The following is a 53,426-nucleotide window of genomic DNA, read 5'->3' on the forward strand; positions in this document are numbered from 1 at the left end:
TGCCGTCCAGACGCGGCTCCTGCACGGCGATCGAGATCGCGAAGTGCGGGATGCCGTGGAGGAAGTTGGTCGTGCCGTCGAGCGGATCGACGATGAAGCGCGGCTTGTCGGGATCGCCCTCGATCTCGCCCGCTTCCTCGAAGAGGTAACCCCATTCGGGACGCGCCGCACGCAGTTCGTCCCAGATGGTACGTTCCGAGGCCTGGTCGGCCTTGGAGACGAAATCCGCCGGTCCCTTGCGCGAGACCTGGAGGTGCTCGATTTCGCCGAAGTCGCGGCGCAGGCGGCTGCCCGCCTTGCGGGCCGCCTTTTCCATGACGCGAATGAGACCGGAGATGGCCATAAAACTTACCTTGTCCTTCGAGGTCCGGCCGCAGCCGGTCTGATTATCGGCCCTGCGGCGCGGATTGTTGCGGAGCGGCGGAGGCGCCGGGAGCAGCGGGCGCACCGGCGGCGGGTGCCGTCGGCTTGTAGCCGCAGATCGCCACCATGGCGCTCAGCAGTTCGGTGGGATTGTCGCGGCTGATCTTGCCGGGATTTTCGGCGATCACCTTGTCCATCGATTCGCTGATCTTCTGGAGCGAGTTGTTGTAGATGCAGCCGACGAGCGCGCCCTTGGCCGGGCCTTCCACCTTTTCGGACTGGAGGCCGCTGATCAGCACTTTCAGGTAGAGCATCGCGCTCTCCACTTCAGGAGAAGCGGCGTGCGCGCCCGCAGCAGGCGCTGCGGCCGGCTTGGCCGGGGCGGACTTGGCTGGCGCCTTCTTCGGCGCAGCTTGTGCCGGAACAGCAAGCCCTGCCACCAGGGCAGCCGCAGCGATGATCGACGCCAGCGCGCGCATCAGTCGGCCTTCTTCACGTAGGACTTCTCGTAGACGTCCACGACGATGCGCGTGCCGCTTTCGATGTGCGGCGGCACCATCACGCGCACGCCGTTGTCGAGCACGGCGGGCTTGTAGCTGGACGAGGCGGTCTGGCCCTTCACCACGGCGTCGGCTTCGACGATCACGGCTTCGACCTGCTCGGGCAGTTGCACCGAGATCGGGCGCTCTTCCCAGAGTTCGAGCAGGACCTGCATGCCGTCCTGAAGGAAGGCCGCGGCATCGCCCAGCAGGTCGGCGGGAAGCTGGATCTGTTCGTAGGTCTCGATGTCCATGAACACCAGCTGGTCACCCTCGACGTAGAGGAACTGGAAGTCCTTGGTGTCGAGACGGACCTTTTCGACGGTGTCGGCGCTGCGGAAGCGGACGTTGGTCTTGCGGCCGTCGATGAGGTTCTTCATCTCGACCTGCATGAAGGCGCCGCCCTTGCCCGGCTGGGTGTGCTGCGTCTTGGCAACTTTCCAGATGCCCTTTTCGTATTCGAGAATGTTGCCGGGACGAATGTCGACGCCACTGATCTTCATGGGATGAACCTTAAGATGGGAAAGAGCCGGTACTACCGAAAGGAAGCGCCCTTAGCCGAGGAGACTGCCTGTGGCAATTGCTTCGCGCCGATGCTAGCGGTTCGTCATGATGCGCGCCCTTCGTAACGCCCCTTTCGCCGCCCTCCTCCTTGCCACCTCCGTGGCGGGAACGGCCAGCCCTGCGCCGCCGCCCGTTCCCGGCGGCCCGATCGGCACGATGGAACTCGGCCAGTACAATTGCGAGCGTGACGGCACCGCCGGCGGTCCGGTCGGCATCCGGTTGCCGCAGTACGATTTCCGCGCCGTGACCGGGTCCAACTACAAGACCCCGGACGGCGTGCGCGGCAGTTATCTGATGACCGGCAGCCAGATCCTGATGACCGGCGGCGAACTCAAGGGCACGCTCCTGCATCGCACCTCGAAAGGCTTCCTGCGCCATGTCGGCCCGGACGGCGCGGATACCGATGTGCGCTGCGTCCTGACCAGAAGCGGTCGCGGCCCGCTGGATCCTGCCGGGAACGTCAACGAACCGGATAGCTGATCGCTCGCTCCTGAAAGTTCACATCGACGGCGCATAACCGCCGTTGAGCGGGTAAGTCTGCCCGGTGATCCATTCCGCCGCGCCCGAGCACAGGAATGTCACCAGCGCCGCCACGTCGGTCGACTTGCCGCAGCGGCGAATCGAATAGCGCGACATCAGCCCCTTCATGTGCTCGCCCTGCATGATCTCTGCGCGCTGCTCCTCCGGCATGTCGGGAAGCAGGGCGGAGAGCGACACGCAATTGGCGGTGACGTTGTAGCGCCCCAGTTCCTTGGCTATCGAGCGAATGAAGCCCTGCGCCCCCGCCTTCGATGAGGCATAGACCGCCATCTTCGCTTCCCCGATACGGCCCGAATCCGAAACGATGGTGACGATCCGCCCGCGCCCAGCCTCGACCATGTTGGGAATGAAGGCGAAGCAGCAGTTGTAGACGCCGTAGAGATTGGTGCCGAGGTAACGCTGCCAGTTGGCGGGATCTTCCTCCCAGAAATTCAGCGAAGGCCGGATCGACGCGCCTGGCCCGGCCATGCCCGCATTGTTCACCAGCACCGTCGCCGGGCCGAGCTGCGCCGTGATCGTGGCATTGGCCGCCCGCACCGCGTCGAGATCGGTCACGTCGAACGGCACCGCCAGTGCAGGCACGCCCATGGCGCGTACTTCGGCCACCACCGCCTCGGCGCGTTCTTGCACGAAATCGTTGACAGCAATGCCGCCCGCATTGTGCCGCGCGAGTTCCAGCGCCGTCGCCCTGCCCGCATTCTGGCCGGCGCCGGTGACCATAGCCACCTGCCCGCCCAGATCGATCAAGTCCTGTCCCTGCATCCTTTTTGCTCTCTCCTGCGTCACCCCCAAAGCGCCTCTGCCGCGGCCAGCCCCTGCGCGCCCCGTCCGCCCAGTTCCGCCGTCAGCAGCTTGAGGCGATAGGTCCACAAGTGCAGCGGATGCTCCAGCGTCATGCCCATGCCGCCAAGGAACTGGTGATAATCGTAACAGACCCGCTTGGCCGCTTCCTGCGCATGGAGCAGCGCCATCGCCGCATCGGCATGATCCCCGCTCGCCGCCGCGCGCATGGCGAGCCAGTAGACGCTGTTCGTCACCACTTGCGCTTCGGCAAGGCGGTGGCGCATTGCCTGAAAGGTCACGAGCGGTCGGCCGAATTGCTTGCGCTCGGACACGTAAGTCACCACGCTCGCCAGCGCCGCGCCCAGCAGGCCCGCCGCTTCCACCGCCATCGCCACGCGCCAGGCCCGGGTGACTTCGGCCGGATCGACATCGTGCGCAGTCATCGCTTCGGGCAGGCCGGTGAGAAACGCCACCGGATAGGCATAGAGCGTATCCTCCTGCGCCGGAGCGATCTGCCCCTCGCTTGCGGTGAAGCTGCGCACGCCCGAAGGCCCGACGACAACCACCGTCGCACCGGGCCGCAGGAAGCGCAGTGGCGCCGAAATGCGCCCTTCTTCCACCAGACAGAGCGGACGCGGCAGTCCGGGATCGATCAGCGGGCGCACCAGCGCGGATGCAGCTGCCTCCACCGCGAACGGCAGGCGGGCGAGTTTCTCCACCACCAGCGCGGCGGTGATCGGGCCAAGCTCCTCGACCGCCATGACATCGAGGAAGCCGTTCTCCACCAGCGCGGCATCGAGTTCCGCGCTTTCCAGCGCCAGCGCCGCATCGTGCAGCGGTGCGGATGCGAAAGGCCGCGCAAGGGCTTCGACGAAATCGAGAACCTGCGTCTGGTCTTCGTTGAGGGCAAGCTGCATCAGCGCGGCTCCCGAGGCAGTTCCAGTACGTCGCTGGCGATGATGTTGAGCTGGATCTCGGCTGACCCTGCGGCGACCCCGGCGACGATGCCGCGCTGGTGGTGCATCTTGAGATAAGGCGAAGCGCCCGCCAGCGCTTCGGGTAGGAACTCCACCACGAATTCGCAGACGGCGCGCTCGGCCATGACGGTGGCGTAACGCGCGGAACTGGACTCGGCGCCGATCGCCAGCCCGTCCACGCGCTTCTGGACGACGGCATAGTTGGCCGTGCCCGCAGCCTCGCACAGCGCCGCGCAGCGCGCTGCCTCGATGCGGACGTATTCGCGAGCGAAATCGCCGCGCTGCTGCAGAATCATGACCGCCCGGTCCAGCGCGGCACGGGCCAACGTGAAGCGGGGAATGCCCAGCCGCTCGTTGCGCAGCGAATAGGCGACGATCTCCCAGGCCTGCCCTTCTTCACCGAAGCGCGCGGTTTCGGGCACGGTCACGTCGTCGAAGAACACCTCGTGAATGTCGCCTTCACCGATCAGCGAAGGGATCTGGCGCACGGTGATGCCCGGCGTGTCCATCGGCACGAGGATTATGGTGATGCCCTTCTTGCGGTCGTCACTGGTGCGGGTGAGCAGGAAGCAGGTATCGGCAAGGCCCGCGTAGGACGTCCAGATCTTCTGGCCGTTGATGACGTAATTGCCGTCTTTCAGCACCGCACGCGTGCGCAGCGAAGCAAGGTCCGATCCGGCATCCGGTTCGGAAAAACCCTGACACCACAGCGATTCGCCGCGCGTGATCGGCTCCAGATAGCGCGCGTTCTGCTCGGGCGTGCCATACTTCTTCAGCGTCGGACCGATCCAGTTGACGTTCATGTACTGGCCGCCGCGCGGCTCACCAACAATCCACATCTCCTCGGAAAGGATTTGCTGCTCCCACGGCCCCAGCCCTTCGCCGCCCATCGCTTGCGGCCAGTGTGGAAACAGCAGGCCGACCTCGGCCAATTTCAGGCAGAACCTGCGCGCAAAAGCCGTCAGCGCGGGCGAGGCCGGGCCGTGCTCGGAGAACTTCTCCCAGTCGTCCGGCAGACTGTCATGCAGGAAGTTCCGGATCTTGTGCCGGAACGCGTCCTGTTCCTCGGTCCATTCGAACTGCATGGCATCCTTCGTCTTGTCTTTCCTCCGGCGTACCCAGCAGGCCACGCGCTCACAAGCAAAGGGCCAACGCCCCGGCGAAAACCGCCACGCCGAGACCCCGGGCGCCGCAACGGCGGCTTGCCTCCGGGTTGCAAAAGCATGCACCCTGTCCACGCCAAAAAGAGAGAAACCGGGAAGATGATGACCGAAAAGACCTTCGTTGCCGCAGCCAGACTGGAGGACGTGCCCCCCGGCACCAAGCTCGTCGTCGAGGTCAACGGGATCGGAATCCTCCTCTGCAACACGGCGGACCGCATCTTCGCCGTGCGCAACTTGTGCAGCCACGCTTACGAGACGCTGGAATGCGGCCGAATGAGGGGCGGCTGGATATCCTGCCCGGTCCACGGCGCCCGCTTCGACCTCGAAACCGGCGCGCCGATCAACCCTCCGGCGACTATGCCGATCGAGACTTATGCAGTGCGGGTTGTCGGAGATTCCATTGAAGTGGAAGTCTGAAAGCAGGGGAGCCCCTCGGCGAAGCTCAGGATAAACATAGCCCCCAGCCCCCCAATCGCGCACTCCTTGCTGCCGCAGGCCATAATGCCTCCCGGCTCACCGTGGGCGCCAAACGGTCAGGTCTCGCACAACGCCGACATTCCGCGGGTCTGGGGGATCATCCCCCAGAATCTTTCCCTTCTCTTCGTTCTTCCCGATATCGCCGCAGCGACCCACCCCCGTCTGGACGCCTCGGCACCCCATCGGCACAGACAGGGGCATGACCAACGATCTCGAAGCCCTGCGCCGCGAAGTCCGCAGCTTCCTCGCTGCCGAAGCGCCCACCGACTGGCGCGATGCCAGCCGCACGCAGGCCGATTTCGTCCGCACCCAGCGGGGCTGGTTCGGCAAGCTCGTCCGCGCCGGCTATGCGATCCCGCACTGGCCCGCCGAGTATCCCGGCGGCGGCCGCAGCCTGGCCGAGCAGAAAGTGATCTACGAGGAACTCGCCGGCGCCGATTGCCCGCGCCTGCTGCTCTCGTTCGTGTCCACCTACCACGCCTTCGCCACCTTGCACGAGTGCGGCAACGCCGAGCAGAAGGCGCGCTATCTGCCGAAAATCCTCGAAGGCGAGACTTGGTGCCAGGGCTTTTCCGAGCCCGGCGCCGGATCGGACCTTGCCGCCATCAAGACGCGGGCCGAACGAAAAGGCGACATCTACGTCATCAACGGCCAGAAAGTCTGGTCGACGATGGCCCAGTTCGCCGACAAGTGCCTGCTGCTCGCGCGAACATCATTTGACGGCGTGAAGCAGGCGGGCATCACTTACCTGCTGATGGACATGAAGGCGCCCGGCGTCACCGTCCGCCCGATCCACCAGATCCAGGGCGACGAGGAATTTGCCGAAATCTTCCTCGACAACGTGGAGATTCCCGTCTCCGAGCGTGTGGGCGAGGAAGGCCAAGGCTGGGCCGTGGCGCAGGCGACGCTCGCCTCCGAACGCGGGCTGACGCTGATGGAGCTGTCCTACCGGATGCGCGGTGCGCTGGGCCGGGTAGCGAAGCTGATCCGCGAGCATGGGCATGAAGACGATCGCGGTGTACTGCGCGATTTCGGCACGCTGGTGACGCAAGTGGACGCGGTCTGCGCGATTGCCGACCAGTTCCTCGACAACCGCATCAACGGGATCGAGCGCATGGGCGACGCCTCCATCGTCAAGAACGCCTATAGCCGCGCTCTCAGGGCCTATTCGGCGCTGGGCCTGCGACTGGGCGGCATGGACGAGCAATATGTCGCGCCGATCACTTTCGGCGATCTCAATACCGGCAACTGGATGGCCGATTTCATGAATTCCTATGCCTGGACCATCGCCGGCGGCAGCGAGGAAGTGCAGCGCAACATCATCGCCGAACGCATGCTGGACATGCCGCGCGAGCCGAAGGGATGGGTGCTGTGATCGAACTCAACGAACTCACCGACGCCGCGCAGAAGGCATTCCCGGCGAAAGAGCTGTCGCCCTCGCGCGACGAAAGCTGGCAACTGGCCGCCGAGATGGGCTGGCTGATGGTGCGCCTGCCCGAAGAGGACGGCGGCCTAGGCTTCACGCGAGAAGCGTCTACCGCCCTGCACCTCGAAATGGGGCGCTTGCTCGCCGCGATGCCGCTGATCCCCGCGCAGCTCGGCGTTCTGGCGATTGCCGCCAGCGAGGATTTTGCCGGGCGCGCGGAATGGCTGGAACGGCTGGCCGGCGGTGAATATGCGCCGCTGCCGATGCTCTCCTCCAAGCTGACGCAAGGCTCGGACGGCACCGTGTCCGGCACGATTTCCGGCGTGTTCGAAGGCGACATGGCGGTTGCCGTGGTGGCGCAGCTTCCCGGTGGCTATGCGCTGTTGCCGCTTGACGCGCCGGGCGTCTCGCTGGTCGAACGACCAATCTGGGACCCCAGTCGCCGCCTGTTCGACGTAGTGCTGGACGGCTTCACCCCTGCCCTGATGCTCACCGATGCGGCGGGTGCCAAGCCGCTGCACGACCATCTGTCGGGCGAGGCGCAACTGGCCCTCGCCGCCGACTGCATCGGCGCAGCGGGCGCAGCGCTCGACATGACGATCGAATATATGAAGGTCCGCCGCCAGTTCGACCGGCCCATCGCGCTGTTCCAGTCCCTGAAGCACCGCGCCGCCGACATGAAGACGCGCATCGTCGTCGCCGAAGCGCTATTGTGGAAGCGCGCGCGGGACGAAAGCGCCAGCCTCACCGAACTCGCCGCCGCCAAAGTGCTGGCCGCCGACGCCTTCCGCTTCGTCACCGAGGAAATGGTGCAACTCCACGGCGGCATCGGCCTTACCGACGAGCATCCCTGCCACCTGTTCCTCAAGCGTGCACTGTTGAACCTGCAACTCTGCGGCAATGCGGACCTGTGGAACGAGCGCGTGGCCCGCGAGGCGCTGGCCAAATAGTCGAGACTTGCGCAACCTCGCACGGGCCGTGACAGTTGGGGCTATCGAAGTCCCCGCAGGAACCACCCCACGATGAGCGAGACAGGCAGCGTCGCTGCGCATTTCAAGGCCAACATCGTGCTTTACGGCGCGCTGGCCGCCAATCTCGGCATTGCCGTCGCCAAGTTCGTGGCCGCTGCGATCAGCGGCTCGTCCTCGATGCTGACCGAGGGCGTGCACTCGCTGGTGGATAGCGGAAACCAGGTGCTGCTGCTCTACGGCCAGAAACGCGCCAGCCGAAAGCCGGACCCCACGCATCCTTTCGGCTATGGCCGCGAGCTTTATTTCTGGGCTTTCGTGGTCGCCATCCTGATCTTCGCGATCGGCGCGGGCGTGTCGATCTACGAAGGCGTGGTCCACATCCAGCAGCCCCACGCGATCGAGAACCCGACGCTCAACTATATCGTCCTGGGCATCGCGTTCCTGATGGAAGGCGCGTCATGGGCGCTGGCCGTGCGCGAATTCGATCGCGGGCGCGGCGAGCAGACCTGGTGGCAGGCGATCCACCGCAGCAAGGACCCGCCCGGATTCATCGTGCTTTTCGAGGACAGCGCCGCGCTGATCGGCCTGGTCATCGCGGCGGTGGGTGTCTGGGCGTCGGTTCACTTCGCCGACCCGCGCATCGACGGCGTCGCGTCGGTGCTGATCGGCTGTGTGCTGGCGGGCGTGGCAGTGCTGCTGGCCCGCGAATCCAAGGAACTGCTGATCGGAGAAGCGGCCGATCCCGTGCTCATCGCCCAAATCCGCGAAGTGCTGAACGGCAATCCGTGCATCGACGCGGTGAACCACATTCGCACCATCCACACGAGCCCGCAGGCGATTTTCGTCGCCATCAGTGCCGACTTCGCGGACGACCTGAGTATGGGCAATGCCGAAACGCTGATCGAGGAACTGGAACAGCGGGTGAAGGCGCTCTCGCCGTGGATCACCTCCATCTACATCCGCCCGGAAAAACGGGCGGATGCGATGGTTTGGTGATCGGTTTCAGCCCATGGCGACGAGGCGCCGGGCCTCGGCGATGATCTCGGGCGGCTGCACGAGGAAGGCGTCTTCCAGCTTCTTGGCGAACGGCACCGAGCAATAAGGCGCGCCAAGACGGCCGACCGGGGCCTTCAGCTTGCCAAACAGCATTTCCTGCACGGTCGCGGCGATTTCCGCGCCCGGGCCGAAGTTGCGGCCGGCTTCGTGAACCACCAGCAGGCGACCGGTCTTCTCGGCCGATGCCAGCACCGTTTCCTTGTCCCACGGCGAAATCGTGCGCAAGTCGATCACTTCGACCGAGACGCCCGCCTTCGTCAGTTCCTCATAGGCCTGCATGACGGTGAACATCATCTGGCCATAGGAAACGATGGTGATATCGCTACCCGGCGCGACGACATTGGCCTTGCCCAGCGGGATCGGGCCCTGATTGACGGGCACGTCCATCGGCACGAACAGCGTCTTGCCGCTTTCGACGATGATGACCGGATCCGGGTCCTGAATGGCCGAAAGGTAGAGGCCCTTGAAGTCCGCCGGGGTCCAGGGGATCACCACCTTGATGCCGGCGGTGTGGCAGAACCATGCCTCGTAGAAGTCGGCGTGCTGGCCGGCGGTCTGGTTACCTGCGCCGGTCAGGGTGCGGATCACCATCGGCACCTGGCTCTGGCCGCCCGACATGAAGCGCAGCTTGGCCGCGTGATTCACGATCATGTCCATGGCCACGGTCGTGAAGTTCATCAGCATGATTTCGGCAACGGGCTTGTAGCCGCCCATGGCCGCGCCGATGGCCGCGCCGATGATGGCCTGTTCCGAGATCGGCGTGGAGCGCACGCGCATCGTGCCGAACCTGGTGGAGAGGCCCCGCGTAACGCCGACGACGCCGCCGCCTTCATTGTCCGCAATGTCCTCGCCCAGCACGAGGACCTTGGGATCGGCTTCCATCGTCTCCATCAGTGCGGCGTTGATCGCCTGGAGGCCGTTCATCTTCACCGTTTCCACCACGGTTGCTTCCAGAGTTTCAGTGCTCATGCCGGAATCTCCTCTGCAAAGACGTCGCGGCGCAGTTCGTCGTCGGACGGATATTCGCAGGCCATCGCGAATTCGATGGCGTCGTTCACTTCGGCCTCGACCTTCGCGGTCAGCGCGTCGAGTTCCTCGGCCGTGGCGATCCCATCGTCGATCAGCTTCTGGCGGAACTTGGGCAGCGGATCCCTGGCGATCGCCTCGGCCTTCTCTTCCTTGGTCATGTAACCGTCGGCATCGCCGAAGACGTGGCCCATGAAGCGGAAGGTCTTGCATTCCAGCAGGGTCGGCCCCTCGCCCGCACGGGCACGCTCGATGGCGGCGTGGGCGTGGGCGTAGACGTCGACCGGGTCGTTGCCGTCCACGGTGTAGCCCGGCATGCCGTAGCCGATCGCGCGCTTGGAGATCTGGTCGACCGAAGTGCAGTTCTCATAACGGGTGTGCTCGGCAAAGCCGTTGTTCTGGCACACGAAGATCACCGGCAGCTTCCACACGGAAGCCAGGTTCAATGCCTCGTGGAATGCGCCGATGTTGCTGGCGCCGTCACCGAAATAGGCGACGGTCACCTGCTTGGTGCCGTCCAGCAGCGCCGCCCAGCCGAACCCGTTGGCGATCGGCATCGACGAACCGACGATGCCGGTGGTGACCATCACGCCGGTTTCCGGGTGCGTGAGGTGCATCGGGCCGCCCTTGCCCTTGCAGGTGCCGTCGACGCGGCCGCAGATCTCGGCCCAGAGCGGGCGGAGCGGCATGTCCTTGGCGACCATGTCGTGGATGCCGCGATAGATCGTGCAGATCTTGTCGTCGTTATGGAGCAGCACCGAGATGGCCGAAGGAATGCATTCCTGCCCGCGCGCCGAGTAGTACGGCGCGGTGATGCGGCCGCGACGGATCTGGGTGCGGGTGGCATCGTCGTTGCGCTCGATCCGGATCATCCGGCGATAGATGTCGAGCTGGGTCTTGGCGTCCGGGGTCGCCCGGTTCTCCAGCGCCCGGTTCTCCGTTGTTTCGCTCATAGGTCCTCTCTCGATCAGCCCGGTTGTTCCGAGCTGGCTGAACCCTAGTTCAGTACGCCCCCCGGCGACGCGCACAAGGGGAGGCCGGACCGCCCCGGCGTTATCCGCCTGCGGGAGCCGTATCATCGCCGCGAGATGGTGTGGAACCGAACGCCGTTACGTAACTTATTGCACATGGCAGACCGGGCTTCCGTTCACCTTTGCGGAAGCACGGTCGGCCAGAATCGCATTGTTCACGCTTTCCCGCTCGGCTTGGAGCACTGCGGGGCTGTTAAACAACATAGACAACAAGGAGTGAATGCGATGTCGCCTTATCTGACGAAACTTGCCCCTGTCGCCGTGATCCTCGTCGGATCGATCGGTCTGGGTGGCTGTGCCACCAAGGGTTTTGTGCGAGACCAGATCGCCACCGTGAACCAGCGGATCGATGGTCTCGATTCCCGTCTCCAGCAGACGGACGCCACCGCGAAGCAGGCCCTCGCCGAGGGACAGGCCGCTTCGGGTCAGGCCCAGCAGAACGGCCAGCGTATCGACCAGCTCAATTCGCGCGTCGATGGCGTCGAGCAGCAGATGGCCGCCAGCCAGCGCAAGCGGGCACGCAACTGAGCGCCCTTTCGCGCCCGTTGCCCAGAAGACTGTGATACCATGGTCGGCGCCCGTTCGAGGTGCCGACCATTTTCCGTGCCAAATTCCGTGAGTTCATTCCGACAATGATGAGCGTTCCTCTGGCCTTTGCCGCACTCGCGCTGGCAGGTGCCGCACCAAGCCCTCTGACCGAAACCCGGGCCACTGCGACGCATCTGGCCAAGGCTCCTGCGACCAAAGCCAAGAAGCCGGGCACGAAAAAAACGGTAGCCAAGCGCCCATCGAAAGCGCAGACCGCAGCGGCGGCGCAACCCAGGCCGGTACGCGAACTCTCGGCGGGTGCGGCCTTGGTCGCCCACTGGGTGGCCGACTCGGCGGACAATCACTCGCTCCCCTACATCATCATCGACAAGGCCGCCGCCCGCGCCTACCTGTTCGATGCGGAAGGCAAGCAGCTTGCCGATGCCCCGGTGCTGATCGGCAAGGCCCTCGGCGACGAGGCCACCCCCGGCATCGGCGCTAAATCGCTTTCCGAGATCGGTCCCGCCGAGAAGACCACGCCCGCAGGCCGCTTCCTTGCGAAGTTCGGCTGGGCCGCAGGCAGGCAGCGCGTGCTCTGGGTGGACTACGCAACTTCCGTGGCGCTCCACACGATCCCCCCCGGCAACAAGGAAAACCGCCGCGCGCGGATGCTGTCCGAAACCATCGACGACAACCGCATCACATTCGGCTGCATCAATGTGCCGATGGCCTTCTACAAAAAGGGCGTCAGTCCGCTGTTCCAGAAGGAGGGCGGCTACGTCTACGTCCTGCCCGACGTGAAGCCGCTGGAAGAAGTCTTCCCGCGCCTGCGCGTGGAGGCCGTGCGACAAGCGAACGCCGCCACGCTCGGGCAGCAATAGTCACCCCGCAGGTTCAGACCTGATTTCCAAGGCCCGCCGCATGTTTCGCGGCGATCCAGCCGAACGTCATCGACGGCCCTATGCTCGCTCCCGCGCCGGGATAGACGCGCCCCATCGGCGAAGCCGTGCTGACTCCGCAGGCATAGAGCCCCTCGATCGGGGTTCCGTCCGCCCTCAGCACACGGGAATCGCTGTCGCAGACGACCCCGCCATACGTGCCGACGTCCCCCGGCACGATCGGGATCGCATAGAACGGCGCCTTTTCGATCGTGCCCATGCAGGCATTGGGACCGTCCTTGAAGAACGGATCGCCCAGCCAGTTGTCGTAGGCCCGTTCCCCGCGATGGAAATCCTCGTCGCGCCCATCCCGCACGAAGCCGTTCCATCGCGCCACCGTCGCTGCGAGCGCTGCTTCGGGTACGGCGATCTGCCGCGCCAGCGCTTCCAGGCTCTCCGCCTTGCGCATCCAGCCCGAGGCCAGCCACTTGGCCATGTTCTTCTTCGCCTTGCCTTTCCCGGCCACGGCATATTCGTCCATGTACTGCCGGTCCAGAATCGCCCAGCTCGGGATGGCCGGATGGGTGCGGTTGCGCAGCAGCATGGCCTCGCAGAATTCCTCGTAGGAACCGCCCTCGTTCAGATAGCGCACGCCGGTCTGGTCGACCTGGATCGCATGCGGCTTCCCGGTGGTGCCCTGAGTGCCCGGTTTCACATAGTCGGTGTCCCAGCCCGGCGCTTCCGACATCTGGAAGCCGACCATCTGGTCCATCTGCGCCAGAACCGCGCCGTGGCGTTCGAGTTCGAGGTGCATGTCGCCGGTATCGCTCTCGATCCCGTTGGACCACGCCGCGCGCGTTCCGGGCATGTACCTGTCGCGCAGGGCCTGGTTCTGCGAGAACCCACCCGCGTTCATCAGCACGCCCAGCCGCGCGCCGACGCGCCAGGGCCTGCCGTCCCGCACCGTGACCACGCCGACCGCGCGCCCGTCATCGACGATCGTTTCGCTGACCGGACTGTCGGTACGGATTTCCGCCGCCTGCCGGTCGAGCACCGCCTTGAGCATCCGGCCCTGCAAGGCCGCCCCCGCCGTCACCCAATGCTTGCCGGTCAGCTTTCCGGCGACGATCTTTACGGCGGTCTTGAGCAGAATTTTCCTGATCGCCCAGGAGTGCCTGGCGAAAGGCAGCTTCATCGCGTCGTCCAGCCTGACCGGGACTTCGGCAAAGCCCTGCCGCAGCTTGCCCGCCCAGCCCTTGCCCAGTGCGTTCTTGTCGAAAGGAACGGCGGTGACGGTGCGGCTGGTCTTCACGCCGCCGGGCAGTTCGTCGTAATAGTCCGGCCAGAAGCGCGAGCCCCGTTCCATCTCGACCCCCTGCGAGACGATGAAATCCAGCATCTTCGGCGCTTCCCGCGCGTAAGTCCGGCGCCGGTCTGGGCTGGTGCCGGGACTTTCCTCGCCATCGGAAACGACCGCGTCGAGATATCGGCAGGCCTGCTCGAAGCTGTCCTCGCCGGGGTCCATGAAGCGGTTGTTGGGGATCCACATGACCCCGCCCGACTTGGCCGTGGTGCCGCCGATCCAGGGGGCCTTTTCCAGGATGAGCACCGACTTGCCCGCCTGCTTCATCAGCAGCGCCGATGCCATCGACCCCGCCCCGCTGCCGACGACCACCCAGTCGAAGCTCTCGTCGAACTGCGCCATTGCTACGCTTCCTCTTCCCTGACCTGCGGCTCTGCTCCGCAACTTGTGCCGTTCAGGCGTTCAGCATGGTAGAACGGAGTTGTCCGGGCTTGGCAAGGCGCCGGGCGGGAAGAAGCCCGGCAAGCCTGAAAGCTTCGCCCCGGCGAAGGATGAGCGCCTTTTGCAATTCACCCTGCCCTGCCCGCCGCGTCGCGCCTATGACCGGAAGAAAGACCGGGAGACTTGCCGAAAATGCGCGAAATGCCGCCCCTGCCCAATCTCGCCACAATCGCCATGACGCGCGAGGACCGCCTGCTACGGATCACCCTGAACCGACCCGAGGCGATGAACGCGGTCGATCTCCAGCTCCATGACGATCTCGCCGCGGCCCTATGGTTCGCCCAGAACGATGCCGCATCGGACGTGATCGTGCTGACCGGCGCCGGGCGCGCCTTCTCCGCAGGCGGCGATCTCGACCACATCGAGCACAATGCCCGCAGTCCCCACCTCTTCGACCACGAGGCCCGCGTCGCCAAACGCATCGTCTCGACCCTGCTCGACATCGACAAGCCAGTGGTCTGCCGGATGAACGGCCATGCCGTTGGCCTCGGGGCGACGCTGGCGCTGCTCTGCGACGTGATCTTCGCCGCCGAAGGCGCCCGGATCGGCGATCCCCATGTCGGTCTCGGCCTCGTCGCGGGAGACGGCGGCGCAGTGATCTGGGCGCAGCGCATCGGCCTGACCCGCGCCAAGGAATATCTCCTGACCGGCGAACTGCTCACGGCAGGCAAGGCGGCGGAGATCGGCCTTATCAACCACTGCGTCCCGGCCGAGGAGCTCGATGCGCGGGTCGATGCGTTCTGCGCGAAGCTGCTTTCCGGCGCGATGGTCGCGATACGCGCGACGAAAGTGCTGACAAACCTCGAACTCAGGCGGCTGGCGACGGCGCTGATGGATGCCGGAATTGCCTACGAGAGCCTCTCCGTCCGCACGGCCGACCATCTGGAAGGTATCGCCGCGCTGCGGGAAAAGCGCCCGCCCCGCTTCAGTGGGAAGTGACGGTTCTGCTCAGGCCTCCGGAGTCACCCGCTCGCCCCATTCGGTGAACAGCGCGGTGTAGCAGGTCGCCATGTCCTGCGCGTCGCTCGGCGTCAGTTCGCCGGTCGCCATCCCTTGCCCGATCGCGCCGAGCAGCGCCATCGGATCCTCGGTCTCGATATCGTAGATGGCGAGGTAAGGATTGGTGTCGCTGCCGGTCAGCCGGGCCACAAGCGCATACCGCTGGGCGCCCTCCATGCCGAAAGCGTTCACCAGTTCCGGCAGATGCGTGTTGTCATACCAGTCGTGATACTCGGCCTCGCGCCCCGACAGCGGGGTGGTCAGGACTATGAGCTTGTACTTGGGCATAGGTTGTCCTCTCCGCATTGCCGGTGCCGGCGTCGGGGCGGACTGTCGATCACCATCCGGCGCGCAGCAAGAACCCGAAGACCCGGACGCGAAGGTATCGCCCCGGCGCAGGCCATGGACACTATCGCACCCGCGATTGCGTGAGGCCGCCGATTGAACGGGGCGGCGAGGTATGATGAGGACAGGGAAACGTCACAAGAAAAGCCCTGGGAAAGCCTGAAACATGAACTTCGACCTGACCGACGAACAGTCCATGATGCGCGACACTTTCGCACGCTTCCTCGATGAAAATTCGAGCATGGCCCGTGTGCGCAAGGCACAGGAAACCGGCGGTTTCGACGCTGGCCTCTGGACCGGCCTTGCCGAACTGGGCGCCTTTTCCATGCGCGTGCCCGAGAAAGCGGAGGGCATGGGCCTCGGCCTGTTCGACGCCGGAGTGCTGATGGAGGAAGCGGGCCGCACGCTGGCTTCGGGTCCGCTGGCCGAAGCGCTCGTGGCGACGCGCCTGCTCGGTCTGCTGGGCGGTCAGGAAGAGCTGCTGGCAAGGGCCATCGGCGGCAAGGCCGTCGTCACGATCGCCATGCAGGATCTGGCGGAGTTCCCCCGGCAGTGGATTGCGGGCGGTCTGGTTGCCGAGGCCGTGATCGCGTGCAAGGGCGGCGATGTCGTGCTGATCTCCGTTCCCGCCGAAGCGCGGATCGCCGAATCGACGCTAGCCGCCACGGCGATTGCGGAAATCGACCTCGCCGCTCTGCCGACGACCGTGCTGGGCAGCGGCGAGGACGCACTGGCAGCTTTCGCCGCCGGGCTTGAGGAATGGAAGATCCTGGTGGCGCTGGCGCTGTCCGGCCTTGCCCGCGCGGCGCTGACGATGGCGGCGGACTATGCGGGCGAGCGCAAGGCGTTCGGCGTGTTCATCGGCACGTTCCAGGCCCTGTCGCACCCGATGGCGGACCTGATCTGCGAGATCGATTCCGCCCGGTTCCTCGCCTGGCAGGCCCTGCGCTCGATCGCCGACGGCGATGCGGAAGCAGGCGCGCAGGTTTCGCTTTCCGCATGGTACGCCGCCGGAGCCGCAGGGCGCACCGTGCGCCATGCCGTGCAGACCTTCGGCGGCATCGGCCTCACCACCGAGCACGACGTGCATCTCTATAACTTGCGCGCCAAGGCCTGGCCGCTGGTCGCAGGCGATCCGGAAGACTGGCTGGCTGAAGCCGGTCGCCGCCTCTACGCGGGGGAGAAAGCCGCGCTGCCCGATGTGGGCGATGTGCCGGTCGAGTTCGATCTCGGCGAGGATGCCCGCGCGATCCAGCAGGAAATCCGCGCGTTCTTCGCGAGGAACGTCACCGACGAACAACGCGGGAAGTTCCACTTCTCGTGGGAGGGCCATAACCCGGTCATCCACAAGCAACTGGTCGAGGCGAACCTCGCCTATCTCCAGCTTCCCAAGGATGTCGGCGGGCGCGGCCTCGGCCCTTACGCCGTGACGGCCGCACGCTCCGCCTTTGAGGAGGAAGGCTGGAGCAACCCGGTGGCCGGTGTCGCGCAGATGGTCGCTCTCATCATGCACCGCTTCGGCACCGAGGAACTGAAGCGCGATGTGCTCGCCAAGGTGATGGCGGGCGAGGCGATCTGCTCATTGGGCTATTCGGAACCGGGCTGCGGATCGGACGTCTTCGCCGCGCAGTGCAAGGCCACCCGGCTTGAGGACGGCTCGTGGCGGATCGACGGCACCAAGATGTGGACCAGCGGCGCCAACCTTACCGACTATGTGCTGATGCTCTGCCGTACCGATCCGGATGCCCCCAAGCACAAGGGGCTGACGATGTTCATCGTGCCGCTGAAGGCCGAAGGCGTCACCGTGCAGGGCGTCCACACTTTCATGGACGAGCGCACCAACATCACCTTCTACGACAACGTCCGCATCCCCGACACCTGGCGCCTGGGCGAGGTTAACGCGGGAGGCCGGACCATGGCGGCCAGCCTCGAACTCGAACACGGCGGCGGCTTTGCCAAAGTGCAGCGTGCGTTGATGGAGAACGCGGTCGAACTCTGCCGGGAAATCCCCGTGGCGGGCGGCGGCAGGCTGATCGCAACACCCAAGGCGCAGGCGCGCCTCGCCCGCACTTACGCCAATGTGCTCGCCTCCGAACTGATCGCCTATCGCGCCAACTGGACGCAAGTGCACGGCAAGGGCAACGGCGCCTATGGCCCGATGGCGAAGATGTTCTCCTCCGAACTGTTCATCACCGATTCCCGCGATCTGCTTGACCTGACGGCGCCCTACTCGCTGGCCAAGCGCAAGGGCGCGGCCAATGCGATCAACCTCGCCTATCGCCATGCGCACGGGACGACCATTTACGGCGGCACCAGCCAGGTGCACCGCTCGATGATCGCCGAAAAGGGCCTCGGCCTGCCGCGTTCGCGTAATTGAGGGGCAACACGATGACCGAAGAAGCGCCGCACCTGCTCACCGAAGACGTGGACGGGATCCTGATCGCCACGCTCAACCGGCCGGACAAACTGAACGCGATCAGCCGCCAGATGATGGATCTGCTGACGCAGGCCGTGCTGCGCTTTCGCGAGACGCCCGAACTGAAGGTCATTCTGATCCGATCCGCCGGGCGCTATTTCAGTTCCGGCGCGGACTTGCGCGGCGGGAACCGGAACGTGGTCTCGCCCACCGCCACCAGCGCCAGCGCGCGCGGCATTCGCGAGAACCACCGGCTCAATCTCAACAACATGCAGCAGCTGTGGGACGAGATCGAGCATATCGAGAAGCCCTTCGTCGTCGCGCACCATGCGATGTGCGTGGGCGGCGGGCTGGAAATGAGCCTCTCGTGCGATTTCCGCCTCGCCGCCAGAAGCGCGTCCTACGCCTTCCCCGAGGGCCTGTTCGGCGTGCTTCCGGCCTCGGGCGGCGTCTCGCGCCTCACCCGCATCTGCGGTCCGCACTGGGCGCGCTGGCTGATCATGGCGAACAAGCCCGCCCCGGCCGACATGGCCCTGACCATGGGGCTGGTCCATCAGGTCTACGACGACGAGACGTTCGAGCAGGATGTCATGGAATTCTGCCGCCACCTGACCCGGCAGAACCCGGAGCAGATGGGCGCGGCGAAAGTCGCCATAGAACTCTGTGCCGAAGTCGGCCGCGACAGCGCCCGCCAGATCGAACGCATGGCGAACAGCGCGCTGATGCTCAACCCGGATTATATCCGGGGCATGGAAGACTATCTGAAAGGCGTCGGCTCAAAATCGAAAGCCTGAGACGCCGGAGGACGGCGGCGCCGTGGCACCGCCGTCCCTTGACGGGTTTCAGGCCCCGACCAGCCCGCGAATGGCACTTTCGAACAGCGCCCGGCCATCGGTGCCGCCGTGCGTATTCTCGATGGCGCGCTCGGGGTGCGGCATCATGCCCAGCACGTTGCCCGCCGCATTGAGCACACCCGCGATCTGGCGCGCCGAGCCGTTGACGTCCTCGGCATAGCGGAAGGCGACGCGGCCCTCGCCTTCGAGACGGTCCAGCGTTTCCTCGTCGGCATGGTAGTTGCCGTCATGATGTGCCACCGGGATGCGGATGTGCTGGCCGCTCTCGTAGCCCGAGGTGAACAGCGACTGCGCGTTCTCCACCTTCAGCGAAACCTCGCGGCAGACGAAGCGGATGCCCGAATTGCGCAGCAGCGCGCCCGGCAGCAACCCGCTTTCGGTGAGCACCTGGAAGCCGTTGCAGACGCCGAACACCGGCACGCCGCGACCTGCCGCCTCGATCACCGCCTGCATGACCGGCGAGCGCGAGGCTATCGCGCCGCAGCGCAGGTAGTCGCCATAAGAGAACCCGCCGGGCAGGCCGATGAAGTCGAGGTTGTCCGGAAGCTCGGCATCGCCGTGCCAGACGCGGATGCACTCGGTGCCCGAGACTTTCTCCAGCGCCACCGCCAGATCGCGGTCGCAGTTGGAGCCCGGGAACGTGACGACAGCGGAGCGGAAAGCCATCAGGCGACCTTCTCGATGCGGTAGTTCTCGATCACCATGTTGGCGAGCAGCTTCTTGCACATGTCGTCGATCGCTTCGTCGCTGACCGTTTCCGCGACGTCGAGTTCGAAGAGACGACCGGCACGCACGTCGTTGACGCCCGAGAAGCCCAGGCCTTCGAGCGAGTGATGGATCGCCCGGCCCTGCGGGTCGAGGACACCAGGCTTGAGGCTGACGTGGACGCGGACTTTCATCTCAGGGCCTTTCGCTAAGGGCGCAGATTCGTTTCAGCGCCTATGGCCCCGGACTGGCGCGGGGGCAAGGTTTGTGATCGCATGGAGAGGGTGGGATTCGAACCGGCATTGAAGCACCCCGCGCAACCTGCCATTTCCTTGCCCATGCAGGAAACGATCTCGTTCACCGGACAAGTCGCCATCGTCACCGGCGCCGGACAGGGCCTCGGCCGCGCCTATGCGCTGGAACTGGCGCGGCGCGGCGCGAAAGTCGTCGTCAACGACATCGGCGCCGCGCGCGACGGCAGCGGGCATTCGGATGCCGCCCTCGCCGTCGTCGAGGAAATCCGAGCGGGTGGCGGCGAGGCGATGGCGGACGGCGGCGATGTGTCCGACTTCGCGCAGATGGAAGCCATGGCTGCCCATGCCCGCGAAGCCTGGGGCGGTATCCATGTCCTCATCAACAATGCCGGTATCCTGCGCGACCGCACTTTCGCGAAGATGGACATGGCCGATTTCGAGCGCGTCGTGCGGGTCAACCTGCTCGGCAGCGCCTATGCGACCAAAGCCGTGTGGGAGACCATGCGCGAGCAGAACTACGGCCGCGTGCTGATGACCACGAGTTCCAGCGGCCTCGGCGGCAATTTCGGCCAGGCCAATTACGGCGCGGCCAAATTGGGCGTGCTCGGCCTCGCCCGCACCTTGCGCATGGAAGGCGCGAAATACGGCATCCGCGTCAATTCGCTGGCCCCCACGGCGGGAACGCGGATGACGGCGGACATCTTCCCCGACGAGGCCTACAATGCCTTCCGCCCCGAAGCCGTCGTCCCGGCGGCGCTGTTCCTTGTCTCGAAGGATGCCCCGAGCGATGCCGTGGTCGGCGCTGGCGGCGGGGTGTGCCAGAGCGCCTTCATCACCATGAACGACGGCGTTTTGCTGGAAGAGAGCGACATGACCGTCGAGGGCTTCGCTGCGGCCTGGCCGCGCATCACCGACCGCCGGGGCGACCAAGTGCTGGCAACGGGCATGGACCAGGCACACCATGCCTTGTCGATGCTTTTGAAATCGCGTGATTAAAGTCCAGAAATCCCGTTGACGCGCAAAAGTCAGAAGATACAGCGTCGATGCTGTAAAAGGACCAAGGGACGACGCCGTGAACGAAGCCGAGCTTGAGCGGGGATTGATCTCGCTGCGCAAAAGGGAAACCGCCCTCCGCATCGTGATCGGGCTATACCTCGTCTGTACGACGGTAGCGCTTTCCTTGTGGGGGACGATTATCGGCCGCGGCATCGACCAGGACGGGGACGATCCGTTGTTACTGGCGGCCGGATTATCCGGAGGCCTCTATGCCGTGCTCTTCATAGCCAGCATCGTTGCCGTCTGTTTCTGGCTCCATCGCGCCCATGCCAACCTCTTCATCGCAGGCATTCAGGATCTGAAATTCAAGCCGAATTGGGCGGTGGGCTGGTATTTTGTGCCCTTTGCCTTCTGGTTCAAACCATTTCAGGCCATGCAGGAGCTCTGGAAGTCCAGCCATCTCGCCGACGAAGGCCTGTCCGAGCGAACGGACGGCAAGCTGATCGTCTGGTGGGCCTGCTGGATACTCGGCAACATGATCGCCAACCTGAGCATGAAAAGCAGTGGATTTACCAGCGCGATCAACCTCCTGGACCTGACAGGTTACGCTTTTCATATCGTTGCAGCAGCGGTCCTGCTGATGATAGTGAACGCCGTCACGAAAGCACAGTCATCCGAAATGAGCGTTCGCCACGCTTTCGCCTGACCAGGAAGCGTCAGTCCTCGACGACTTTCAGCAGCTTGCGCTCCAGCGGGCTCAGCACACCTGCCAGTTCGTGGCCGCGCTTTAGCACTTGCCCCACTTCTCCGAACAGCGTCCACATGCCCTGTTTGCTGCGCAGCGAGGGGCGTTTCTCGATGCGCGCCTGGGGGCGCTCGGCGGCGCGGCGGAAGGCGGAGAAGTTGGCCGCCTCCTTGCCGAAATCCATCGCATAGTCGCGCCAGATTCCGGCGGCGACCATGCGTCCGTAGAGGTCGAGAATGCGCTGGAGTTCGATCCGGTCGAAGCCGACCTGAAGCGGCACCCGCCCCGGAAAGGCGACGACGGTTCCGGGATGAGGATGGCTGCCTGCGGACATCCGCCGGTCAGACGCCCTTAACGACCGGCTCGGCCTGCTTCTCTTCTTCCAGCTTGCGCATCAGCGTATCGACCTGGGCGCGCAGGGCTGCGACCTGCTCTTCCAGTTCGTCCACCCGCTGGCTGCCGACCGGCTCGCACGGCTCCTTGCAGGGCGTGCCGTAGGGCATGAATTCCTTGGCGTAAGTCTCCGCCTTTACCAAAGTGGAGCGAGCCTTGACGCCGATCATCGTCGCGCCTTCCGGAACGTCCTCGGTCACGACCGCGCTGGCGCCGACGCGGGCGCGCTTGCCCACGGTAACCGGGCCGATGATCTGCGCGCCGGAGCCGACGATCACATTGTCCAGCAGGGTCGGGTGACGCTTGCCGCCCTTGCCGTTGGTCGGGTTCGAGCCGCCGAGGGTGACGCACTGATAGATCGTGACGTTGTCGCCGATCTGCGCGGTCTCGCCGATCACGGTGAAGCCGTGGTCGATAAAGAAGTTGCGACCGATCGTGGCGCCGGGGTGAATGTCGATCGCGGTCAGGAAGCGCGAGACGTGGTTCACCACGCGGGCAAGGAAGAACAGGTCGGCGCGGAACAGCCGGTGCGCGATCTTGTGGAAGAACAGCGCCCAGACGCCGGGGTAGAGCAGGACTTCCCAACGCGAACGCGGTGCGGGGTCGCGTGCGACGACGGAATCCAGATAGCGAACCAGATTAGTCAACATCGCACGAATCTCCCATCAATCGGCCCGCGTAGCAAGCCATGAGGTCAGGAGGGGGCCTGATCGCCATCCGCCCCGCCATCCCCATGGCCAGCATGTCCTTCCGAACCGTAAAGCTCGATCAGCGCCTCGCGCCAGATCGCCAGAGTCGGCGGCTGTTTGCGCTCAAGGCTGAGCCGGTCGATGGCGGCGACCAGGTTTTCGACGCCCAGATGGCTACGCTCGCAGCGCGGTACAAGATAGTCGCGCGCGGAAGGATCGAGCGAAAGCCCGCGAACTTGCGCATGAACGTCGATCAGTTCGCCCAACATCTCCTCGTCCGGGTCGCCGATTTCCAGTTCCAGCGCAGCGCCGAGGCGCGAGCCGAGGTCTGGCAGCTTGACCTGCCAGAGGCCTTCGGCTTCCCCGCCGCTCGCGGCCCGGCGGCGACTGGAGAGGATCAGCAGAGGACGGCGGCTTTCCTGTGCACGGTTCCAGCTGTGGAACACCACATGCTCGTCCATGCGATCGGCATCGTCGAGCACGTCGCCATGACCCGATTCGACGAACCAGCGCGCCAAAAGCGACTTGCCCGAGCGCGGCGGCCCGTAAAGGATCGCGCTGTGGAACGGCCAGGACGCCGATTCCAGCAGCCCGTCTACCGCATGGGCATTGGCATTGCCGACGACAATGCGCGGCGGGCTGTCGCTCGCGGCGGACAGCGGGAGTGCGATCTGCTTCATCATGGGAGGACCTAGCGGGTGATCCTCAGGGCACCGCCGCTGCTTGTCACCTTCCAGCCCTGCCCGCGCAAGGCGGAGGCAAGCCGTTCGCTGCCGCCCTCGACGGTCACGCGCATCACCGAAGTGCCGCCGACGGCGAGGCTCATTGTTGCCGCGCCGCGCACGCCGGGAACCCCGCGCACCGCGGCAAGCGCTGCATCGACCGCCGCCGCATCGGGGGAGGCGAACTGGACGGACACCGTCTCGACCGGCGCGCTGGGTGCCAGCGGCGAGGGTGCGGAAGACGGTATCACGGCCTGCGACGGCAGTGCCTCGATCGGCGCGCCGCCCTTGGGCATGAGCTTGGTGCGCAGCTCGGCAAAGGCGCGGTCGAGCACCTGGCCGCTGGTCGTCAGCGTGGGATCGGGACGAAGCTGACCGCCGGAAAGCGCATCGCGGTAGAGGCCGTCCATGCGCTGGACCGCCTTGTCGAGCATGCCGGGCAGTTCCTGCTCACTGCCCGCGTCCATCTCGAAGGTGCCGAGGAAGGTGTTGTCGGGGCCGTAGCGCGCAGTGAAAGTGCCATGGATCGGGCCGCCCGGCCATTGCCGTTCGAGGCGGGCATAAGGGATCACCACGTCGGCGGCGTCGAACTGGTTGAGCACGTTGCGCCACCACAGGCGGCTGCGGCGCGAAGCCTGCCCTGCCGTGAGGATCAGCGATTCGCCGCCCGCGCCGACCGGGCGCACATAATCGATCGGGCTTTGCGAGGCCTGGAACTCCGCCCAGGCGCGCTGCCACGGACCGCGCACTTCGAAGACCTGCTGCACGCCGCCCGAATAGAGCACCGGCAGCACCAGCATCGGCGCCGAACGGATCGTTGCGCCGCCGGCACCGACATATTGTCCGGCGCGGGCCTTGTTGAAGATCACACCGAGCGTGGCGATGTATCGGCGCGGACCAACCTGTTCCTGGCCGATCACCACCGAAGACACCATCGCGTCGATCGCCTCGACCGGCATGTCGGGGCCGCCGAGCTTCTTCCAGGCTTCCTTCTCGGCCTGCTTCCAGCCTTCCAGACGCGCATCGGCGCCGGTCTTGGCGGTCACGTCGACCTTGATGCCGTTGACCTGGATATCCTCGGAATTGGCGAGCGGAGCGATACCGCGATCGCCCTCCACTTGCGCCACGAGGCGATAGCCGCCCGCCGCGCCGAGCGCGAGAATCGCCGCGCCCCCGGCCACGAGCGCCATGCGCCGCGCAGAAGCCGGAGCGCTGCCGGCCACACGCCGGATCTTGGGGGAAAACGTCAGAGCCATCATCAAACCGTGTGGCCTTTTGCCCAAACCGATCCGGAAAACCAAGCCGTAATCCAAGTCCCGGCGCTCCATCGACAAAGAACGCACAGCCGAAATCGGCGGAACAGCTTGAACGCAGCGATCCGCGAGAAATTTTTCCGACCGAATTGCCGGAAATATCCCTGCCGAAAGTCATGCTCGGGCGTGACAGCGGCGCGTTTGCACACTATGCGCGCGCAATGTCCGACGATAACACCCCGCAGAGCTATTCCTACGAGCAGGCCGGCGTCTCCATCGCCGCCGGCAACGCGCTGGTGAAGGCCATCGCCCCGCTCGCCAAATCGACCGCGCGCCCCGGCGCCGATGCGGAGCTTGGCGGCTTCGGCGGCTTCTTCGACCCGCGCGCGGCAGGCTACAAGGACCCGCTGCTGGTGGCCGCAAACGACGGCGTCGGCACCAAGGTCAAGCTGGCCATCGACCATGACCGCCACGACAAGATCGGCATCGACCTCGTCGCCATGTGCGTGAACGACCTTATCGTCCAGGGCGCGGAGCCCCTGTTCTTCCTCGACTACTTCGCCACCGGAAAGCTTGAGAACGGCGTCGCCGAGCGCGTCGTCGCCGGGATCGCCGAGGGTTGCCGGATCTCCGGCTGCGCCCTGATCGGCGGCGAAACCGCGGAAATGCCGGGCATGTATGCCGCGGGCGACTACGACCTCGCTGGCTTCTGCGTCGGCGCCGTCGAGCGCGGCGAGCAGCTGACCGGCGACAAGGTTGCCGACGGCGACGTGCTGCTGGGCCTCGCCTCCTCGGGCGTGCACTCGAACGGCTACTCGCTGGTCCGCCGCCTCGCCGAGGACAAGGGCTGGAAGCTCGACCGCCCGGCGCTGTTCGATTCGGACACGCTGCTGATCGACGCGCTGATCGCGCCCACGCGCATCTATGTGAAGAGCCTGCTGCCGTTCATCCGCTCGGGCCGGATCAACGCCCTCGCCCACATCACCGGCGGCGGTCTGCTGGAAAACATCCCGCGCGTCCTGCCCAAGGGTCTCCATGCCCGCATCGATGCCGGTGCCTGGGAACAGCCGCGCCTGATGGCCTTCCTCCAGACCCAGGGCAATATCGAACCGGCAGAGATGGCCCGCACCTTCAACTGCGGCATCGGCATGGTGCTCGCGGTTCCGGCGGATGACGTCGCCGCGCTCAAGGCCGAACTGGAAGCCGCCGGAGAGACCGTCTTCGTGATCGGCATCGTCGAGGAAGGCGAAAAGGGCTGCACCGTCCAGGGCGGCGCCGAAGTCTGGTCCGCCCGCGAGGACTGGGAAGCGGTGCATCTTGCCTGACAGGGCTTCCGGGAAGGCCAAAGTCGCCGTCCTGATCTCGGGCAGCGGCACCAACATGGCCGCCCTGCTCTATGCCAGCCGGGACGAGGACTGTCCCTACGAGATCGTCCTCGTCGCCAGCAACAAGCCGGATGCGGGCGGTCTCGCCCTTGCCGCCGCCGAAGGCGTGGCGACCTTCGCGCTGAGCCACAAGGGCCTCTCGCGCGAAGACCACGATGCGGCAATGGACGCCGCGATCCGCGAATCCGGCGCGCAGTGGGTCGCGCTCGCGGGCTACATGCGCATTCTTACCGAGGGCTTCGTGCGGGGCTGGGAGGGCCGGATGGTCAACATCCACCCCTCGCTCCTGCCGAAATACACCGGCCTTCACACCCACCAGCGCGCCATCGACGCGGGCGACAGCCACGGCGGCGTCAGCGTCCATCTCGTCATTCCCGAACTCGACGAAGGTCCGATCCTGGGCCAGGTCCCGGTCGCCATCGTGCCCGGCGATACGGCGGAGACGCTGGCCGGACGGGTGCTGATCGCCGAGCACCAGCTCTATTCGCGCTGCCTTGCCGCTCTCGTCGTGCGCGAATCGAGCCCGGAATGGCTGCTCGAACGCGTGCGCGAACGCGCCATGGCGCTGCCCGAGGCCGACGAAGTGGAGAGCCACGGCATGCCCTGCTTCGGCGTGACCAAGGGCAAGAAATTCGCCTATTTCACCTCGAACCACCATGCCGACGGTCGCACCGCCCTGCTCGTGAAGATCAGCGGCGCCGACGAGCAGACCATGCTGATCGAACAGGACGAGGACCGCTACTTCCGCCCCGCCTATTTCGGCGACGGCTGGATCGGCATCCGCCTGGACCTTGGTGAAAACAACTGGGATGTGATCGGCGAATGGCTGTCCCGCTCCTGGCGCGCGATCGCACCGAAGAAGCTGACCTCACTGATGGATGCCGCCGACCAGTTCTAAAACCGGCGGTATTCGTGACCGGCTGATCAGGCGCCGACGGCCCCCGCATCGCGGATCATCCGGCCAAGCTGGTCGAGCAGGCAGAGTCGCTCCTTCTTGAGGTCCTCCAACCGGGCATCCGAAGCCGCTTCCAACGCCGCCTCGATCCGATGAATCGCCCCGTTCACCTCGTCGTAGCGGTCGGCCAGCACCGCGAAATGGCCGCGCGTGGCCTTGAGGTGATGCAGGACCTCCAGATCCTCCGGAAACTCTGCGGCGAGTTCGTGGGCTTTGTGGGACATCGGCTCTCCTCTTTGCTCTGGACGCATCGCAGGTTATCCTGCCGTTTCGGTACCCGCCTTGCGCGGGATCAATCGTCAGATCTCTGAATAGTCGACTTGCGGACGGCTTTCACGGGTGCCGCGATAGCGCTTGTCTGGCTCCGCCGGGTCTCCGGCGATAACCACATGGTCGTCATGCACCTCGACCAGCTTTCCGACGAAGGGAAAGCCTTCGAGACTCCCGTTCACGCGGTAGCTGACCGTATCGCCGACCTTGAAGCGCGTCGCGTCGAAATTGAACTCGAACGGACAGACTTCGTCCGAGGTGCCCATGCCCTGCATTTTCGCTCTCCGAGTTTTCGGAGAACCTATCGCAAAACCACCTCGTCCCGCAAAAACAAAAAGGCCGCCCAAACGGGCGGCCTTTTCATTATCGATTGAAGCGCTTGCTTCAGCCGACGATTTCTTCAGGCTTGAAGAAGTAGGCGATTTCGATCGCCGCGTTTTCTTCCGAATCCGAACCGTGAACCGAGTTGGCTTCGATCGATTCGGCGAAAGTCTTGCGGATGGTGCCTTCAGCGGCGTCGGCCGGGTTGGTGGCGCCCATCACGTCGCGGTTGGTCTTCACGGCGTCTTCGCCTTCGAGAACCTGCACGACCACCGGGCCGGAGATCATGAAGGAAACGAGGTCGTTGAAGAAGGGACGCTCCTTGTGGACGGCGTAGAAGCCTTCGGCCTGCTCCTGCGAGAGCTGGATGCGCTTCGAAGCGACGACGCGCAGGCCGGCTTCCTCGAGCAGCTTGGTGACGCCGCCGGTCAGGTTGCGGCGGGTCGCGTCGGGCTTGATGATCGAGAAGGTGCGGGTAACCGCCATGGTAGGTTCCTTAGAAAAAGGGTTGGAATCTTGCGCGCGCCAGTAGCGGGGAACGCGCCGGATCGCAAGGCGGGCGCGGATTAACTTCAGGTAGTCCGGGTGCTGACCCAGGGTGCTAGGCAGCCTGGACCCAGCGGCCGCCTTCCTGCTTCCAGTAGTAATGCTCAACGCCTTCACGGCCGCGCAGCATGCGCCAGGTATCGCGGGCGTGCTGGAGCGTGCTCTCGTCGAACAGGAAGAACGTACGCTCGAACGGCACTTCGCCCTCGCGCCACTGGCCGTCGGCAATCGCCATGAATTTCGCGCCGTTGGCGGGTTCGGGCGTGTCGGACAACAGGATCGGCTGGCGATCCTCATTGCCCTCGCCCGCAAAGCCGTTGGCGAGGAAGCTCTCAGCGCCGACGGACCAGAGCGCCTGACAGATGCGCTGGCGCTGGCCGAGATCGGCGGAGACGACGAGCAGGCGCCCGCCATTCCCCGCGACCTTTCCGGCGATCAGCGCCAAAGCGCTTTCGGCAGGGTCACGACTGAGCTGATAGAAATCGACGCGCATGTCGCGGCCCTGCCCCTTTTACTTAGGCTTCGAGCGTGTCGCGCACGAAGCGGTCAAGCAGGCGCACGCCGAAGCCCGAAGCGCCCTTGTCCCAGGTCGCGCCCGGCTTGTCGGTCCAGACCGTGCCGGCAATGTCGAGGTGCGCCCAGGGGGTGTCGTTCTCGATGAAGCGCAGCAGGAACTGCGCCGCCGTGATCGAGCCGCCGAAGCGCGGGCCGACGTTCTTGATGTCGGCGATCGGGCTGTCGATCATCTTGTCGTAGTTCGGCCCCATCGGCATGCGCCACAGGCGGTCGCCCGAAGCGTCGCCAGCAGCGGCGAGCTGCGCGGCGAGATCGTCGTTGTTCGAGAACAGGCCCGCATATTCATGCGCGAGGCTGAGGATGATCGCGCCGGTCAGCGTGGCGAGATCGACCACCTTGGCAGGCTTGTACTCGCGCTGCACCCAGGTCAGCGCGTCGCAGAGCACCAGACGGCCTTCGGCATCGGTGTTGATGACTTCGATGGTCTGGCCCGACATCGAGGTGACGACGTCACCGGGGCGCTGGGCATTGCCGTCGGGCATGTTTTCCACAAGACCGCAGACACCGATCACATTGGCCTTCGCCTTGCGCAGCGCGAGCGCGAGCATCGTGCCCGCGACGGCACCGGCGCCGCCCATGTCCCACTTCATGTCTTCCATGCCGGCAGCCGGCTTGATCGAGATGCCGCCGGTGTCGAAAGTCACGCCCTTGCCGACGAAGGCGACCGGCGCCTCGCCCGCAGCGCCGCCCAGCCATTCCATGACCAGCAGGCGCGCCGGGCGAACCGAACCCTGCGCCACGCCGAGCAGCGAACCCATGCCGAGCGCGGCCATTTCCTTGTCGTCGAGCACGCGGACCTTGAGGCCGCTGCCCGCCACTTTCGCCTCGACGCGCGCGACGAAGGATTCGGGGTAGATCACGTTGGCCGGTTCGGTCACGAGTTCGCGGGTGAACGAAACGCCCGCGACGATCGCCTGCTCGATTGCCCAGGCCGCCTCGGTGCCTTCCGGCGCGCCGACCACGGCGATGTCCACGAGGCTCGGCTTGGCGTCTTCGGCCAGCTTGGTGCGATAGGTATCGAGGCGCCAGGCGCGCAGCACCGCGCCGAGCAGCGCGCCCGCCGCTTCGTCGGCGGTGAGACCGGCGCCGGTCAGGTCCAGCGTCACGGCGGTCTCGCCCGAGGTCAGGTACTTGGCGACGACGGCCGCACCCGCGCGCTCGACGGCGCCCTTGCGATCCTTTGCATCGGCCGCGCCGATCCCGGCCAGCGCCACGCGCACGGCCTTGCCGTCACGCTCCACGAAGCCCTCGAAGACCTGCCCGGCCTTGCCGGTGAAGCGCGAGGCCTTGGCGCCTTCTACGAGAACCTGCTCGATATCGGCGGGAATCGCATCCTGGTTCACGAAGCGGGCGACGAGACGCGCCGGGGAGGCGGCAGCAGCGTCAAGGAACTGGATATTCATGGGATCTCCTGAATCACGGGGGCGGGCGCCGATCTTGTGCGCTTCGCCGCAACAGCGGATTGCAGTTAGGCACAGGCGGTGCGATAGGCAAGGGATGCTCCCTGCCGCGCCGACCCTGCTGCAAGCCCCCCTTCGCCGCTTGCGACCCGTTTCGCTGAGCGTGCTGGCCCTTGGAATCGCCGCATTCGGCCTGCCTTCGCATGCCTTTGCGCAGGACGTCTCGCGTCCCGTCGATACCGGACCGATCGAGGGTGCGCCCCCTGCTCCGCCCCCTTCCACCGAAGACAACGTGCCGATCGCCTTCGAGGCGGACACCGTCGAATACGACCAGAACGACGAATTCGTCACCGCCACCGGCAATGTCGTGCTCCGCAAGGACAAGCAGTCCGTCCGCGCCGACAAGGTGACGTGGAACCGCAAGACCGGGCAGATCCTGGGCAGCGGCAATGTCCGCATGGTCGATCAGGACGGCAACCAGCTCTATACCGAAAGCGTCGAGCTGACCGACGAACTGAAGACCGGCATGATGGAGAACCTGCTCCTCGTCATGCGCCAGGGCGGTCGCCTTGCCGCCACCAAGGGCGAGCGAATCGCCAATGGCGATGTCGTGCTCCAGCGCGCCGCCTATACCGGCTGCGCGGTGGAAAACGACGAAGGCTGCCCCAAGAAGCCGACCTGGCGGGTCGTCGCCAAGACGGTAGTCTATAGCGAGGAGCGCAATCGCGTGCGCTTCAGCGACGCCCGGCTCGAGCTGTTCGGCGTGGTCCAGTTGCCGCTGTTCGGCCTTTCGGTGAGCACCAACGGCGGCGCGGTCTCCGGCTTCCTGGTGCCCGACTTGCGCACCAGCCCGTCGAACGGGATCGAGGTGGCGCAGTCCTACTACTGGCGCATTGCCGACAACCGCGACCTCACCGGCTCGCTCCACGCCTATACCAAGGCGGCGCCGATGGCCTCGTTCCAGTATCGCGCGCTGACCGATATCGGCGCCTACCAGATCACCGGCTACGCCACGTCGAGCAACCGCATCCCGATCAACAGCAGCAATCCGGACCCGAACCGCGAACGCGCCTTCCGCGGCTATGTCTTCGCCAACGGCAAGTTCCAGCTCGACGAGAACTGGAGCATTACCGCCTCGATCCGCCGTGCCACCGACCGCACGTTCGTGCGCCGCTACGACATCTCGCGCGACGACCGGCTGCGTTCGTCGGTCGAAGTCGAGCGGATCGACCAGGACAGCTACTTCTCGTTTGCAGGCTATGCCACGCAGACCCTGCAATCGAGCCGCGACCAGGGCCAGATCCCGGTCGCCTTCCCGGTGCTCGACTATCGCCACCGCTTCAACGAATCGCTGCTGGGCGGCAAGATCGACACCCAGGTCAACACGATGGGGGTCACCCGCGTGGACGGGCAAGACACCCAGCGCGCCTTCGCCAGCACCCAGTGGTCGCTGCGCAAGCTGACCGGCATGGGCCAGGAAGTGACCTTGACCGGCCTCGTGCGCGGTGACGTCTACCATTCCGACGAAAACGACCTGACCACCACCGCGCTCTATCGCGGGAAGCCGGGCTGGCAGTCGCGCGGCATCGCGCTCGCCGCGGTGGACGTGAAGTGGCCGCTGGTCGGCCAGGTGTTCGGCGGCAGCCAGGTACTGACCCCGCGCGTCCAGTTCGTCGCCACGCCGAAGGTCAAGAACCTGGCGATCCCCAACGAGGATTCGCGCGCGATCGAACTGGAGGACTCCAACCTCTTCGCGCTCAACCGCTTCCCCGGCTACGACCGGTTCGAGGACGGCGTGCGCTTCACCTACGGCGTCGACTGGATGTTCGAGCGCTCGCGCTGGCGCATCAAGTCCACCGTCGGCCAGTCGATCCGCCTCAGCAACAAGCCCTCGATCCTGCCCGACGGCACCGGCCTTGCCAGCAAGACCTCGGACATCGTCGGCCGCACCGAGCTGCGCTATCGCAACTTCTTCAACATCATCCACCGCTTCCGCGTCGACAAGGACACGCTGGCGGTGCGCCGCAACGAGTTCGACATCTCGCTGGGCAACAACCAGACCTATCTCGAACTCGGCTATACCAAGCTCAACCGTGACATCTCGATGGATATCGAGGATTTGAAGGACCGCGAGGAAGTGCGCGCCGCCGGCCGTGTCGCCTTCGCCAACTACTGGTCGCTGTTCGGTTCGGCCGTCGTCAACCTGACCGACCGCAAGGAAGACCCGACGTACGGTTCGGACGGCTTCCAGCCCCTGCGCTCGCGCGTCGGCATGGCCTACGAGGACGACTGCCTGCAGGTCTCCTTCACCTGGCGGCGCGACTATGTGACCTTCGGCGATGCCCGCAAGGGCAACTCTTTCCAGCTGGGCTTCGCGCTCAAGAACATCGGGGCATGGTGATCGGGCACGACTTGCCAAAGCGGTCCTTGCCGGAGCCGCCATCGCCAAAGCGGCTATCGGACGTGCTCAGTTTCGGTTAAGCCGCGTGCCGACAGAGGGCCGGTAATGCGTCCCTCGGCGAAATTCTCCATCGAGCGGCAGCGGCCGTGCAGGTCGAATACGGGATATAGGTCAAGGTGAAAGCTATCCAACGCAACACGTTCTTCAAGCGCGCGGCCTTTGCCTGCACTGCCGTCGCCACTTGCGGCACGCTGGCCGCAGCGCTCTCCTCCGGCGCCGCTTCCGCCCAGTCCGCGCCGCAGGGCGAGATCGTCATTCCCGATGACGTGAAGATCTTCGGCAACGACAATCCCAACCTGCGCCGCGCCACCGCCGTGGTGAACGGCTCGGTCATCACCGGGACCGATGTTGACCAGCGCCTCGCCCTGATCCTCGCCGCCAACCAGGGCAAGATCAGCGAAGACGAACAGAAGCGCCTGCGCCTCCAGGTGCTGCGCAACCTGATCGACGAGACGCTCCAGATCCAGGAAGCCAAGGCCGCCGATGTCGCCGTGGACGAAGCCGAGGTCAACCAGTCCTACGCCCGCGTCGCCTCGCAGAACTTCAACCAGAACACCCAGGCGATGGACGCCTACCTGAAGCGCGTCGGCTCCTCGCCGGACTCGCTCAAGCGCCAGATCCGCGGCGAACTCTCGTGGCAGCGCCTGCTCCAGCGCAACGTCCAGCCCTTCATCAACGTCTCCGACGACGAAGTGAACGAGTATATCGAGCGCCTCAAGGCCTCGAAGGGCACCGAGGAATACCGCCTCGGCGAGATCTATCTGGCCGCCACCGCCGAATCCCAGCAGCAGGTCGAGGCGAACGCCAACCAGATCATGCAGCAGCTGCGCCAGGGCGGCAGCTTCGTCGCCTATGCCCGGCAATATTCGCAGGCCTCGACCGCGCCTGTCGGCGGCGACCTCGGCTGGGTCCGCCTCGGCCAGCTTCCCGGCGAAGTCGGCGAAGCCGTGCGCGACATGCAGCCCGGCCAGCTGGCCGGTCCGATCGCCATCCCCGGCGGCTACGACATCGTCTACCTGATCGACAAGCGCCAGGTCCTCACCGCCGACCCGCGCGACGCGGTGCTGGCGCTGAAGCAGATCTCGATCGAGTTCCCCAAGGGCGTCAGCGAAGCGCAGGCCAATGCCAAGGCCGAGAATTTCGCCAAGACGATCAAGACCGCCAAGGGCTGCGGCGACGTCGACCAGGTCGCCGCGACCATCGGCGCGCAGGTCGTTGCCAACGATCAGGTCAAGGCACGCGACCTGCCGGGACCGATCCAATCCTCGATCCTCAATCTCTCGCCCGGCGAGACCCTGCCGCCGTTCGGCTCGCTGACCGAAGGCGTCCGCATCCTGATGCTCTGCGGCCGCGACGACCCGCAGGCCGATTCCGGGCCGAACTTCGAGCAGGTCATGTCCCAGCTCGAAGACGACCGCATCAACAAGCGCGCGCAGATGTACTTGCGCGACCTTCGCCGCGACGCGGTGATCGAGTACAACTGACGATAACGGGGGCGGCACGATGGCGGCCAATACCAACGGCGCGCCGTCCCTGGCGGTTTCGCCTCTCGCTGTTTCGTTAGGCGATCCGGCGGGCGTAGGTCCGGAACTCTTCGCGCAGGCCTGGACCGTGCGGCAGGAAGAAGGACTAGCGCCCTTCTTCGCCGTCGGCGGGGCCGAAGTGCTCAAAGCCGCCGCGCGCAGCCGGGGGATCGACCTCCCGATCGTCCGCATCGCCGCACCGCACGAAGCCGCCGAAGTCTTCGCCAAGGCGCTGCCGGTGCTGGGCGACGAGGATGCCCAGGCCCGGTTCGGCCAGCCCGACCGCAACGGCGCCGCCCTTGCCCTCCATTCGCTGACCCACGCGACGCAGTTCGCCCTGTCCGGGGCGGCGAGCGCGATCGTCACCGGCCCCATCGCCAAGTCCAAGCTCGCCGAAGTGGGCTTCACCCAGCCCGGCCAGACCGAATTCCTCGCCGATGCCTGCGGCGTTGCGCATGGCGACGCGGTGATGATGCTGGCCGGACCCAACTTGCGCACGGTGCCGCTGACCGTCCACGTCGCGCTCTCGCAGGTCCCGGCCCTCGTCACCCGCGAGCTGATCGAGGGCAAGGCCCGGATCGTCGCCCGCGCGCTCGCCCGCGACTTCGGCCTTTCTCCCGCGCGCATCGCCATTACCGGCCTCAATCCCCATGCCGGGGAAGACGGGCGGATGGGCCGCGAGGAGATCGAGACCATCGCCCCGGCCATCGCTGCCCTCGTCGCCGAGGGACTGGCCGTCACCGGCCCGCACCCCGCCGACGCGCTGTTCGCCGCGCATGAGCGCGACAGGTTCGACGTCGCGCTCTGCATGTACCACGATCAGGCGCTCGTCCCGATCAAGACCCTCGATTTCGACGCGGGCGTCAACGTCACGCTCGGCCTGCCGATCGTGCGGACCTCGCCCGACCACGGCACCGCTTTCGGCATTGCGGGCCGGAACGTGGCGAGCGCGGGCGCGACGATCGCCGCCATCCGCATGGCGGGCCAATGCGCCGCACGCAGGCTTTCGCCGGAGACCCCAGCATGACCACCCTTCCTCCGCTGCGCGAAGTGATCGCCCGCCACGGCCTTTCCGCCTCCAAGGCGCTCGGCCAGAACTTCCTGTTCGACGAGCAGTTGCTGGACCGCATCGCCGCGATTCCCGGCGGTCTCGAAGGACGGCAGGTGCTGGAAGTCGGCCCCGGCCCCGGCGGCCTTACCCGCGCCTTGCTGCGCGCGGGCGCCACCGTGACCGCGATCGAGATGGACCGCCGCTGCCTTCCGGCGCTGGCGGAAGTGGAGGCCGCGTTCCCCGGCAAGCTCAAGGTGATCGAGGGCGACGCGATGAAGATCGCCCCTGCCGACCTTTTCGACGGGCCTTACGCGGTCGTCGCCAACCTGCCCTACAATGTCGGCACTGCGCTGTTCACCGGCTGGCTCTCGGGCGAGGCCTGGCCGCCGCAGTGGTCGTCGCTGACGCTGATGTTCCAGGAGGAAGTGGCCCGCCGCATCGTCGCCGAGCCGGATACTTCCGCCTATGGCCGCCTTGCGGTTCTGGCGCAGTGGCGCTCGCAGGCGAAGCTGGCGATGAAGGTCCACCGCAGCGCCTTCACCCCGCCGCCCAAGGTCATGTCGGCGATCATCCACGTCGAGCCGGGCGAAGCGCCCGAAGGCGTGTCGATGCGGGTGCTGGAGCGCGTGACCGAAGCCGCCTTCGGTCAGCGCCGCAAGATGCTGCGCCAGAGCCTCAAGGGCGTGCCCGGCGCGCTAGATGCCTTGGAAAGTCTGGGCATCGATTCCCAGCGCCGCGCGGAAACGCTGTCGGTCGCGGAATTCGTCAGCGTGGCCAAGAAACTGACCCGGTCCTGACCGGACCGGGTGGAGTTTACTGCGCCGCCTCGGCGGAAATGGGTTGCTTGACGGCGCCGAGATCGGGCTTGGCAAGCTGCGCCCCCACCCAAACTGCCACGGCAAGGCCAAGCCCCATCAGCGCGAACTGGACGAGACGCCCCGTCAGCGGTCCATCGGACGCAAGGAAGCCGGCAACGCCGCGTTCCTTCTGGAAACGCAGCGCTTCCGCCGCCAAAGCGACCGGCAAAACCGCGCCGCCCGCATTCGCACGATCCCGCTCGGCACGAACCGAGTCGAGACGCACGACTCGCGCGCCTTCTTCAGAATTGATACCGTCGGCCGGGACGCCGACGGACGGCGTACCGGGAATGGCGTGCCCATGGGCACGATCAGCACTGGACTTCTTCAACGCCGGGCCCCCCTAGCGAACACCACGTTGAATAGTGCCTTACACGCGATAGATCAAATCAAAGTTAACGCGCGGGTGAGGCTTTTGCGGTCACACCTCCGCCAGCGAAGGCACGGCTGTCGCTGCCTTTTTCCGGCGGCGCCAGGCATGAAGCAGCGGCTCGGTATAGCCGCTCGGCTGCTCCACGCCATTGAAGACGAGATCGCAGGCCGCGCGGAAGGCGAACGAGGTCTCCCAATTGCCCGTCATGGGCTCATAGAGCGGATCACCGGCGTTCTGCGCATCGACCTTGGCGGCCATGCGGTGCAGCGAATCCAGGACCTGCTCCCGTGAACAGACCCCATGGAGCAGCCAGTTCGCGATGTGCTGGCTGGAGATGCGCAGGGTCGCGCGGTCTTCCATCAGGCCGACATCGTCGATGTCCGGGACCTTCGAGCAGCCGACGCCCTGGTCGATCCAGCGCACGACATAGCCGAGCAGCCCCTGGGCGTTGTTGTCCAGTTCCTCGCGCACTTCGGCCTCGGACCAGTTGGTGCCCTCTGCCAGCGGAACTTGCAGCAGGAGACCGAGACCGGGAACCTCCGCGCCTGCCATCTCGCCACGCAGGCCGAAGACGTCGACCTCGTGATAGTGCATGGCATGAAGCGTCGCAGCAGTGGGAGACGGCACCCAGGCGGTGTTCGCCCCGGTGCGCGGATGGCCGATCTTCTGTTCGAGCATGTCGCGCATTCGGTCCGGAGCCGCCCACATGCCCTTGCCGATCTGCGCGACGCCCGAAAGCCCGTGCCGCAGCCCGATCGCGACATTGCGCTTCTCGTAGGCGGCAATCCAGCCCGAGCCCTTGATCGCGTTCTTGCGGATCATCGGCCCGGCCCGCATCGACGTGTGGATTTCGTCGCCGGTACGATCGAGGAAGCCGGTGTTGATGAAGACGATCCGGTCCTTCACCGCGTGGATGCAGGCCGCGAGGTTGGCCGAAGTGCGCCGCTCCTCGTCCATGACGCCGACCTTGATCGTGCGGCGAGGCAGGCCCAGCAGGTCCTCGACCGCATCGAACAGGTCGTTGGTGAAAGCGCATTCCTCCGGCCCGTGCATCTTCGGCTTGACGATATAGATCGCGCCTTCGCGGCTGTTGCCGAAGCGGGTCAGGCCCTTCACGTCCTGCGCCGAAATTGCGCCGGTCAGGACGGCATCGAGGATGCCTTCGGGAATTTCCGAGCCGTCGGCCAGCAGGATCGCCGGATTGGTCATCAGATGGCCGACATTGCGGACGAACAGCAGGCTGCGCCCCGGCAGTTCGAGAACCTCGCCCGAGGGCGTCTCGACCGCCTTGTCCGGTGCCAGCGCGCGGGTATGGGTGCGACCGCCCTTCCCGAAGGTCTCGGTGAGGTCGCCCCGGATCACGCCGAGCCAGTTGGCATAGCCCGCCAGCTTGTCCTCGGCATCGACCGCGGCAACGGAATCCTCCAGATCGACGATCGTGGTAAGCGCGGCTTCCACAACGATATCGGCGATGCCTGCCCGGTCGGACCGGCCGACCTCGCTGCCCGCATCGACGACGATCTCGATCCCGAGACCGTTCGAGCGATAGAACCGCCCGGCCTGCGTCGTCCCTACATATTGCGCAGGATCGGCCAGAGCCACGTCGAGGCTTTCGACATCGGCCCAACTTCCCGAGACCAGCGGCAGGGCCTTGTCGAGGAACCGGCGCCCTTCCGCGATGACCGCCGCGCCGCGGGCCGGATCGTAGCCCCGCCCCTGCGCTGGCGCGGCATCAAGCGCGTCGGTGCCGTAGAGCGCGTCATAAAGGCTGCCCCAGCGCGCATTGGCAGCGTTGAGCAGGAAACGGGCATTGAGCACGGGAACGACGAGCTGCGGCCCCGCCATCGTCGCGATCTCCGGATCGACGCCGGTGGTGCCGATGGCGAAATCGCCGGGTTCGGGCACCAGATAGCCGATCTCGCGCAGGAAAGCCTGATACTCGGCCTGATCGATGGGCTTGCCGGGACGTTCCAGATGCCAGGCGTCGATGGCCGCTTGCAGCGCGTCGCGCCGCTCCAGCAGCGCCCGGTTGCGCGGCGCAAGTTCGGCCACGAGCGCTGCGAACCCCGCCCAGAACCCGGTCGCATCCTGACCGATCGGCGGCAGCACTTCCTCCTCGACGAAACGCGCCAAGGCAGCATCGACCCGCAGGCCCGAACGTTCGATTCTGTCTGTCATCTTTCCTCGCATTCCAGGCGCGCAAGCACTTAACGTGCGTGCGGCGGCCGTGACATCTGTTCAAGATTGTCCTGGGGAGGATTGGCTCTGCTATGCCTGATCCGGATGGGGTTGGCAAATGCGAACTCGCCGGGTGCGACCGCTTCGGTCCCAAAGTGGTACCTCGTTGGACCAGCTTACACCTTGCGTCGGAATGACTTACAACCGACATTCCCCTCTGCTTCGGGGAACCTTCGAGCGACTCCCCCGGTTGCGCCAGAGGACGCGCGGTATTGGAAGGATCGGAATGCTCCGCAAGATCAGCCGGCTTTTTGTCATCAAGACGCGCTGGGAAGCGTTCATGATCATCTATGCTCTCGCCCTGGGCGCGGTGGAGCGCGGCAGCGTCTACCTCACGCGCTTTCCGGGATGGGGCGGGAAGCTGTTGTTCCTGGCCTGCACCGGCGCCGTCTTCATGGCGGGGGCGAAGATCCTCGACTGCCTGAAGTTCGAGCAGGCCCAACGGCTGGCAGAAGAAACCGCGCACGTGCCGGAGACAGACGAACCGATCGCCGAAAGGGCGAATGCGGCCTGAACTGGATCGGAAAGGTGGGGTGATTCTGTTGCAAGGCTCACCCCGGGCCCCTGGAATCCCTTCTGTTGCCCGGTGGGTCCAACCGCGCTTTAGCTTTGTAACGTCAGGGCGTTAGCCCCTAGAATTACGCGGCGAGAGCGAGTGCTTCGTTGTCGTTGGCACTTGTGAGTTTTGAGCCTTGAACGGGTTACTCAGCCCGAATGAAAACACCGCTTTTCAACACACGTCGATCCTAGTTCGGCCCCGTCATCACCCCTGCGACAACAGGGCTATTCAACCAGATGGTTGAACGGGTGATGGTGGAGCCGCCGGGTACCGCCCCCGGGTCCGCTGTGCCTATTGTACGGCGCAGTTTATCATCATAGCCAGCCGAGGCTGACAGGACCCCATATAGGGCGCGCTGCGAAAAAGAAAAGGGCGGGAAAGCATCCCGCCCGTTCTCCATTCACAGAAGGATTTTGCCTCAACCCTTCTTGAGCGAGTCACGGATTTCCGCGAGCAATTCCACTTCGGTCGGGCCGGTAGGCGCCGCGGGCTCTTCCTTCTTGGGCAACAGGCGATTGGCCTGGCGCACGATCAGGAAGATGACGAAAGCGAGAATCAGGAAGTTGATGATCGCCGTAAGGAACGCGCCGTAACCGAACATGGCGACGCCCGCCGCCTTCAGGCCGGCATAAGTCATCGGGCCGGTATAGTCCGCCGGGACCGTGCCGAGCACCACGAACTTGTTGCTGAAATCGATGCCCCCGGTGATGAGGCCGATGAACGGCATGATGACGTCGTCGGTCAAAGAAGCGACGATCTTGCCGAAAGCCGCGCCGATGATCACACCGACGGCGAGGTCGAGCACGTTGCCGCGCGCGATGAAAGTCTTGAATTCCTGAAGCATGGGTCGATTTCCCCTCGATCCTGTGCGGTCCATGATTGGCGGCAAACCTGCCACATCGGTCGTTATGTAACAATCGCCCGAGTAACAAACGGTTGCGCGCGTCGTTTCAGGAGAGCGACCGTCCTTGAACCGGGCCGGGCGGCTGCTATCTATTCCAGCTAGAGGCATGGCCCCATGGCCAAGCCGATCAGGAGGATCACGAATGTCCCTTTCCGCCCTGGCCCGCAAGAGCCGCACCGTGCTGGCCCTCGCGGCGGCGCTGTCGCTGGCTGCCTGCGGTTTCAACTCGGTCCCGACCAAGCAGGAAGCCGCCAAGGCCAAGTGGGCCGACGTGCAGGCCGCCTTCCAGGAACGCGCCAACCTCGTCCCCAACCTCGCCGCCGTGGCCAAGGGCGCCGCGACGCAGGAGAAGGAAATCCTCACCGGCGTGGTAGAGGCGCGCGCCAAGGCGACCAGCGTGCAGGTGAACGCCACCGACCTCAACGATCCGGCCAAGATGCAGCAGTTCCAGGCCGCGCAGGCCCAGTTCGGCCAGAGCCTCTCGCGCCTGCTTGTCAGCGTCGAGCGGTATCCCGACCTCAAGTCGATCATGAACTACCAGATGCTCCAGACCCAGCTTGAGGGCCAGGAAAACCGCATCCGCATCTCGGTGCGCGACTACAATGCCGCGGTTCAGGACTACAACACCGAAGTCCGCACATTCCCGACCATGATCGGCGCCAAGCTGCGCGGCGCGGACCCGCTGGTCCCCTACCAGGCGACGACGCCGGGCGCCGAAAACGCGCCGAGCCTCGAAGGCAAGATCTGATACCGTGATCCGTTTCCGGGCCGTTCTCGCGGCCATCCTTCTGGCGTTCGGCGCGCTGCTTGCCCAGCAGGCAGCCGCTGAACCCACCTTCCCCAAGCTTACCGGCCGCGTCGTCGACGATGCCAGGCTGCTCAACCCGCAGCAGACGGCCCAGCTCACGCAGAAGCTGGAGGCGCTGGAGAAGAACTCCGGCCGCCAGCTGGTCGTCGTCACCCTGCCCAGCCTCCAGGGCTACGAGATTTCCGATTACGGCTACCAGCTCGGCCGGGCTTGGGGCATCGGCGAGAAGGACAAGAACAGCGGCGCCCTGCTGATCGTCGCGCCGAACGAGCGCAAGGTGCGGATCGAGGTCGGCTACGGCCTCGAACCGATCATCACCGACGGCCTCTCGTTCCTCATCATCAACAACCAGATCCTCCCCCGCTTCAAGGCCGACGACTATCCCGGCGGCATCGCGGCGGGCACGGATGCGCTCGTCAAGCAGCTTACCCTGCCGCCCGATCAGGCCCGCAAGGTGGCGGCGGACGCCGATGCCGCGCGCAAGCAAGGCTCCGGCGGCGGCTTCCCGATCGGCACCATCGTCTTCATCCTCATCATCGTGTTCTTCGTGGTCATGCCCATGATCAACGAAGCGCGCGGCGGCGGGCGGCGACGCGGTGGCTTCGGCGGCCCGATCATCTGGATGCCCGGCAGCTTCGGCGGCGACGATGACGACGATCACTTCGGTGGCGGCTGGGGTGGCGGCGGCGGCTTCGGCGGTAGTGGAGGCGGCTTCTCGGGCGGCGGCGGCAGCTTCGGCGGCGGCGGCGCGAGCGGCAGCTGGTAAGGGGGACAGAAACGATGCCGACACCCGTCTATCTTTCCGCCGAGGACCACGACCGCATCAGCGCCGCCGTGGGCGAGGCGGAAATGCACAGCGCCGGCGAGATCGTCACCGTGCTGGCCGACCGCTCTGACGGCTATACCGACGTGGCCCTCGCCTGGGCCGCGATCGTCGCCTTCCTGGCCCTCGCGGCCCTCGCGATCGCGCCCGAATTCTACATGGGCCTCTACGAAGACCTGCTGGCCGACTGGGGCCACGAATGGACCCCACGCATGATCGTCGGTCTCGCCGCCGGGATCGCCGCGATCAAGTTCGGCGCGATGCTGCTGCTCCAGCTGATCCCGCCGCTCAAGTTCTGGCTGGTCCCGCCGCAGATCAAGACCATGCGTGTCCACGCCCACGCCCTCCGCGCCTTCCGCATCGGCGCCGAGCAGCGCACCACGGGGCGCACCGGCGTGCTCATCTACCTCTCCATGCGCGAGCACCGCGCCGAGATCGTCGCCGACCGCGCCATCGCCGCCAAGGTCGATCCCGAAGTCTGGGGCCAGGCCATGTCGGCCATGCTGGCCCATGTCCGCGAGGGCCGGACCTGCGACGGCATGGTCGTGGCCGTGGGCAAAGTCGGCGCGATCCTCGCCCAGCACTTCCCCCGCGCCGATGACGACGTGAACGAACTTCCCGACAGGCTGATCGAAATATGACCGAAACCACCACTCTCCCGCCTGACGCCGACGCCCCCGACGAAGTCGTCTGGCAGGGCCGGTTCATCACCACCCGCAAGCGCGGCCGCTGGGAATACGTCAGCCGCGCGCGCGGCATCCGCGCCGCCGTGATCCTCGCCGTCGATCCCGAAGACCACGTCATACTCGTCGACCAGTACCGCGTGCCGCTCGGCAAGCGCTGCATCGAACTGCCTGCCGGTCTCGTCGGCGACCATGACGACAGCGCCGACGAAGACGCCAGCATCGCCGCCGCCCGCGAACTGGAAGAGGAAACCGGCTACCACGCCGGACGCATGGAAAACCTCGGCGAGTTCTTCTCCTCGCCCGGCATGGTCAGCGAAAGCTTCACCCTGTTCCGCGCCCACGACCTCGTGAAAGTGGGCGAAGGCGGCGGTGTCGAAAGCGAGGACATCGTCGTCCACCGCATCCCCCTCGCCGGGATCGAACAGGCCATCGCCGCCTGGCGCTCGCAAGGCTACGCGATGGACGTGAAACTGCTCACCCTGCTCGGCGCCCGGCTTCTCGGCTGACATGCGCACACGCTTCGGCGTCTGCCAGCGCAAGCGGCGCTATGCGAGCGAGGCCGAGGCTTTGGAGGTGGCGGCGAAAGCGGCGGTCGTGCTGCGACCCTATCGCTGCGCGCTCTGTCGGCAGTTTCATCTGACCGGGCGGACCAAGGGGATGCGGGTGCCGCGGTTCTTGCTAGAGAGGCAAAAGGAAGAGGAAAGCAGGGGAGCATAGCCCCCCTGCACCCCCATGGCTGTCTACCTCGCGCCCTGCACGATCCCGTGTGTGCGCATTGCGAGAAATTGAAGGCCTGCGGCGCCTCTTCATCGCCGCCGTGGACACCCTCAGAGCGTCGTGAAGATTGCCCCGAAGTCCTTGCCGCCGTTCCCGGCCTCGACGAAAGCCTCGTAGATCTTCGTCGCGTGCTCGCCCATCGGCACCGTGGCGCCCGAGGTTTCCGCTCCGGCCATCGCCAGCCGCAGATCCTTCAACATCAGCGCCGAGGCAAAGCCGCCCGCATAGCCGTTGTCCGCCGGGCTAGTCGCGCCGACGCCCGGCATCGGCGTATAGTCGTTGAGCGACCAGCAATAGCCAGTGGCCTTCGAACTGATCTCGTAGAACGTCTGCGGGTCGAGTCCCGCCTTCTGCGCCAGCGCCAGCGCCTCGCAAGTGCCGATCATGTGCACCGCCAGCAGCATGTTGTTGCACATCTTGGCAACCTGCCCCGCCCCGGTATCACCGGCATGGATCACCGCCTTGGCCATCGGTTCGAGCACCGTCTTCGCCCGTTCGAACACCGCATCGCTGCCGCCGACCATGAAGGTCAGCGTACCGCCGTTGGCCGCCGCGATCCCGCCCGAGACCGGCGCATCGGCCATCTCGTAACCCGCCGCCTGCGCCAGCGCGACGACTTCGCGCGCCGTTTCGAGATCGATGGTCGAGCAATCGAGGAAAAGTGTCCCCTCGGGCGCATGGCCGAAGACTTCGGCGGTATAGACCGACCGCACGATCGCCCCGTTCGGCAACATCGTGACGACCGCATCGACGCCCTCCACCGCTTCCGGAACGGTGGCGAAAGTCGCACAGCCCTGCTCCGCCGCCTTGGCGACGGCATCGGCGGACAAGTCGAACGCGCGAACCTCGTGCCCCGCCTTCACGAGGTTGGCAGCCATTCCGCCGCCCATATTGCCGAGACCGATAAAGGCGATTTTCATGACATTTCTCCCACGTTTCGTGCAGCCACAACCCGTCATCCCAGCGCAGGCTGGGAGCGCTATAGTGTTACGCTACTTTGCATATGTAGCCGGGCTAAGCGCTAAGGCCGCGCCCGGTTCACAACGGTCCCAACCTGCGCTGGGGTGACCGCGCCTACTTACCCTTCCAGACCCCCGGCCGCTTCTCGACGAAGGCCTTCATGCCCTCGACCTTGTCCTCGGTCGCCGTCAGCACCTGGAACATGCGGCGTTCCAGAACGAGAGCGGTATCGAGCGTGGTCTCGAAGGCAAGATTGACCATTTCCTTGTTCATCGTCGCGGCCAGCGGCGGCATTCCGGCGATCGCCTCCGCGGCCTTCAGCGCCTCGTCCAGCAGTTGGTCAAGTGGCACTACGCGGCTGACGAGACCCGAACGCTCGGCTTCGGCCGCGTCCATCATCCGGCCGGTGAGGCACATGTCCATCGCCTTCGACTTGCCGACCGCGCGGGTCAGGCGCTGCGAACCGCCCATGCCGGGCGCGACGCCCAGCTTGATTTCCGGCTGGCCGAACTTCGCATTCTCCGAAGCGATGATGAAATCCGCCATCATCGCCACTTCGCAGCCGCCGCCGAGCGCGAAGCCGTTCACCGCCGCGATCCACGGCTTGCGGGTGGTCTTGACGATCCGGGAGGTCCAGCCGGCGAAGAAGTCCTCCGAATAGAACTCGGCGCTCGGCTTGTCGGCCATTTCCTTGATGTCGGCCCCTGCCGCGAAGGCCTTCTCACCCGAGCCGGTGAGCACCGCACAGCCCTGCGAGGCATCGGCCTCGAAAGCCGCGAAAGCCGCGATCAGGTCCTCCAGCACCCGCGAATTCAGCGCGTTGAGCGCCTGCGGGCGGTTCAGCGTAATGAGCGTGACGTTGCCCTTCTTCTCAACCAGGATCGTCTCGTAGCTCATAGGGGCTTCCATTCCTCTTCTGGGGCGAGCGGCGCGAAGATCGCATCCAGCATCGCATCGGTGACGCCTTCGGGCGCCGGGGGATTCCACTCAGGCGCGTTGTCCTTGTCGACGATGACCGCGCGCACGCCTTCCGCGAAGTCCGGCAGGACCAGCACGCGGCTGGCCAGCCGGTACTCCATCGCCATGTTCTGCGCGAAATCATCCAGCGTCAGCGAAGTAGCGAGCTGGCGCAGCGAGACCTTGCAGGCCTGCGGACTCTTGGTGCGCAAGGTCGCCAGTTCGCGCGCGGCCCACTCGCTGTCGTCGCTCTCCAGCGAGGCGAGCACCTGCTCCAGCGTGTCGAAGGCGAAGTGCCTGCGGATCTGCGCCTCATATGCGGCGATCTTCGCTTCCGGCGGCTTGACCGAAAGCGCGCCGAGCACGCCGCCGATCTCGTGTCCGGCGGCGATCCGCCGCTTCGCCTCGGGCAGCGCCTCGCTCGGCAGGTAATGGGTGGCAAGGCCCGCCCAGAGGCATTCCGCCCCGTCCAGCCGCGCCCCGGTCAGCGCCAGGAACTGGCCCAGTCGCCCGTCGAGCCGCGAGAGATACCAGCCGCCGCCGACATCCGGGAACAGACCGATCCCGGTCTCGGGCATGGCGAAGCGGGTGTGTTCGGTCGCCACGCGGAACTGCGCGGGCTGCGAGATGCCGACTCCGCCGCCCATCGTAATGCCGTCCATGAAGGCGACGACCGGCTTGCCGTAGGTGAAGAGCTGATGGTTGAGCTGATACTCGGCGAGGAAGAACCGGCGCCCCTCGATGCCGTGATCCTCCAGCGCGGAACGGCGCAGCAGGTTGATGTCGCCGCCCGAGCAGAACCCACGCCCTTCGCTGTGCTCGATCATCACCGCCTTCACGCCGTCGTCTCCGGCCCAGCCGATGAGCAATGCACTCATCGTCTCGCACATGCCGAGCGTCATTGCGTGGATCGCCTTGGGACGGTTGAGCGAGATGATCCCGGCCACGCCCTCGCGGCGGTCGAGGATTTCTGCAGTCAAAGTGTCGGTGGGCAGGGTCTCGATGGTCATGTCCTGTGGCCCGTTACTTGAGGAGGTCGCGGCCGATGATCATCCGCATGACCTCGTTGGTGCCTTCGAGGATACGATGGACGCGCAGGTCGCGCCAGAATCGCTCGATGGGATAATCGCGCAGATAGCCGTATCCACCGAACAATTGCAGCGCGCGATCTACCACCGAGGAGCCGGTGTCGCTGGCCATCATCTTTGCCATCGCGGCGAAGCGGGTCTTGTCGGGCGATCCGGCAGTGACCTTGGCGGCGGCGAGATAGAGCAGCGCGCGGGCGGCCTCCAGTTCGGCGGCCATGTCGGCGAGGGTGAACTGGGTGTTCTGGAACTCGGCGATAGGCTGGTCGAACTGCTTCCTGTCCTTCACGTACTGGATCGCCTCGTCGAGGCAGCGCTGCGCCCCGCCCAGCGAGCAGGCGCCGATGTTGAGACGGCCGCCGTCAAGCCCCGCCATCGCAAACTTGAAGCCGTCGCCCTCCGCGCCGACGCGGTTTTCCGCCGGGATCCGGGCATCCTCGAAGATCACCTGCGCAGTGGGCGAGGCATTCCAGCCGAGCTTCTTCTCCGGCGCGCCGAAGGAAAGGCCGGGGGTATCCTTGTCCACCACGAAGCAGGAGATGCCGCGCGACTTGTGCTCGCCGGTACGGGCCATGACGACGTAGACGTCGTTGTAGCCGCCGCCGGAAATGAACTGCTTGGTGCCGTTCAGCACGTAGTGATCGCCGTCCAGCTTCGCGGTGGTTTTGAGCGCCGCCGCGTCCGAACCGGAGCCGGGTTCGGTGAGGCAATAGGAGCCGATCTTCTCCATCGCGCAGAGATCGGGCAGATAGCGATCCTTGAGCTGCGCATCGCCGAACCGGTCGATCATCCAGGCGACCATGTTGTGGATCGAGATATAGGCGCTGGTCGCCGGGCAGCCATAGGACATGGCCTCCATGATGAGCGCCGCTTCGAGACGGCCGAGGCCGATGCCGCCGCTTTCCTCGGACACGTAGATCGCGCCGAAGCCGAGTTCGCCCGCCGCCTTCCAGACGTCCACCGGATAGTGGTGCTTCTCGTCCCACTCGGCGGCATAGGGCGTGATGCGGTCTGCGGTGAACTTGCGCGCGGTCTCCTGGATCGCAAGCTGGTCCTCGGTCAGGCCAAACTGTTCAGTCATCTCAATCCCTGTCAGGCCCTTGGGGGCACTTCGTGTATGTGAGGGTGCCGGGCATGGCGTCCGGTCCGGTATCCTTGCGGATCAGTGTCTTGCCACCGTCGGGCGACGACAGCGCGACGTCAAGTTTCCAGCTCTGTCCCTCCCCGGAGAAAGCGAATTCGCCGTCGAGCGCGGAGGCCGAACCGGACCTGATCGTACCGAGCTTCGCCACCGATTCGTAGAACTTCAGCGTGTCGGCGTCGACCGTCAGCAGACCCTTGGCGTCTCCGAGAGTACTGGTGCAATCGGCATCGACGAGCCCCCAGCGCCCCTGCAACTGCGCGGGGATAGCCGTGGGTATCGCCGCCGTCGTCACCGTGGGGGCAGGCTCCGGCACTTGCGTCGCGGCTTCCGTCGGCTTGGCCGGTTCCTTCGAACAGGCGGCCAGAGCGAGGGCGAGCACCGAGGCAGTCAGGGCCGGAACGAGAACTCTGCCGATCTTCGTCATCAAGCATACTTCCATATCTGCGGGTGTTCGCGAGGAAACACCCGCATCACATGACCTGTTCCCCCGGCTCTGCTCCCCGGCCCTGCTCCCAGCCTCAACCCATGGTCGGAATGATGAAGGCGCTGTCGCCCGCGCCGCCGTCCGGCCAGCGCTGGGTCACGGTCTTCACCTTGGTCCAGAAGCGCACGCCTTCCATGCCGTACTGGTTGTGGTCGCCGAAGGCCGAGCGCTTCCAGCCGCCGAAGCTGTGATAGGCGACCGGCACCGGGATCGGCACGTTCACGCCGACCATGCCGACCTGCACGCGGTTGACGAATTCGCGCGCGGCATGACCGTTGCGCGTGAAGAGCGCGACGCCGTTGCCATACTGGTGCTTCGAGGGAAGTTCGACGGCTTCCTCGAACGTCTTTGCGCGAACGATCTGGAGCACCGGGCCGAAGATCTCTTCCTTGTAGGCGCTCATCTCGGTGGTCACGTGGTCGAACAGCGAAGGGCCAACGAAGAAACCGTCCTCGTAGCCCTGAAGCGAGAATCCGCGGCCATCGACGACCAGTTCCGCGCCCTCGTCCACGCCGGTCTGGATCCAGTTCTCGACCTTCTGCTTGTGGATGGAAGTGACGACCGGACCGTACTGTGCCTCGGGATCATTGGAGACGCCGACCTTCAGCTTGTCGATTGCGGCAACAAGCTTTTCGCGCAGGATCTCGGCGGTTTCATCGCCTACGGGAACGGCCACCGGCAGTGCCATGCAGCGTTCACCCGCCGAGCCATAGGCAGCGCCGATGATGTCATTGACGGCCTGGTCCATGTCGGCATCGGGCATGACGATGGCGTGGTTCTTGGCGCCGCCCATCGCCTGCACCCGCTTGCCCGCCGCGACACCGCGCGAATAGACGTAGTGGGCGATGTCGGACGAGCCGACGAAGCTGACGGCAGCGATGCCCGGATGGTCGAGGATGGCATCGACCATCACCTTGTCGCCATGCACCACCTGAAGCACGCCCTCGGGCGCACCGGCTTCGAGGAACAGTTCGGCCAGGCGGTTCGGCACCGAGGGATCGCGCTCCGACGGCTTGAGGATGAAGGTGTTGCCTACCGCGACGGCGGGCGCGAACATCCACATCGGGATCATCGCCGGGAAGTTGAACGGGGTGATGCCCGCGCCCACGCCGAGCGGCGCGCGCAGCGAATAGACGTCGATGCCCGGTCCGGCGCCCTGCGTATACTCGCCCTTCAGCATGTGCGGGATGGCGCAGCAGAACTCCACGACCTCAAGGCCGCGCTGGATGTCGCCCTTGGCGTCGTCCACTACTTTGCCGTGCTCGCTCGCCAGCAGTTCGGCGAGGCTCTGCATGTCCCGTTCGATCAGTTCCTTGAACTTGAACAGCACGCGGGCGCGGCGCTGCGGGTTCATCGCCGCCCACTTGGGCTGCACGGCCTGCGCGGTGGCCACCGCACGGTCGAGCAGCGCGGCATCGCCCAGCGGCACCTGCGCCTGCACCGCGCCGGTGCTGGGGTTGAAGACATCGCCGAGACGGGCGGCCGAACCGCCGCTTCCGCCGACAACGAAGTGGTCAATCAGGCGCATTCCTCATCCTTTCGCATATCTTCCGGCAGGCGCGCGCGGCACCCTTTCCATGGTAGGTGGTCCCGCTCCGATTTGCAGGCAAGCTGAAAATACGCCATCGATAACTGCACATTTGCAGCCGCAAGGACCATATTCCCGCCGTGACGATGCCTTCAATCGACTGGAGCGACTACCAGGCCTTCCTCGCCATCGCCCGCGCGGGGCAACTGGCAGGTGCCGCCCGTGCCCTCGGTGTCGATCCGACGACCGTCGGCCGCCGCCTGCGCCGCCTGGAAGCCTCGCTGGGCACCGCGCTTTTCGAGCAGACCCGCAGCGGCCAGGAGCTGACCGAGGCCGGAGAAACCCTGCTTGCCTCGGTGGAAGCCATGGCCGGCGCGGCAGCCCGGATAGCCGAGCAGGCCGAGGGGAACGACGGCCTCTACGGCACCCTGCGGATCAGCACCTCGGAAGGGTTCGGCTGCTGGTTTCTCGCCCGTCACCTTCCCCGCTTCCAGACCGCCCATCCCCGCCTAGCCATCGATCTCGTCGCCAGCAGCGGCTTTCTCAGCCCGACCCGGCGCGAAGCGGACGTGGCGATCATGCTCTCGCGTCCGCGCACCGGCCCCCTGGTGGCGCACAAGCTCTCGGACTACACGCTGAAGCTCTATGCCGCGCGCGACTATCTCGATGCCCACGGAACGCCCGCACGCCCCGCCGACCTGCTCGAAGGCCACACGCTTGTCGGCTACATACCCGACCTCATCTACTCGCCGGAACTGCGTTATCTCGATGAGATCCAGCCGGGGCTGAAAGCGGCGATCCGCTCCCCCAGCATCACCGCGCAGCACAGCATGATCGCGGGCGGCGGCGGTTTGGGCGTATTGCCCTGTTTCATGGCCGAAACCGACCCGCGCCTCGTTGCCGTGCTGCCGGAAAGGCGGATCGTGCGCAGCTTCTGGTTCGTCACCCATCAGGACATCCGCAAGCTGCCGCGCGTAACGGCCTTCCGCCAATGGCTTGACGAAACCGCCGCGCGGATGGAGGGGATACTGAAGCCCTGATGCTCCGCCCCGCCTTTTCATGACCGCCTCTTCCATGACAGGATGAACCTCCCAGTGACGACAACGACCATCGATCCGGCAGAATTCCGCAAGGTGCTGGGCAGCTACCCGACCGGCGTCTGCGTGATCACCGCGCTCGACGACGACGACAGGCCCGCGGGCATGGTGGTCGGCTCGTTCACCTCGGTCTCTCTCGATCCGCCGCTCGTGGGCTTCTTCCCCGACCGCCGGAGCACCTCCTGGCCGCTGATCGAGAAGGCCGGGCATTTCTGCGTCAACGTCATGGCCAGCGACCAGACGGACGTCTGCCGCGCCGTCACGGCGAAGGGCGACCAGAAGTTCGTGGGCGTCGACTATATCGTCTCCGACCACAACCTGCCGATCATCCGGGATTCGATCGCGGCCATCGAATGCCGTCTCTACTCCGTGACGGAAGCCGGCGACCACTGGTTCGTGCTGGGCGAGGTCCTGCGCATGGAAGCCGTTCGCGAGGAAGATCCCATGCTGTTCCACAAAGGCCGCTACGGCGGTTTTGCCGAGCGGATGTAACCTCGCCGCTTGACTCCCGCACGGCGCGCTGTCCACCTGTTCAGTACAACAGAGGTTTCGCGGGAGAGAATTGCATGACACGTTCGCTTGAAGGCAAAGTCGCCGTCGTCACCGGCGGCGGCTCGGGTATCGGTCGCGGCATCGCCGTGCGGCTGGCGGAAGACCGGGCCAGGATCGCCGTATGGGACCTGAACCCTGAAGGCGCGGCCGAAACCGTGCGGATGATCGAAGACGCCGGCGGCAAGGCCATCGCCCTGACCGCCGACTGCGCGGACAAGGCCGCGATCAGGGCCGCCGCCGAAGAGACCCGCACGAAATTCGGCCCGATCACGATCCTGGTCAACAATGCGGGCATTGCGCCGTTCACGCCCTTCCTCGACATCGCCGAAGACGAATTCGACAAGGTGATCCGCATCAATCTCAAGGGGCCGTGGCTGGTCACCAAGGAGATCGTGCCGGACATGCTGGCCGCCGAGTGGGGCCGGATCATCAACATCACCTCGTCCTCCACCCAATCCGGCTCCTTTGCGCAGAGCCATTACGTGTCTTCGAAAGGCGGCCTGCTCGGCATGACCAAGGCGCTGGCGATGGAACTGGGCGGCACCGGCATCACCGCGAACATGATCCCGCCGGGCTCGATCGACACGCCGATGCTGCGCCAGGCCCCGATCGACGCCGATGCCTATGGCAAGTCCTTGCCGGTGAAGCGGCTCGGCCAGGTGGCCGACATTGCCGCCGCCGCCGCGTTCCTCGCCTCGGAGGAAGCCAGCTACATGACCGGACAGACGATCAGCACCAACGGCGGGCGTTACATGGGCTCGGCCTGATTTGTCAGGTGCGTCATGGGAGGGAGGACGCTAACCTGCCCCCATGACGCAGGATTTCCGGATCGACATCGAAGGCGCAGCGCTGGTCGGATGGCACCGCGAGGGCGAAGGCACACCGCTGGTACTCGTCCACGGTTTCGGCGGCTCCCGGCACGACTGGGAGCCGGTCGTGGCTGCCCTGCCCGCCGATCTCCCGCTGATCGCCTACGACCAGCGGGGCTTCGGCGACTCCGACGCGGTTTCCGGCGAAGCCTTCTCCCACGCCGAGGACCTTCTGGCCTTGCTGGATAGTCTCGGGATCGCGCAGGCCGACTTGTGCGGTCTTTCGCTTGGCGGCGGAACCGTGCTCAACTTCGCCCTGAACCGTCCGCGGCGGGTGCGGCGGCTGGTGCTGGTCAGCCCGCTCATCGTCGGCTGGTCGTGGAGCGCGGACTGGATCGCGCGCTGGAAGGCCATCGGCCGTACCGCACGAGATGGCGACATGGCGACCGCGCGCGAACTCTGGTGGCAGCATCCCCTGTTCGACACCACCCGCGCGGGACCGGAAGCCGACCGCCTTCGCACCGGGATCGACGCTTTCCACGGCCGCCAATGGATCCGGGACGACCAGCGCCCGGAACTGCCGGAAGTCGATCGGCTGACGGCGCTCGCCGTGCCGACCCTGCTCCTGACCGGCAGCCGCGATACTCCGGACTTCCGGCTCATGGCCGAGCTGATCGTCGGCGCGAGCGAGCATGTGACCCGCATCGATCACCAGGACGCAGGCCATTTGCTCAATCTGGAAGCACCGGAACGGATCGGCGGCGAGATCGCCGCGTTTCTTCGCTAGCCCGCCTTCGGAGCGCCGCCGCGATCAATCCAGCGCCCGCCTTGACGCGGGCGCCGCCGCACCGGACGTCTCATCCCGACGATTGGGAGAAGAACGATGAATCCACCGCGGCCACGGCCGAAGCTGGACCAGGAGAATACCGCGTTCTGGACGGGCGGCAGCGAAGGCAGGCTGAACATCGCGAAGTGCGGCGATTGCGGTGAGTTCACCCATCCTCCGCGCCTGCTCTGCCGCCACTGCCACTCCGAGAACATCGCAGCCCATGCAGTGCCGGGCACCGGCGTGATCGACAGCTTCACGGTAAACCACCAGCCCTGGGCCAGGGATCTGAAAGTCCCCTATGTGATCGCCCGCGTGAAGCTGGACGGCGCGCCGGGGGTCTATCTCACCACCAACATCGTCAATTGCCCGGTCGATGCGGTCGATTTCGAAGACAGGGTCCGCGTCGTGTTCGAAGAGCAGGACGGCATTTTCTACCCCCTCTTCGAGAGGATGGCCTGATGCCCGGCGTGGAAGCCTATATCACCGGCCTCGGCCAGTCCGAAGTCGGCGTGCGCCTGCCGCGCCATCCGCTGCTGCTGACCGTCGATGCCGTGCGGGAGGCGCTGGACGACGCGGGCCTGACGCTCTCGCAGATCGACGGCGTGTTCACCTATCCCGGCAAGATGAGCGGCTACACCGCCTTCTCCCCCGTCAGCAGCGACGATCTGATCGAAGTGCTGGGCATCCGGTCCAAGTGGCACCTTGGCGCGATGGAGCAGCCCGCGCAGCTTTCCGCCATCGCGGCGGCGGCCATGGCGGTGAAGCAGGGCCTCGTGCGCCATGCGATATGCTTCCGCACCGTCTACGAAGCCGGCGGCATGGCCGATCCCGGCACCTACATGTCCGGCATGAAGCAGGATACGGTGTCCGGCCCCTCGCAGTGGACCAGCCCGTTCTGGGCCACGTCTGCCGCCTGCTGGACCGCGCAGTACGCCGCCCGGCACATGCACCGCTACGGCATGACGCGCGAG

At 65.7% G+C, this 53,426-nt stretch carries 60 protein-coding genes and 1 other RNA gene (2 of these 61 cut by a window edge); 30 read left to right on the forward strand and 31 right to left on the reverse strand.

The features are described from left to right. The 3 genes in view from AC4D6D_RS10595 to efp are tightly spaced (at most 43 nt apart) and all read right to left on the reverse strand, a layout consistent with a single transcriptional unit that may run on beyond the window. On the reverse strand, nt 1–343 hold the 5' end (the start) of the coding sequence (locus AC4D6D_RS10595) for an inositol monophosphatase family protein (protein ID WP_147215175.1). It extends 473 nt beyond the left edge of the window; the window shows 343 of its 816 coding nt (coding positions 1–343); the start codon lies at nt 341–343; its stop codon lies off the left edge, out of view. 43 nt (nt 344–386) lie between these two features. Then, entirely contained in the window at nt 387–842 is a 456-nt protein-coding gene (locus AC4D6D_RS10600; protein ID WP_491325240.1) for a hypothetical protein, read from the reverse strand. Further along, complete coding sequence (gene efp / locus AC4D6D_RS10605; protein ID WP_147215179.1) at nt 842–1,405, reverse strand: elongation factor P; 564 nt, start codon at nt 1,403–1,405, stop codon at nt 842–844. The genes AC4D6D_RS10600 and efp overlap by 1 nt, the downstream gene beginning before the upstream one ends. A gap of 106 nt (nt 1,406–1,511) precedes the next feature. On the opposite strand from efp, the gene AC4D6D_RS10610 reads away from it, so the two are divergent. After that, nucleotides 1,512–1,946, forward strand: coding sequence for a hypothetical protein (locus AC4D6D_RS10610; RefSeq protein ID WP_491325241.1), 435 nt, complete (start codon nt 1,512–1,514; stop codon nt 1,944–1,946). An 18-nt stretch (nt 1,947–1,964) separates the two neighbouring features. Here the strand turns inward: AC4D6D_RS10610 and AC4D6D_RS10615 are convergent, their stop codons facing one another. The 3 genes from AC4D6D_RS10615 to AC4D6D_RS10625 are packed head-to-tail and all read right to left on the reverse strand — an operon-like array spanning nt 1,965 to nt 4,851. Continuing rightward, on the reverse strand, nt 1,965–2,768 hold the full coding sequence (locus AC4D6D_RS10615; protein ID WP_491325242.1) for an SDR family NAD(P)-dependent oxidoreductase: 804 nt from the start codon (nt 2,766–2,768) through the stop codon (nt 1,965–1,967). Between the two features lie 20 nt (nt 2,769–2,788). Beyond that, nucleotides 2,789–3,706: an acyl-CoA dehydrogenase family protein gene (locus tag AC4D6D_RS10620; protein ID WP_491325243.1), complete on the reverse strand. Its 918-nt coding sequence runs from the start codon at nt 3,704–3,706 to the stop codon at nt 2,789–2,791. Continuing rightward, nucleotides 3,706–4,851 (reverse strand): acyl-CoA dehydrogenase family protein, encoded by a 1,146-nt coding sequence (locus AC4D6D_RS10625; protein ID WP_491325244.1) that lies wholly within the window; start codon nt 4,849–4,851, stop codon nt 3,706–3,708. The genes AC4D6D_RS10620 and AC4D6D_RS10625 overlap by 1 nt, the downstream gene beginning before the upstream one ends. A 180-nt stretch (nt 4,852–5,031) precedes the next feature. On the opposite strand from AC4D6D_RS10625, the gene AC4D6D_RS10630 reads away from it, so the two are divergent. The 4 genes from AC4D6D_RS10630 (at nt 5,032) to AC4D6D_RS10645 (ending at nt 8,799) form a co-directional block, all read left to right on the forward strand. Next, nucleotides 5,032–5,346: a non-heme iron oxygenase ferredoxin subunit gene (locus tag AC4D6D_RS10630; RefSeq protein WP_147215865.1), complete on the forward strand. Its 315-nt coding sequence runs from the start codon at nt 5,032–5,034 to the stop codon at nt 5,344–5,346. Between the two features lie 259 nt (nt 5,347–5,605). Further along, entirely contained in the window at nt 5,606–6,781 is a 1,176-nt protein-coding gene (locus AC4D6D_RS10635; protein ID WP_491325245.1) for an acyl-CoA dehydrogenase family protein, read from the forward strand. After that, nucleotides 6,769–7,782, forward strand: a complete 1,014-nt coding sequence (locus tag AC4D6D_RS10640; protein ID WP_491325246.1) for an acyl-CoA dehydrogenase family protein — start codon at nt 6,769–6,771, stop codon at nt 7,780–7,782. The genes AC4D6D_RS10635 and AC4D6D_RS10640 overlap by 13 nt, the downstream gene beginning before the upstream one ends. A 72-nt stretch (nt 7,783–7,854) precedes the next feature. Beyond that, nucleotides 7,855–8,799 carry a cation diffusion facilitator family transporter gene (locus AC4D6D_RS10645; protein WP_491325247.1) on the forward strand — a complete coding sequence of 315 codons (945 nt, stop codon included), beginning with the start codon at nt 7,855–7,857 and terminating at the stop codon, nt 8,797–8,799. A gap of 6 nt (nt 8,800–8,805) precedes the next feature. Here AC4D6D_RS10645 and AC4D6D_RS10650 read toward each other — a convergent pair whose 3' ends face one another. Then, the gene (locus AC4D6D_RS10650) at nt 8,806–9,828 is read right to left on the reverse strand and encodes an alpha-ketoacid dehydrogenase subunit beta (protein WP_491325248.1); all 1,023 of its coding nucleotides are present in this window, start codon (nt 9,826–9,828) and stop codon (nt 8,806–8,808) included. Next, complete coding sequence (locus AC4D6D_RS10655; protein WP_491325249.1) at nt 9,825–10,838, reverse strand: thiamine pyrophosphate-dependent dehydrogenase E1 component subunit alpha; 1,014 nt, start codon at nt 10,836–10,838, stop codon at nt 9,825–9,827. The genes AC4D6D_RS10650 and AC4D6D_RS10655 overlap by 4 nt, the downstream gene beginning before the upstream one ends. A 303-nt stretch (nt 10,839–11,141) precedes the next feature. On the opposite strand from AC4D6D_RS10655, the gene AC4D6D_RS10660 reads away from it, so the two are divergent. Both AC4D6D_RS10660 and AC4D6D_RS10665 read left to right on the forward strand, forming a co-directional pair. Next, complete coding sequence (locus tag AC4D6D_RS10660) at nt 11,142–11,444, forward strand: hypothetical protein (RefSeq protein ID WP_147215195.1); 303 nt, start codon at nt 11,142–11,144, stop codon at nt 11,442–11,444. Between the two features lie 104 nt (nt 11,445–11,548). Next, the gene (locus AC4D6D_RS10665; RefSeq protein ID WP_491325250.1) at nt 11,549–12,325 is read left to right on the forward strand and encodes a L,D-transpeptidase; all 777 of its coding nucleotides are present in this window, start codon (nt 11,549–11,551) and stop codon (nt 12,323–12,325) included. Between the two features lie 13 nt (nt 12,326–12,338). On the opposite strand, the gene AC4D6D_RS10670 is transcribed toward AC4D6D_RS10665, so the two are convergent. Then, a complete protein-coding gene (locus AC4D6D_RS10670) occupies nt 12,339–14,027 on the reverse strand; it encodes an FAD-binding protein (RefSeq protein ID WP_491325251.1) in 1,689 nt (562 codons plus the stop codon). Between the two features lie 231 nt (nt 14,028–14,258). Here AC4D6D_RS10670 and AC4D6D_RS10675 point away from each other — a divergent pair, with 231 nt between their 5' ends. Further along, nucleotides 14,259–15,065, forward strand: coding sequence for an enoyl-CoA hydratase/isomerase family protein (locus AC4D6D_RS10675; RefSeq protein WP_491325252.1), 807 nt, complete (start codon nt 14,259–14,261; stop codon nt 15,063–15,065). 9 nt (nt 15,066–15,074) lie between these two features. On the opposite strand, the gene AC4D6D_RS10680 is transcribed toward AC4D6D_RS10675, so the two are convergent. After that, nucleotides 15,075–15,413, reverse strand: coding sequence for a hypothetical protein (locus AC4D6D_RS10680; RefSeq protein WP_491325253.1), 339 nt, complete (start codon nt 15,411–15,413; stop codon nt 15,075–15,077). Nucleotides 15,414–15,636: 223 nt separating this feature from the next. On the opposite strand from AC4D6D_RS10680, the gene AC4D6D_RS10685 reads away from it, so the two are divergent. Together AC4D6D_RS10685 and AC4D6D_RS10690 are read left to right on the forward strand one after the other, a co-directional pair. Then, entirely contained in the window at nt 15,637–17,847 is a 2,211-nt protein-coding gene (locus tag AC4D6D_RS10685; RefSeq protein ID WP_491325254.1) for an acyl-CoA dehydrogenase family protein, read from the forward strand. An 11-nt stretch (nt 17,848–17,858) separates the two neighbouring features. After that, the gene (locus AC4D6D_RS10690) at nt 17,859–18,680 is read left to right on the forward strand and encodes an enoyl-CoA hydratase/isomerase family protein (protein ID WP_491325255.1); all 822 of its coding nucleotides are present in this window, start codon (nt 17,859–17,861) and stop codon (nt 18,678–18,680) included. 48 nt (nt 18,681–18,728) lie between these two features. Here the strand turns inward: AC4D6D_RS10690 and purQ are convergent, their stop codons facing one another. Then, nucleotides 18,729–19,406 (reverse strand): phosphoribosylformylglycinamidine synthase subunit PurQ, encoded by a 678-nt coding sequence (purQ, locus tag AC4D6D_RS10695; protein ID WP_147215209.1) that lies wholly within the window; start codon nt 19,404–19,406, stop codon nt 18,729–18,731. Further along, a complete protein-coding gene (purS, locus tag AC4D6D_RS10700; RefSeq protein WP_147215211.1) occupies nt 19,406–19,639 on the reverse strand; it encodes a phosphoribosylformylglycinamidine synthase subunit PurS in 234 nt (77 codons plus the stop codon). The genes purQ and purS overlap by 1 nt, the downstream gene beginning before the upstream one ends. A gap of 144 nt (nt 19,640–19,783) precedes the next feature. Here purS and AC4D6D_RS10705 point away from each other — a divergent pair, with 144 nt between their 5' ends. Next, a complete protein-coding gene (locus tag AC4D6D_RS10705; RefSeq protein ID WP_491325256.1) occupies nt 19,784–20,695 on the forward strand; it encodes an SDR family NAD(P)-dependent oxidoreductase in 912 nt (303 codons plus the stop codon). Between the two features lie 76 nt (nt 20,696–20,771). Then, nucleotides 20,772–21,401 (forward strand): DUF4328 domain-containing protein, encoded by a 630-nt coding sequence (locus AC4D6D_RS10710; protein WP_491325257.1) that lies wholly within the window; start codon nt 20,772–20,774, stop codon nt 21,399–21,401. Between the two features lie 10 nt (nt 21,402–21,411). Here the strand turns inward: AC4D6D_RS10710 and AC4D6D_RS10715 are convergent, their stop codons facing one another. From AC4D6D_RS10715 to AC4D6D_RS10730, 4 genes are read right to left on the reverse strand one after another with little or no spacing between them, the layout of a single operon-like run. Then, on the reverse strand, nt 21,412–21,774 hold the full coding sequence (locus tag AC4D6D_RS10715) for a DUF2794 domain-containing protein (protein WP_147215217.1): 363 nt from the start codon (nt 21,772–21,774) through the stop codon (nt 21,412–21,414). Between the two features lie 7 nt (nt 21,775–21,781). Further along, entirely contained in the window at nt 21,782–22,483 is a 702-nt protein-coding gene (gene epsC, locus AC4D6D_RS10720) for a serine O-acetyltransferase EpsC (protein ID WP_147215219.1), read from the reverse strand. A gap of 44 nt (nt 22,484–22,527) precedes the next feature. Continuing rightward, a complete protein-coding gene (locus AC4D6D_RS10725; protein ID WP_147215871.1) occupies nt 22,528–23,202 on the reverse strand; it encodes a GTPase domain-containing protein in 675 nt (224 codons plus the stop codon). A gap of 11 nt (nt 23,203–23,213) precedes the next feature. Further along, nucleotides 23,214–24,500, reverse strand: a complete 1,287-nt coding sequence (locus AC4D6D_RS10730) for a heavy-metal-associated domain-containing protein (RefSeq protein ID WP_491327238.1) — start codon at nt 24,498–24,500, stop codon at nt 23,214–23,216. 218 nt (nt 24,501–24,718) lie between these two features. Here AC4D6D_RS10730 and purM point away from each other — a divergent pair, with 218 nt between their 5' ends. Together purM and purN are read left to right on the forward strand one after the other, a co-directional pair. After that, complete coding sequence (gene purM, locus AC4D6D_RS10735; protein WP_491325258.1) at nt 24,719–25,822, forward strand: phosphoribosylformylglycinamidine cyclo-ligase; 1,104 nt, start codon at nt 24,719–24,721, stop codon at nt 25,820–25,822. 55 nt (nt 25,823–25,877) lie between these two features. Continuing rightward, a complete protein-coding gene (purN, locus tag AC4D6D_RS10740) occupies nt 25,878–26,780 on the forward strand; it encodes a phosphoribosylglycinamide formyltransferase (protein ID WP_491327239.1) in 903 nt (300 codons plus the stop codon). A 26-nt stretch (nt 26,781–26,806) separates the two neighbouring features. Here the strand turns inward: purN and AC4D6D_RS10745 are convergent, their stop codons facing one another. The 5 genes from AC4D6D_RS10745 to AC4D6D_RS10765 all read right to left on the reverse strand — a co-directional run bounded on the left by AC4D6D_RS10745 (nt 26,807) and on the right by AC4D6D_RS10765 (nt 29,953). After that, nucleotides 26,807–27,061: a DUF465 domain-containing protein gene (locus AC4D6D_RS10745; RefSeq protein WP_147215223.1), complete on the reverse strand. Its 255-nt coding sequence runs from the start codon at nt 27,059–27,061 to the stop codon at nt 26,807–26,809. Nucleotides 27,062–27,136: 75 nt separating this feature from the next. Continuing rightward, nucleotides 27,137–27,382, reverse strand: coding sequence for a hypothetical protein (locus AC4D6D_RS10750; protein ID WP_147215225.1), 246 nt, complete (start codon nt 27,380–27,382; stop codon nt 27,137–27,139). A gap of 109 nt (nt 27,383–27,491) precedes the next feature. Beyond that, entirely contained in the window at nt 27,492–27,914 is a 423-nt protein-coding gene (ndk, locus tag AC4D6D_RS10755; RefSeq protein WP_147215227.1) for a nucleoside-diphosphate kinase, read from the reverse strand. 115 nt (nt 27,915–28,029) lie between these two features. Continuing rightward, entirely contained in the window at nt 28,030–28,467 is a 438-nt protein-coding gene (locus AC4D6D_RS10760; protein WP_491325259.1) for a DNA polymerase III subunit chi, read from the reverse strand. 22 nt (nt 28,468–28,489) lie between these two features. Continuing rightward, nucleotides 28,490–29,953, reverse strand: coding sequence for a leucyl aminopeptidase (locus tag AC4D6D_RS10765; RefSeq protein WP_491325260.1), 1,464 nt, complete (start codon nt 29,951–29,953; stop codon nt 28,490–28,492). 94 nt (nt 29,954–30,047) lie between these two features. Here AC4D6D_RS10765 and AC4D6D_RS10770 point away from each other — a divergent pair, with 94 nt between their 5' ends. The 4 genes from AC4D6D_RS10770 to rsmA all read left to right on the forward strand — a co-directional run bounded on the left by AC4D6D_RS10770 (nt 30,048) and on the right by rsmA (nt 35,782). Further along, nucleotides 30,048–32,351, forward strand: a complete 2,304-nt coding sequence (locus tag AC4D6D_RS10770; RefSeq protein WP_491325261.1) for an LPS-assembly protein LptD — start codon at nt 30,048–30,050, stop codon at nt 32,349–32,351. A gap of 176 nt (nt 32,352–32,527) precedes the next feature. Next, a complete protein-coding gene (locus AC4D6D_RS10775; RefSeq protein WP_147215236.1) occupies nt 32,528–33,895 on the forward strand; it encodes a peptidylprolyl isomerase in 1,368 nt (455 codons plus the stop codon). Nucleotides 33,896–33,914: 19 nt separating this feature from the next. Next, a complete protein-coding gene (pdxA, locus tag AC4D6D_RS10780) occupies nt 33,915–34,961 on the forward strand; it encodes a 4-hydroxythreonine-4-phosphate dehydrogenase PdxA (RefSeq protein ID WP_491325262.1) in 1,047 nt (348 codons plus the stop codon). Beyond that, on the forward strand, nt 34,958–35,782 hold the full coding sequence (rsmA, locus tag AC4D6D_RS10785; RefSeq protein ID WP_491325263.1) for a 16S rRNA (adenine(1518)-N(6)/adenine(1519)-N(6))-dimethyltransferase RsmA: 825 nt from the start codon (nt 34,958–34,960) through the stop codon (nt 35,780–35,782). The genes pdxA and rsmA overlap by 4 nt, the downstream gene beginning before the upstream one ends. 16 nt (nt 35,783–35,798) lie before the next feature. On the opposite strand, the gene AC4D6D_RS10790 is transcribed toward rsmA, so the two are convergent. Both AC4D6D_RS10790 and AC4D6D_RS10795 read right to left on the reverse strand, forming a co-directional pair. Further along, the gene (locus AC4D6D_RS10790) at nt 35,799–36,173 is read right to left on the reverse strand and encodes a hypothetical protein (protein ID WP_147215242.1); all 375 of its coding nucleotides are present in this window, start codon (nt 36,171–36,173) and stop codon (nt 35,799–35,801) included. Nucleotides 36,174–36,263: 90 nt separating this feature from the next. Then, the gene (locus AC4D6D_RS10795) at nt 36,264–38,393 is read right to left on the reverse strand and encodes a malate synthase G (protein ID WP_491325264.1); all 2,130 of its coding nucleotides are present in this window, start codon (nt 38,391–38,393) and stop codon (nt 36,264–36,266) included. Nucleotides 38,394–38,679: 286 nt separating this feature from the next. Between AC4D6D_RS10795 and AC4D6D_RS10800 the strand changes: the two genes are divergently transcribed. Further along, complete coding sequence (locus tag AC4D6D_RS10800) at nt 38,680–38,967, forward strand: hypothetical protein (RefSeq protein WP_147215247.1); 288 nt, start codon at nt 38,680–38,682, stop codon at nt 38,965–38,967. Nucleotides 38,968–39,018: 51 nt separating this feature from the next. Here AC4D6D_RS10800 and ssrA read toward each other — a convergent pair. Continuing rightward, nucleotides 39,019–39,386: a transfer-messenger RNA gene (ssrA, locus tag AC4D6D_RS10805) on the reverse strand. A gap of 44 nt (nt 39,387–39,430) precedes the next feature. Next, nucleotides 39,431–39,856: a large conductance mechanosensitive channel protein MscL gene (mscL, locus tag AC4D6D_RS10810; RefSeq protein ID WP_147215249.1), complete on the reverse strand. Its 426-nt coding sequence runs from the start codon at nt 39,854–39,856 to the stop codon at nt 39,431–39,433. Nucleotides 39,857–40,058: 202 nt separating this feature from the next. Between mscL and AC4D6D_RS10815 the strand changes: the two genes are divergently transcribed. Genes AC4D6D_RS10815 through AC4D6D_RS10835 form a run of 5 tightly spaced genes read left to right on the forward strand, consistent with a single transcriptional unit; the run spans nt 40,059 to nt 42,950 of the window. Beyond that, a complete protein-coding gene (locus AC4D6D_RS10815) occupies nt 40,059–40,664 on the forward strand; it encodes a LemA family protein (protein WP_491325265.1) in 606 nt (201 codons plus the stop codon). 4 nt (nt 40,665–40,668) lie between these two features. Then, the gene (locus tag AC4D6D_RS10820; protein WP_491325266.1) at nt 40,669–41,490 is read left to right on the forward strand and encodes a TPM domain-containing protein; all 822 of its coding nucleotides are present in this window, start codon (nt 40,669–40,671) and stop codon (nt 41,488–41,490) included. A gap of 14 nt (nt 41,491–41,504) precedes the next feature. After that, entirely contained in the window at nt 41,505–42,188 is a 684-nt protein-coding gene (locus AC4D6D_RS10825; protein ID WP_491325267.1) for a TPM domain-containing protein, read from the forward strand. After that, nucleotides 42,185–42,739 (forward strand): NUDIX hydrolase, encoded by a 555-nt coding sequence (locus tag AC4D6D_RS10830; protein ID WP_491325268.1) that lies wholly within the window; start codon nt 42,185–42,187, stop codon nt 42,737–42,739. Before AC4D6D_RS10825 ends, AC4D6D_RS10830 begins: the two co-directional genes overlap by 4 nt. Nucleotide 42,740: 1 nt before the next feature. Then, a complete protein-coding gene (locus tag AC4D6D_RS10835) occupies nt 42,741–42,950 on the forward strand; it encodes a hypothetical protein (RefSeq protein ID WP_491325269.1) in 210 nt (69 codons plus the stop codon). A 110-nt stretch (nt 42,951–43,060) separates the two neighbouring features. Here AC4D6D_RS10835 and mmsB read toward each other — a convergent pair whose 3' ends face one another. The 6 genes from mmsB to AC4D6D_RS10865 form a co-directional block, all read right to left on the reverse strand. Continuing rightward, the gene (gene mmsB, locus AC4D6D_RS10840; RefSeq protein WP_491325270.1) at nt 43,061–43,930 is read right to left on the reverse strand and encodes a 3-hydroxyisobutyrate dehydrogenase; all 870 of its coding nucleotides are present in this window, start codon (nt 43,928–43,930) and stop codon (nt 43,061–43,063) included. A gap of 154 nt (nt 43,931–44,084) precedes the next feature. Continuing rightward, a complete protein-coding gene (locus tag AC4D6D_RS10845) occupies nt 44,085–44,867 on the reverse strand; it encodes an enoyl-CoA hydratase-related protein (RefSeq protein ID WP_147215264.1) in 783 nt (260 codons plus the stop codon). Continuing rightward, complete coding sequence (locus tag AC4D6D_RS10850) at nt 44,864–45,937, reverse strand: enoyl-CoA hydratase/isomerase family protein (protein ID WP_491325271.1); 1,074 nt, start codon at nt 45,935–45,937, stop codon at nt 44,864–44,866. The genes AC4D6D_RS10845 and AC4D6D_RS10850 overlap by 4 nt, the downstream gene beginning before the upstream one ends. Nucleotides 45,938–45,950: 13 nt before the next feature. Then, nucleotides 45,951–47,093: an acyl-CoA dehydrogenase family protein gene (locus tag AC4D6D_RS10855; RefSeq protein WP_491325272.1), complete on the reverse strand. Its 1,143-nt coding sequence runs from the start codon at nt 47,091–47,093 to the stop codon at nt 45,951–45,953. Nucleotide 47,094: 1 nt separating this feature from the next. Beyond that, on the reverse strand, nt 47,095–47,580 hold the full coding sequence (locus tag AC4D6D_RS10860; protein WP_491325273.1) for a hypothetical protein: 486 nt from the start codon (nt 47,578–47,580) through the stop codon (nt 47,095–47,097). Nucleotides 47,581–47,674: 94 nt separating this feature from the next. Further along, nucleotides 47,675–49,168, reverse strand: coding sequence for a CoA-acylating methylmalonate-semialdehyde dehydrogenase (locus AC4D6D_RS10865; RefSeq protein ID WP_491325274.1), 1,494 nt, complete (start codon nt 49,166–49,168; stop codon nt 47,675–47,677). Nucleotides 49,169–49,314: 146 nt separating this feature from the next. On the opposite strand from AC4D6D_RS10865, the gene AC4D6D_RS10870 reads away from it, so the two are divergent. The 6 genes from AC4D6D_RS10870 to AC4D6D_RS10895 all read left to right on the forward strand — a co-directional run. Next, nucleotides 49,315–50,208: a LysR family transcriptional regulator gene (locus tag AC4D6D_RS10870; RefSeq protein WP_491327240.1), complete on the forward strand. Its 894-nt coding sequence runs from the start codon at nt 49,315–49,317 to the stop codon at nt 50,206–50,208. Between the two features lie 54 nt (nt 50,209–50,262). Continuing rightward, a complete protein-coding gene (locus AC4D6D_RS10875) occupies nt 50,263–50,757 on the forward strand; it encodes a flavin reductase family protein (RefSeq protein ID WP_147215272.1) in 495 nt (164 codons plus the stop codon). 74 nt (nt 50,758–50,831) lie between these two features. Then, nucleotides 50,832–51,584 carry a 3-oxoacyl-ACP reductase FabG gene (locus AC4D6D_RS10880; RefSeq protein WP_147215274.1) on the forward strand — a complete coding sequence of 251 codons (753 nt, stop codon included), beginning with the start codon at nt 50,832–50,834 and terminating at the stop codon, nt 51,582–51,584. A 43-nt stretch (nt 51,585–51,627) separates the two neighbouring features. Beyond that, nucleotides 51,628–52,413 carry an alpha/beta fold hydrolase gene (locus tag AC4D6D_RS10885; RefSeq protein ID WP_491325275.1) on the forward strand — a complete coding sequence of 262 codons (786 nt, stop codon included), beginning with the start codon at nt 51,628–51,630 and terminating at the stop codon, nt 52,411–52,413. Nucleotides 52,414–52,509: 96 nt separating this feature from the next. After that, nucleotides 52,510–52,914: a Zn-ribbon domain-containing OB-fold protein gene (locus tag AC4D6D_RS10890; RefSeq protein ID WP_491325276.1), complete on the forward strand. Its 405-nt coding sequence runs from the start codon at nt 52,510–52,512 to the stop codon at nt 52,912–52,914. Beyond that, nucleotides 52,914–53,426, forward strand: the 5' end (the start) of a protein-coding gene (locus tag AC4D6D_RS10895) for a thiolase family protein (protein WP_491325277.1). 657 nt of this gene lie beyond the right edge of the window; 513 of the gene's 1,170 nt are visible here — the first part of the coding sequence; it begins with the start codon at nt 52,914–52,916; its stop codon lies off the right edge, out of view. The genes AC4D6D_RS10890 and AC4D6D_RS10895 overlap by 1 nt, the downstream gene beginning before the upstream one ends.

The organism is Novosphingobium sp. BF6 (assembly GCF_058273105.1).

What these genes read in the sequence shown, in the direction of transcription:
- AC4D6D_RS10600 (WP_491325240.1), bottom strand. Translation starts at nt 842, where the DNA reads ATGCGCGCGCTGGCGTCGATCATCGCTGCGGCTGCCCTGGTGGCAGGG.
- efp (WP_147215179.1), bottom strand. Translation starts at nt 1,405, where the DNA reads ATGAAGATCAGTGGCGTCGACATTCGTCCCGGCAACATTCTCGAATAC.
- AC4D6D_RS10610 (WP_491325241.1), top strand. Translation starts at nt 1,512, where the DNA reads ATGATGCGCGCCCTTCGTAACGCCCCTTTCGCCGCCCTCCTCCTTGCC.
- AC4D6D_RS10615 (WP_491325242.1), bottom strand. Translation starts at nt 2,768, where the DNA reads ATGCAGGGACAGGACTTGATCGATCTGGGCGGGCAGGTGGCTATGGTC.
- AC4D6D_RS10620 (WP_491325243.1), bottom strand. Translation starts at nt 3,706, where the DNA reads ATGCAGCTTGCCCTCAACGAAGACCAGACGCAGGTTCTCGATTTCGTC.
- AC4D6D_RS10625 (WP_491325244.1), bottom strand. Translation starts at nt 4,851, where the DNA reads ATGCAGTTCGAATGGACCGAGGAACAGGACGCGTTCCGGCACAAGATC.
- AC4D6D_RS10630 (WP_147215865.1), top strand. Translation starts at nt 5,032, where the DNA reads ATGACCGAAAAGACCTTCGTTGCCGCAGCCAGACTGGAGGACGTGCCC.
- AC4D6D_RS10635 (WP_491325245.1), top strand. Translation starts at nt 5,606, where the DNA reads ATGACCAACGATCTCGAAGCCCTGCGCCGCGAAGTCCGCAGCTTCCTC.
- AC4D6D_RS10640 (WP_491325246.1), top strand. Translation starts at nt 6,769, where the DNA reads ATGGGTGCTGTGATCGAACTCAACGAACTCACCGACGCCGCGCAGAAG.
- AC4D6D_RS10645 (WP_491325247.1), top strand. Translation starts at nt 7,855, where the DNA reads ATGAGCGAGACAGGCAGCGTCGCTGCGCATTTCAAGGCCAACATCGTG.
- AC4D6D_RS10650 (WP_491325248.1), bottom strand. Translation starts at nt 9,828, where the DNA reads ATGAGCACTGAAACTCTGGAAGCAACCGTGGTGGAAACGGTGAAGATG.
- AC4D6D_RS10655 (WP_491325249.1), bottom strand. Translation starts at nt 10,838, where the DNA reads ATGAGCGAAACAACGGAGAACCGGGCGCTGGAGAACCGGGCGACCCCG.
- AC4D6D_RS10660 (WP_147215195.1), top strand. Translation starts at nt 11,142, where the DNA reads ATGTCGCCTTATCTGACGAAACTTGCCCCTGTCGCCGTGATCCTCGTC.
- AC4D6D_RS10665 (WP_491325250.1), top strand. Translation starts at nt 11,549, where the DNA reads ATGATGAGCGTTCCTCTGGCCTTTGCCGCACTCGCGCTGGCAGGTGCC.
- AC4D6D_RS10670 (WP_491325251.1), bottom strand. Translation starts at nt 14,027, where the DNA reads ATGGCGCAGTTCGACGAGAGCTTCGACTGGGTGGTCGTCGGCAGCGGG.
- AC4D6D_RS10675 (WP_491325252.1), top strand. Translation starts at nt 14,259, where the DNA reads ATGCGCGAAATGCCGCCCCTGCCCAATCTCGCCACAATCGCCATGACG.
- AC4D6D_RS10680 (WP_491325253.1), bottom strand. Translation starts at nt 15,413, where the DNA reads ATGCCCAAGTACAAGCTCATAGTCCTGACCACCCCGCTGTCGGGGCGC.
- AC4D6D_RS10685 (WP_491325254.1), top strand. Translation starts at nt 15,637, where the DNA reads ATGAACTTCGACCTGACCGACGAACAGTCCATGATGCGCGACACTTTC.
- AC4D6D_RS10690 (WP_491325255.1), top strand. Translation starts at nt 17,859, where the DNA reads ATGACCGAAGAAGCGCCGCACCTGCTCACCGAAGACGTGGACGGGATC.
- purQ (WP_147215209.1), bottom strand. Translation starts at nt 19,406, where the DNA reads ATGGCTTTCCGCTCCGCTGTCGTCACGTTCCCGGGCTCCAACTGCGAC.
- purS (WP_147215211.1), bottom strand. Translation starts at nt 19,639, where the DNA reads ATGAAAGTCCGCGTCCACGTCAGCCTCAAGCCTGGTGTCCTCGACCCG.
- AC4D6D_RS10705 (WP_491325256.1), top strand. Translation starts at nt 19,784, where the DNA reads ATGCAGGAAACGATCTCGTTCACCGGACAAGTCGCCATCGTCACCGGC.
- AC4D6D_RS10715 (WP_147215217.1), bottom strand. Translation starts at nt 21,774, where the DNA reads ATGTCCGCAGGCAGCCATCCTCATCCCGGAACCGTCGTCGCCTTTCCG.
- epsC (WP_147215219.1), bottom strand. Translation starts at nt 22,483, where the DNA reads ATGTTGACTAATCTGGTTCGCTATCTGGATTCCGTCGTCGCACGCGAC.
- AC4D6D_RS10725 (WP_147215871.1), bottom strand. Translation starts at nt 23,202, where the DNA reads ATGAAGCAGATCGCACTCCCGCTGTCCGCCGCGAGCGACAGCCCGCCG.
- AC4D6D_RS10730 (WP_491327238.1), bottom strand. Translation starts at nt 24,500, where the DNA reads ATGGCTCTGACGTTTTCCCCCAAGATCCGGCGTGTGGCCGGCAGCGCT.
- purM (WP_491325258.1), top strand. Translation starts at nt 24,719, where the DNA reads ATGTCCGACGATAACACCCCGCAGAGCTATTCCTACGAGCAGGCCGGC.
- purN (WP_491327239.1), top strand. Translation starts at nt 25,878, where the DNA reads ATGGCCGCCCTGCTCTATGCCAGCCGGGACGAGGACTGTCCCTACGAG.
- AC4D6D_RS10745 (WP_147215223.1), bottom strand. Translation starts at nt 27,061, where the DNA reads ATGTCCCACAAAGCCCACGAACTCGCCGCAGAGTTTCCGGAGGATCTG.
- AC4D6D_RS10750 (WP_147215225.1), bottom strand. Translation starts at nt 27,382, where the DNA reads ATGCAGGGCATGGGCACCTCGGACGAAGTCTGTCCGTTCGAGTTCAAT.
- ndk (WP_147215227.1), bottom strand. Translation starts at nt 27,914, where the DNA reads ATGGCGGTTACCCGCACCTTCTCGATCATCAAGCCCGACGCGACCCGC.
- AC4D6D_RS10760 (WP_491325259.1), bottom strand. Translation starts at nt 28,467, where the DNA reads ATGCGCGTCGATTTCTATCAGCTCAGTCGTGACCCTGCCGAAAGCGCT.
- AC4D6D_RS10765 (WP_491325260.1), bottom strand. Translation starts at nt 29,953, where the DNA reads ATGAATATCCAGTTCCTTGACGCTGCTGCCGCCTCCCCGGCGCGTCTC.
- AC4D6D_RS10770 (WP_491325261.1), top strand. Translation starts at nt 30,048, where the DNA reads ATGCTCCCTGCCGCGCCGACCCTGCTGCAAGCCCCCCTTCGCCGCTTG.
- pdxA (WP_491325262.1), top strand. Translation starts at nt 33,915, where the DNA reads ATGGCGGCCAATACCAACGGCGCGCCGTCCCTGGCGGTTTCGCCTCTC.
- rsmA (WP_491325263.1), top strand. Translation starts at nt 34,958, where the DNA reads ATGACCACCCTTCCTCCGCTGCGCGAAGTGATCGCCCGCCACGGCCTT.
- AC4D6D_RS10795 (WP_491325264.1), bottom strand. Translation starts at nt 38,393, where the DNA reads ATGACAGACAGAATCGAACGTTCGGGCCTGCGGGTCGATGCTGCCTTG.
- AC4D6D_RS10800 (WP_147215247.1), top strand. Translation starts at nt 38,680, where the DNA reads ATGCTCCGCAAGATCAGCCGGCTTTTTGTCATCAAGACGCGCTGGGAA.
- mscL (WP_147215249.1), bottom strand. Translation starts at nt 39,856, where the DNA reads ATGCTTCAGGAATTCAAGACTTTCATCGCGCGCGGCAACGTGCTCGAC.
- AC4D6D_RS10815 (WP_491325265.1), top strand. Translation starts at nt 40,059, where the DNA reads ATGTCCCTTTCCGCCCTGGCCCGCAAGAGCCGCACCGTGCTGGCCCTC.
- AC4D6D_RS10825 (WP_491325267.1), top strand. Translation starts at nt 41,505, where the DNA reads ATGCCGACACCCGTCTATCTTTCCGCCGAGGACCACGACCGCATCAGC.
- AC4D6D_RS10830 (WP_491325268.1), top strand. Translation starts at nt 42,185, where the DNA reads ATGACCGAAACCACCACTCTCCCGCCTGACGCCGACGCCCCCGACGAA.
- AC4D6D_RS10835 (WP_491325269.1), top strand. Translation starts at nt 42,741, where the DNA reads ATGCGCACACGCTTCGGCGTCTGCCAGCGCAAGCGGCGCTATGCGAGC.
- mmsB (WP_491325270.1), bottom strand. Translation starts at nt 43,930, where the DNA reads ATGAAAATCGCCTTTATCGGTCTCGGCAATATGGGCGGCGGAATGGCT.
- AC4D6D_RS10845 (WP_147215264.1), bottom strand. Translation starts at nt 44,867, where the DNA reads ATGAGCTACGAGACGATCCTGGTTGAGAAGAAGGGCAACGTCACGCTC.
- AC4D6D_RS10850 (WP_491325271.1), bottom strand. Translation starts at nt 45,937, where the DNA reads ATGACCATCGAGACCCTGCCCACCGACACTTTGACTGCAGAAATCCTC.
- AC4D6D_RS10855 (WP_491325272.1), bottom strand. Translation starts at nt 47,093, where the DNA reads ATGACTGAACAGTTTGGCCTGACCGAGGACCAGCTTGCGATCCAGGAG.
- AC4D6D_RS10860 (WP_491325273.1), bottom strand. Translation starts at nt 47,580, where the DNA reads ATGACGAAGATCGGCAGAGTTCTCGTTCCGGCCCTGACTGCCTCGGTG.
- AC4D6D_RS10865 (WP_491325274.1), bottom strand. Translation starts at nt 49,168, where the DNA reads ATGCGCCTGATTGACCACTTCGTTGTCGGCGGAAGCGGCGGTTCGGCC.
- AC4D6D_RS10870 (WP_491327240.1), top strand. Translation starts at nt 49,315, where the DNA reads ATGCCTTCAATCGACTGGAGCGACTACCAGGCCTTCCTCGCCATCGCC.
- AC4D6D_RS10880 (WP_147215274.1), top strand. Translation starts at nt 50,832, where the DNA reads ATGACACGTTCGCTTGAAGGCAAAGTCGCCGTCGTCACCGGCGGCGGC.
- AC4D6D_RS10885 (WP_491325275.1), top strand. Translation starts at nt 51,628, where the DNA reads ATGACGCAGGATTTCCGGATCGACATCGAAGGCGCAGCGCTGGTCGGA.
- AC4D6D_RS10890 (WP_491325276.1), top strand. Translation starts at nt 52,510, where the DNA reads ATGAATCCACCGCGGCCACGGCCGAAGCTGGACCAGGAGAATACCGCG.